General features: G+C 36.1%; 55 protein-coding genes, 1 tRNA gene, 1 rRNA gene, 1 other RNA gene and 1 pseudogene (2 of these 59 running past the window's edge). 19 read left to right on the forward strand and 40 right to left on the reverse strand.

From position 1 onward, the window contains the following. The 9 genes from AC4BBX_RS04615 to dnaE form a co-directional block, all read right to left on the reverse strand. Nucleotides 1-819 (reverse strand): 16S ribosomal RNA (locus AC4BBX_RS04615); it reaches 739 nt to the left of the window's first position. A gap of 628 nt (nucleotides 820-1,447) precedes the next feature. Continuing rightward, nucleotides 1,448-2,962 carry a HAMP domain-containing sensor histidine kinase gene (locus AC4BBX_RS04620; protein WP_490455278.1) on the reverse strand — a complete coding sequence of 505 codons (1,515 nt, stop codon included), beginning with the start codon at nucleotides 2,960-2,962 and terminating at the stop codon, nucleotides 1,448-1,450. Next, complete coding sequence (locus AC4BBX_RS04625) at nucleotides 2,959-3,645, reverse strand: response regulator transcription factor (protein WP_490455279.1); 687 nt, start codon at nucleotides 3,643-3,645, stop codon at nucleotides 2,959-2,961. The genes AC4BBX_RS04620 and AC4BBX_RS04625 overlap by 4 nt, the downstream gene beginning before the upstream one ends. A 150-nt stretch (nucleotides 3,646-3,795) precedes the next feature. After that, the gene (gnd, locus tag AC4BBX_RS04630; RefSeq protein ID WP_490455280.1) at nucleotides 3,796-5,217 is read right to left on the reverse strand and encodes an NADP-dependent phosphogluconate dehydrogenase; all 1,422 of its coding nucleotides are present in this window, start codon (nucleotides 5,215-5,217) and stop codon (nucleotides 3,796-3,798) included. 471 nt (nucleotides 5,218-5,688) lie between these two features. Beyond that, nucleotides 5,689-5,868, reverse strand: a complete 180-nt coding sequence (rpmF, locus tag AC4BBX_RS04635; RefSeq protein ID WP_490455281.1) for a 50S ribosomal protein L32 — start codon at nucleotides 5,866-5,868, stop codon at nucleotides 5,689-5,691. Nucleotides 5,869-5,924: 56 nt separating this feature from the next. Then, nucleotides 5,925-6,479 (reverse strand): YceD family protein, encoded by a 555-nt coding sequence (locus tag AC4BBX_RS04640; RefSeq protein WP_490455282.1) that lies wholly within the window; start codon nucleotides 6,477-6,479, stop codon nucleotides 5,925-5,927. A gap of 173 nt (nucleotides 6,480-6,652) precedes the next feature. Beyond that, nucleotides 6,653-8,437 carry a pyruvate kinase gene (gene pyk, locus AC4BBX_RS04645; protein ID WP_490455283.1) on the reverse strand — a complete coding sequence of 595 codons (1,785 nt, stop codon included), beginning with the start codon at nucleotides 8,435-8,437 and terminating at the stop codon, nucleotides 6,653-6,655. A gap of 65 nt (nucleotides 8,438-8,502) precedes the next feature. Continuing rightward, nucleotides 8,503-9,465 (reverse strand): 6-phosphofructokinase, encoded by a 963-nt coding sequence (pfkA, locus tag AC4BBX_RS04650; RefSeq protein ID WP_490455763.1) that lies wholly within the window; start codon nucleotides 9,463-9,465, stop codon nucleotides 8,503-8,505. A gap of 153 nt (nucleotides 9,466-9,618) precedes the next feature. After that, nucleotides 9,619-12,939, reverse strand: coding sequence for a DNA polymerase III subunit alpha (gene dnaE / locus AC4BBX_RS04655; RefSeq protein WP_490455284.1), 3,321 nt, complete (start codon nucleotides 12,937-12,939; stop codon nucleotides 9,619-9,621). A 135-nt stretch (nucleotides 12,940-13,074) separates the two neighbouring features. On the opposite strand from dnaE, the gene AC4BBX_RS04660 reads away from it, so the two are divergent. After that, on the forward strand, nucleotides 13,075-13,260 hold the full coding sequence (locus AC4BBX_RS04660) for a YjzD family protein (RefSeq protein WP_490455285.1): 186 nt from the start codon (nucleotides 13,075-13,077) through the stop codon (nucleotides 13,258-13,260). 44 nt (nucleotides 13,261-13,304) lie between these two features. Here AC4BBX_RS04660 and AC4BBX_RS04665 read toward each other — a convergent pair whose 3' ends face one another. Together AC4BBX_RS04665 and AC4BBX_RS04670 are read right to left on the reverse strand one after the other, a co-directional pair. After that, nucleotides 13,305-14,507, reverse strand: a complete 1,203-nt coding sequence (locus tag AC4BBX_RS04665; protein WP_490455286.1) for a multidrug efflux MFS transporter — start codon at nucleotides 14,505-14,507, stop codon at nucleotides 13,305-13,307. A 585-nt stretch (nucleotides 14,508-15,092) separates the two neighbouring features. Then, on the reverse strand, nucleotides 15,093-16,529 hold the full coding sequence (locus AC4BBX_RS04670; protein ID WP_490455287.1) for an NCS2 family permease: 1,437 nt from the start codon (nucleotides 16,527-16,529) through the stop codon (nucleotides 15,093-15,095). Between the two features lie 363 nt (nucleotides 16,530-16,892). Between AC4BBX_RS04670 and AC4BBX_RS04675 the strand changes: the two genes are divergently transcribed. Beyond that, nucleotides 16,893-17,696 (forward strand): Cof-type HAD-IIB family hydrolase, encoded by an 804-nt coding sequence (locus tag AC4BBX_RS04675; protein ID WP_490455288.1) that lies wholly within the window; start codon nucleotides 16,893-16,895, stop codon nucleotides 17,694-17,696. A gap of 74 nt (nucleotides 17,697-17,770) precedes the next feature. On the opposite strand, the gene AC4BBX_RS04680 is transcribed toward AC4BBX_RS04675, so the two are convergent. From AC4BBX_RS04680 to AC4BBX_RS04690, 3 genes are all read right to left on the reverse strand, one after another. Continuing rightward, nucleotides 17,771-17,857 (reverse strand) — tRNA-Ser (locus tag AC4BBX_RS04680). 34 nt (nucleotides 17,858-17,891) lie between these two features. Beyond that, nucleotides 17,892-18,698 carry an AAA family ATPase gene (locus AC4BBX_RS04685; RefSeq protein ID WP_490455289.1) on the reverse strand — a complete coding sequence of 269 codons (807 nt, stop codon included), beginning with the start codon at nucleotides 18,696-18,698 and terminating at the stop codon, nucleotides 17,892-17,894. 56 nt (nucleotides 18,699-18,754) lie between these two features. Beyond that, on the reverse strand, nucleotides 18,755-19,321 hold the full coding sequence (locus AC4BBX_RS04690) for a TetR/AcrR family transcriptional regulator (RefSeq protein ID WP_490455290.1): 567 nt from the start codon (nucleotides 19,319-19,321) through the stop codon (nucleotides 18,755-18,757). 321 nt (nucleotides 19,322-19,642) lie between these two features. Between AC4BBX_RS04690 and AC4BBX_RS04695 the strand changes: the two genes are divergently transcribed. The 5 genes from AC4BBX_RS04695 to AC4BBX_RS04715 all read left to right on the forward strand — a co-directional run bounded on the left by AC4BBX_RS04695 (nucleotide 19,643) and on the right by AC4BBX_RS04715 (nucleotide 24,428). Next, entirely contained in the window at nucleotides 19,643-20,404 is a 762-nt protein-coding gene (locus AC4BBX_RS04695) for a threonine/serine exporter family protein (protein WP_490455291.1), read from the forward strand. Beyond that, nucleotides 20,401-20,850 carry a threonine/serine exporter family protein gene (locus AC4BBX_RS04700; RefSeq protein ID WP_490455292.1) on the forward strand — a complete coding sequence of 150 codons (450 nt, stop codon included), beginning with the start codon at nucleotides 20,401-20,403 and terminating at the stop codon, nucleotides 20,848-20,850. The genes AC4BBX_RS04695 and AC4BBX_RS04700 overlap by 4 nt, the downstream gene beginning before the upstream one ends. Nucleotides 20,851-21,117: 267 nt before the next feature. Beyond that, the gene (locus AC4BBX_RS04705; RefSeq protein ID WP_490455293.1) at nucleotides 21,118-22,911 is read left to right on the forward strand and encodes a glycerophosphoryl diester phosphodiesterase membrane domain-containing protein; all 1,794 of its coding nucleotides are present in this window, start codon (nucleotides 21,118-21,120) and stop codon (nucleotides 22,909-22,911) included. 257 nt (nucleotides 22,912-23,168) lie between these two features. After that, nucleotides 23,169-23,318, forward strand: coding sequence for a hypothetical protein (locus AC4BBX_RS04710; RefSeq protein ID WP_490455294.1), 150 nt, complete (start codon nucleotides 23,169-23,171; stop codon nucleotides 23,316-23,318). Between the two features lie 132 nt (nucleotides 23,319-23,450). Then, on the forward strand, nucleotides 23,451-24,428 hold the full coding sequence (locus tag AC4BBX_RS04715; protein ID WP_490455295.1) for a YeiH family protein: 978 nt from the start codon (nucleotides 23,451-23,453) through the stop codon (nucleotides 24,426-24,428). A 103-nt stretch (nucleotides 24,429-24,531) separates the two neighbouring features. On the opposite strand, the gene AC4BBX_RS04720 is transcribed toward AC4BBX_RS04715, so the two are convergent. Further along, nucleotides 24,532-25,878 (reverse strand): glucose-6-phosphate isomerase, encoded by a 1,347-nt coding sequence (locus tag AC4BBX_RS04720; protein WP_490455296.1) that lies wholly within the window; start codon nucleotides 25,876-25,878, stop codon nucleotides 24,532-24,534. Between the two features lie 81 nt (nucleotides 25,879-25,959). Then, the gene (gene gdhA, locus AC4BBX_RS04725; RefSeq protein WP_490455297.1) at nucleotides 25,960-27,306 is read right to left on the reverse strand and encodes an NADP-specific glutamate dehydrogenase; all 1,347 of its coding nucleotides are present in this window, start codon (nucleotides 27,304-27,306) and stop codon (nucleotides 25,960-25,962) included. Between the two features lie 111 nt (nucleotides 27,307-27,417). Between gdhA and AC4BBX_RS04730 the strand changes: the two genes are divergently transcribed. Then, entirely contained in the window at nucleotides 27,418-28,680 is a 1,263-nt protein-coding gene (locus AC4BBX_RS04730) for a BaiN/RdsA family NAD(P)/FAD-dependent oxidoreductase (protein ID WP_490455298.1), read from the forward strand. A 326-nt stretch (nucleotides 28,681-29,006) separates the two neighbouring features. Here AC4BBX_RS04730 and ybaK read toward each other — a convergent pair whose 3' ends face one another. From ybaK to AC4BBX_RS04745, 3 genes are read right to left on the reverse strand one after another with little or no spacing between them, the layout of a single operon-like run. Continuing rightward, nucleotides 29,007-29,498 (reverse strand): Cys-tRNA(Pro) deacylase, encoded by a 492-nt coding sequence (ybaK, locus tag AC4BBX_RS04735; protein ID WP_490455299.1) that lies wholly within the window; start codon nucleotides 29,496-29,498, stop codon nucleotides 29,007-29,009. Nucleotides 29,499-29,509: 11 nt separating this feature from the next. Then, nucleotides 29,510-30,259 (reverse strand): type I 3-dehydroquinate dehydratase, encoded by a 750-nt coding sequence (gene aroD, locus AC4BBX_RS04740; protein ID WP_490455300.1) that lies wholly within the window; start codon nucleotides 30,257-30,259, stop codon nucleotides 29,510-29,512. A gap of 16 nt (nucleotides 30,260-30,275) precedes the next feature. Beyond that, a complete protein-coding gene (locus AC4BBX_RS04745) occupies nucleotides 30,276-31,445 on the reverse strand; it encodes a class I SAM-dependent rRNA methyltransferase (protein ID WP_490455301.1) in 1,170 nt (389 codons plus the stop codon). Between the two features lie 416 nt (nucleotides 31,446-31,861). Between AC4BBX_RS04745 and AC4BBX_RS04750 the strand changes: the two genes are divergently transcribed. The 3 genes from AC4BBX_RS04750 (at nucleotide 31,862) to AC4BBX_RS04760 (ending at nucleotide 35,344) form a co-directional block, all read left to right on the forward strand. Continuing rightward, a complete protein-coding gene (locus AC4BBX_RS04750; RefSeq protein WP_490455302.1) occupies nucleotides 31,862-34,012 on the forward strand; it encodes an LTA synthase family protein in 2,151 nt (716 codons plus the stop codon). 121 nt (nucleotides 34,013-34,133) lie between these two features. Next, complete coding sequence (locus AC4BBX_RS04755; protein WP_490455303.1) at nucleotides 34,134-34,886, forward strand: hypothetical protein; 753 nt, start codon at nucleotides 34,134-34,136, stop codon at nucleotides 34,884-34,886. Then, nucleotides 34,862-35,344, forward strand: a complete 483-nt coding sequence (locus AC4BBX_RS04760) for a hypothetical protein (protein WP_490455304.1) — start codon at nucleotides 34,862-34,864, stop codon at nucleotides 35,342-35,344. The genes AC4BBX_RS04755 and AC4BBX_RS04760 overlap by 25 nt, the downstream gene beginning before the upstream one ends. Nucleotides 35,345-35,417: 73 nt before the next feature. Here the strand turns inward: AC4BBX_RS04760 and AC4BBX_RS04765 are convergent, their stop codons facing one another. The 3 genes from AC4BBX_RS04765 to AC4BBX_RS04775 are packed head-to-tail and all read right to left on the reverse strand — an operon-like array spanning nucleotide 35,418 to nucleotide 37,907. After that, nucleotides 35,418-36,863, reverse strand: a complete 1,446-nt coding sequence (locus tag AC4BBX_RS04765) for an ATP-binding protein (protein WP_490455305.1) — start codon at nucleotides 36,861-36,863, stop codon at nucleotides 35,418-35,420. Continuing rightward, nucleotides 36,863-37,576: a winged helix-turn-helix domain-containing protein gene (locus AC4BBX_RS04770; RefSeq protein WP_490455764.1), complete on the reverse strand. Its 714-nt coding sequence runs from the start codon at nucleotides 37,574-37,576 to the stop codon at nucleotides 36,863-36,865. The genes AC4BBX_RS04765 and AC4BBX_RS04770 overlap by 1 nt, the downstream gene beginning before the upstream one ends. Further along, complete coding sequence (locus AC4BBX_RS04775) at nucleotides 37,557-37,907, reverse strand: SdpI family protein (RefSeq protein WP_490455306.1); 351 nt, start codon at nucleotides 37,905-37,907, stop codon at nucleotides 37,557-37,559. The genes AC4BBX_RS04770 and AC4BBX_RS04775 overlap by 20 nt, the downstream gene beginning before the upstream one ends. 177 nt (nucleotides 37,908-38,084) lie before the next feature. On the opposite strand from AC4BBX_RS04775, the gene AC4BBX_RS04780 reads away from it, so the two are divergent. Continuing rightward, the gene (locus tag AC4BBX_RS04780) at nucleotides 38,085-38,855 is read left to right on the forward strand and encodes a Cof-type HAD-IIB family hydrolase (RefSeq protein ID WP_490455307.1); all 771 of its coding nucleotides are present in this window, start codon (nucleotides 38,085-38,087) and stop codon (nucleotides 38,853-38,855) included. Between the two features lie 56 nt (nucleotides 38,856-38,911). Here the strand turns inward: AC4BBX_RS04780 and AC4BBX_RS04785 are convergent, their stop codons facing one another. Continuing rightward, the gene (locus AC4BBX_RS04785; protein ID WP_490455308.1) at nucleotides 38,912-39,199 is read right to left on the reverse strand and encodes a hypothetical protein; all 288 of its coding nucleotides are present in this window, start codon (nucleotides 39,197-39,199) and stop codon (nucleotides 38,912-38,914) included. 122 nt (nucleotides 39,200-39,321) lie between these two features. On the opposite strand from AC4BBX_RS04785, the gene AC4BBX_RS04790 reads away from it, so the two are divergent. Next, on the forward strand, nucleotides 39,322-39,648 hold the full coding sequence (locus tag AC4BBX_RS04790; RefSeq protein WP_490455309.1) for a helix-turn-helix domain-containing protein: 327 nt from the start codon (nucleotides 39,322-39,324) through the stop codon (nucleotides 39,646-39,648). Nucleotides 39,649-39,749: 101 nt separating this feature from the next. Here the strand turns inward: AC4BBX_RS04790 and ssrA are convergent. The 3 genes from ssrA to AC4BBX_RS04805 all read right to left on the reverse strand — a co-directional run bounded on the left by ssrA (nucleotide 39,750) and on the right by AC4BBX_RS04805 (nucleotide 41,614). After that, nucleotides 39,750-40,116: a transfer-messenger RNA gene (gene ssrA, locus AC4BBX_RS04795) on the reverse strand. Nucleotides 40,117-40,479: 363 nt separating this feature from the next. Further along, complete coding sequence (locus AC4BBX_RS04800) at nucleotides 40,480-40,941, reverse strand: GAF domain-containing protein (RefSeq protein ID WP_490455310.1); 462 nt, start codon at nucleotides 40,939-40,941, stop codon at nucleotides 40,480-40,482. A gap of 19 nt (nucleotides 40,942-40,960) precedes the next feature. After that, nucleotides 40,961-41,614: a winged helix-turn-helix domain-containing protein gene (locus tag AC4BBX_RS04805; protein WP_490455311.1), complete on the reverse strand. Its 654-nt coding sequence runs from the start codon at nucleotides 41,612-41,614 to the stop codon at nucleotides 40,961-40,963. A 428-nt stretch (nucleotides 41,615-42,042) separates the two neighbouring features. On the opposite strand from AC4BBX_RS04805, the gene AC4BBX_RS04810 reads away from it, so the two are divergent. Beyond that, nucleotides 42,043-43,341, forward strand: a complete 1,299-nt coding sequence (locus AC4BBX_RS04810) for a murein hydrolase activator EnvC family protein (RefSeq protein ID WP_490455312.1) — start codon at nucleotides 42,043-42,045, stop codon at nucleotides 43,339-43,341. A 51-nt stretch (nucleotides 43,342-43,392) separates the two neighbouring features. On the opposite strand, the gene AC4BBX_RS04815 is transcribed toward AC4BBX_RS04810, so the two are convergent. The 3 genes from AC4BBX_RS04815 to AC4BBX_RS04825 all read right to left on the reverse strand — a co-directional run bounded on the left by AC4BBX_RS04815 (nucleotide 43,393) and on the right by AC4BBX_RS04825 (nucleotide 45,607). Beyond that, entirely contained in the window at nucleotides 43,393-43,827 is a 435-nt protein-coding gene (locus tag AC4BBX_RS04815) for a universal stress protein (RefSeq protein WP_490455313.1), read from the reverse strand. 119 nt (nucleotides 43,828-43,946) lie between these two features. Further along, entirely contained in the window at nucleotides 43,947-44,924 is a 978-nt protein-coding gene (locus AC4BBX_RS04820; protein ID WP_490455314.1) for a sensor histidine kinase, read from the reverse strand. Further along, nucleotides 44,924-45,607, reverse strand: coding sequence for a response regulator transcription factor (locus AC4BBX_RS04825; RefSeq protein WP_490455315.1), 684 nt, complete (start codon nucleotides 45,605-45,607; stop codon nucleotides 44,924-44,926). The genes AC4BBX_RS04820 and AC4BBX_RS04825 overlap by 1 nt, the downstream gene beginning before the upstream one ends. 664 nt (nucleotides 45,608-46,271) lie before the next feature. On the opposite strand from AC4BBX_RS04825, the gene rimM reads away from it, so the two are divergent. Together rimM and trmD are read left to right on the forward strand one after the other, a co-directional pair. Next, nucleotides 46,272-46,796 (forward strand): ribosome maturation factor RimM, encoded by a 525-nt coding sequence (rimM, locus tag AC4BBX_RS04830; RefSeq protein WP_490455316.1) that lies wholly within the window; start codon nucleotides 46,272-46,274, stop codon nucleotides 46,794-46,796. After that, nucleotides 46,786-47,523 carry a tRNA (guanosine(37)-N1)-methyltransferase TrmD gene (trmD, locus tag AC4BBX_RS04835; protein ID WP_490455317.1) on the forward strand — a complete coding sequence of 246 codons (738 nt, stop codon included), beginning with the start codon at nucleotides 46,786-46,788 and terminating at the stop codon, nucleotides 47,521-47,523. The genes rimM and trmD overlap by 11 nt, the downstream gene beginning before the upstream one ends. A 115-nt stretch (nucleotides 47,524-47,638) precedes the next feature. On the opposite strand, the gene rplS is transcribed toward trmD, so the two are convergent. The 8 genes from rplS to rpsP all read right to left on the reverse strand — a co-directional run bounded on the left by rplS (nucleotide 47,639) and on the right by rpsP (nucleotide 53,925). Beyond that, nucleotides 47,639-47,986 (reverse strand): 50S ribosomal protein L19, encoded by a 348-nt coding sequence (gene rplS / locus AC4BBX_RS04840; RefSeq protein WP_490455318.1) that lies wholly within the window; start codon nucleotides 47,984-47,986, stop codon nucleotides 47,639-47,641. 826 nt (nucleotides 47,987-48,812) lie between these two features. Next, nucleotides 48,813-50,534: a methyl-accepting chemotaxis protein gene (locus AC4BBX_RS04845; RefSeq protein WP_490455319.1), complete on the reverse strand. Its 1,722-nt coding sequence runs from the start codon at nucleotides 50,532-50,534 to the stop codon at nucleotides 48,813-48,815. A 175-nt stretch (nucleotides 50,535-50,709) separates the two neighbouring features. Then, complete coding sequence (locus AC4BBX_RS04850) at nucleotides 50,710-51,132, reverse strand: universal stress protein (protein WP_490455320.1); 423 nt, start codon at nucleotides 51,130-51,132, stop codon at nucleotides 50,710-50,712. Nucleotides 51,133-51,294: 162 nt separating this feature from the next. After that, on the reverse strand, nucleotides 51,295-51,987 hold the full coding sequence (locus tag AC4BBX_RS04855; protein WP_490455321.1) for a hypothetical protein: 693 nt from the start codon (nucleotides 51,985-51,987) through the stop codon (nucleotides 51,295-51,297). 77 nt (nucleotides 51,988-52,064) lie between these two features. Further along, complete coding sequence (locus tag AC4BBX_RS04860; protein WP_490455322.1) at nucleotides 52,065-52,925, reverse strand: hypothetical protein; 861 nt, start codon at nucleotides 52,923-52,925, stop codon at nucleotides 52,065-52,067. A 34-nt stretch (nucleotides 52,926-52,959) separates the two neighbouring features. Continuing rightward, on the reverse strand, nucleotides 52,960-53,214 hold the full coding sequence (locus tag AC4BBX_RS04865; RefSeq protein ID WP_490455323.1) for a hypothetical protein: 255 nt from the start codon (nucleotides 53,212-53,214) through the stop codon (nucleotides 52,960-52,962). A 178-nt stretch (nucleotides 53,215-53,392) separates the two neighbouring features. Beyond that, nucleotides 53,393-53,638, reverse strand: a complete 246-nt coding sequence (locus AC4BBX_RS04870; RefSeq protein ID WP_490455324.1) for a KH domain-containing protein — start codon at nucleotides 53,636-53,638, stop codon at nucleotides 53,393-53,395. Between the two features lie 11 nt (nucleotides 53,639-53,649). Beyond that, the gene (gene rpsP, locus AC4BBX_RS04875) at nucleotides 53,650-53,925 is read right to left on the reverse strand and encodes a 30S ribosomal protein S16 (RefSeq protein WP_455319742.1); all 276 of its coding nucleotides are present in this window, start codon (nucleotides 53,923-53,925) and stop codon (nucleotides 53,650-53,652) included. A 240-nt stretch (nucleotides 53,926-54,165) separates the two neighbouring features. Between rpsP and AC4BBX_RS04880 the strand changes: the two genes are divergently transcribed. Then, nucleotides 54,166-54,375 (forward strand): helix-turn-helix domain-containing protein, encoded by a 210-nt coding sequence (locus AC4BBX_RS04880; protein ID WP_490455325.1) that lies wholly within the window; start codon nucleotides 54,166-54,168, stop codon nucleotides 54,373-54,375. A gap of 87 nt (nucleotides 54,376-54,462) precedes the next feature. Continuing rightward, nucleotides 54,463-55,017: an NADPH-dependent FMN reductase gene (locus AC4BBX_RS04885; RefSeq protein ID WP_490455326.1), complete on the forward strand. Its 555-nt coding sequence runs from the start codon at nucleotides 54,463-54,465 to the stop codon at nucleotides 55,015-55,017. A gap of 69 nt (nucleotides 55,018-55,086) precedes the next feature. Here the strand turns inward: AC4BBX_RS04885 and AC4BBX_RS04890 are convergent. Then, nucleotides 55,087-55,302, reverse strand: a pseudogene (locus AC4BBX_RS04890) (HAD hydrolase-like protein); the annotation flags it as partial. Nucleotides 55,303-55,316: 14 nt separating this feature from the next. Between AC4BBX_RS04890 and AC4BBX_RS04895 the strand changes: the two are divergent. Further along, on the forward strand, nucleotides 55,317-55,556 hold the full coding sequence (locus AC4BBX_RS04895; RefSeq protein WP_490455327.1) for a hypothetical protein: 240 nt from the start codon (nucleotides 55,317-55,319) through the stop codon (nucleotides 55,554-55,556). A gap of 307 nt (nucleotides 55,557-55,863) precedes the next feature. On the opposite strand, the gene AC4BBX_RS04900 is transcribed toward AC4BBX_RS04895, so the two are convergent. After that, nucleotides 55,864-56,367 (reverse strand): GNAT family N-acetyltransferase, encoded by a 504-nt coding sequence (locus tag AC4BBX_RS04900; RefSeq protein ID WP_490455328.1) that lies wholly within the window; start codon nucleotides 56,365-56,367, stop codon nucleotides 55,864-55,866. A gap of 125 nt (nucleotides 56,368-56,492) precedes the next feature. Next, nucleotides 56,493-57,671, reverse strand: partial view of a cation:proton antiporter domain-containing protein gene (locus tag AC4BBX_RS04905; protein ID WP_490455329.1) — the 3' portion only. It continues 6 nt past the right edge of the window; the window shows 1,179 of its 1,185 coding nt (coding positions 7-1,185); the start codon falls outside the window, past its right edge; it ends in the stop codon at nucleotides 56,493-56,495.

The following is a 57,671-nucleotide window of genomic DNA, read 5'->3' on the forward strand; positions in this document are numbered from 1 at the left end:
ACTACCAGGGTATCTAATCCTGTTTGCTCCCCACGCTTTCGAGCCTCAGCGTCAGTTACAGACCAGAGAGCCGCCTTCGCCACTGGTGTTCCTCCATATATCTACGCATTTCACCGCTACACATGGAATTCCACTCTCCTCTTCTGCACTCAAGTCTCCCAGTTTCCAATGACCCTCCCCGGTTGAGCCGGGGGCTTTCACATCAGACTTAAGAAACCGCCTGCGCTCGCTTTACGCCCAATAAATCCGGACAACGCTTGCCACCTACGTATTACCGCGGCTGCTGGCACGTAGTTAGCCGTGGCTTTCTGGTTAGATACCGTCAAGGGATGAACATTTTACTCTCATCCTTGTTCTTCTCTAACAACAGAGTTTTACGATCCGAAAACCTTCTTCACTCACGCGGCGTTGCTCGGTCAGACTTTCGTCCATTGCCGAAGATTCCCTACTGCTGCCTCCCGTAGGAGTCTGGGCCGTGTCTCAGTCCCAGTGTGGCCGATCACCCTCTCAGGTCGGCTATGCATCGTGGCCTTGGTGAGCCGTTACCTCACCAACTAGCTAATGCACCGCGGGTCCATCCATCAGTGACGCAAAAGCGCCTTTCAGCTTGCTCTCATGCGAGAAAAAGCATTATACGGTATTAGCACCTGTTTCCAAGTGTTATCCCCTTCTGATGGGCAGGTTACCCACGTGTTACTCACCCGTTCGCCACTCCTCTTTTTCGATGAACCGAAGTTCGGTGAAAAAGAAGCGTTCGACTTGCATGTATTAGGCACGCCGCCAGCGTTCGTCCTGAGCCAGGATCAAACTCTCATAAAAAAATTTGAAAACAATCTTGCGATTGTTAAGCTCATAAAATTAACGTTGCTAGCATTACTGCTTGCTTGTTGTTGTTTGCTTCTATAAAAGAAGCATCCTACACATTTGGTTCGTTTGCTTGCTTTGTTCAGTTTTCAAAGGTCTACGTTGTGCTGCGTTAGCAACTTTTATATCATATCAGCTGACCAAGTAAATGTCAACCATTTTATAAAAGTTTTTTTCAGAAGTTTTTCAACTAACTGAGCTGCTGTTTTCAGCGACTTGATTATCTTAACAAATGAATTGTTATTCGTCAAGGACTCTTTTCAAGAAATTTTCTTGATTTATCAAGGTTATTTCTTGATTTGTTTTTGACGACTTTGTTATAATATCATCTGTTTCAGAATTCGTCAACTACTTTTTTGAAAAAGTTTTTTTGTTTCTTTTTCTTTCTTGTAGTTGTTCAAGATAATAATAAATATAGCAATTCTATCATCAAAAAGCAACAAAAAATGTGTCTGTTTTTGCAAAAAAACAAGGAGGCGAATCATCAATACAGATTCCCTCCTAACGTTCGTATAATTGTTCGATTTGAGCTGTTTTTGATGATAATTTAGAGATTAATTTTCGTTTTAAAAACTAGGGTCATTTAATTCAAATCATTCTCTGCCGCAATTGGAATGTAAATTCTAAAAATAGTTCCTTGCCCCAAACTACTTTCTACAAGAATTTTTCCTTTATAACTTTCTAATAATTGTTTAGCAATAGATAATCCCAATCCATTTCCGCCCTTTGTTCTCGCTCGTGCCTTATCCACTCGATAGAAACGATTGAAAATTTTAGACATATCTTCCGTTGAAATTCCCTCACCAAAATCCTGAATAGCAATTTCCAAGTTTTTTGAACTGTTAGATACTGAGATATGAATCTCATTTCGATTAGTTGAATACTTCACTGCATTATCCAAAATGATAATCAAAATTTGCTCAAAGTGATTGCGGTAGATTTTGATTGTTTTTTCTGACAACAAATCGTCATCCAAAATAAAAGTAAATTCCGGATACAACATTCTAAAGTTATTGCAGATCTGGTAGATGACCTCTTGGGCCTGTGCTGTTTCATTCCCATAATGGATATTTACTTGTTCCGCTCTAGATAAGTCTAACATCTCTTGCACTAGTGTCTTCATTCGACTGATTTCTTGCAAACTAGCTGCCAAGGATTCGTCTAAAATCTCAGGGTCATTTTTCCCCCAACGATTTAACATACTTAAATGTCCTTCAATCACTGCAACTGGTGTTCGTAATTCATGGGAAACGTCTTCTACAAATTGTTCTTGCTGCTCAGTATAAGAACGCATGCGATCTAACATTCCATTAAAAATTTCTGCTAAATCTTCCAATTCATCTCTTGTAGCAATTTTCGGCATATGAATATCCGCTTGTGGATCTTTTTGGATTTTTTCCATAGTATCTCTCAAAATTTTCAATGGTTTTAAGAAATAGGCAGACAATAAGTAACCTAAAATACTACTTACAATTACTGATACAAATTCTAAAATAATTAATAACACTAATAAACGATTGCGAATTGCATAAAAAGAAGTCAATTCATAAAAGGTTTGGATATAGCCAATTTTTTCTCTTGTTTCTTTCGAATAAATGGGTTGTACGATGATAAAACCAGTTAAGCCATCTATCGTAACCACACTTGAACGTTTGGCTTCCGTCTGAGTTAGTTGTAAATGTTTCTCCCTTGTTTTAAACACTAATTCCTCATTAAGGTTATAGGCATATAAAGTGAGTTCTGGTTGTCCTAGTTTCGAAATAAAGGGATCTACTTTCATTAAAATGCCTTCCAAAGTAGATGTTCGGTCATACATTGGATTATCTGCATTGGCACTGTTGGTTAAATTGCGGTAGGTGCTTACCAACGTCAACTGGCTATTTGCATTTGATAAACGGGAGACTACTTCAAAAGTAGTTTGTTCGGCATTGTTTCGTTCCTTCTCAACAAATAACGTAACAGAAGAACGGTAAGTCATGACAGCAAAAACTGTAAAAACCACGAAAATAAATAAAGAACTCGCGAAAGCCCATTTGATAGTCAAAGAGGGCTTTCGTAGTTCCTGCGATCCGTATATTTTTTCTTTTAAACGTTTCACGAACGCATCACATATCCTGTTCCACGGACAGTCTGAATATAACTTTCATCTCCAGGAACATCAATTTTGTTACGTAAATAACGAATGTACACATCCACTACGTTAGTTTCAACTTCTGTTTCATATCCCCAAACTTTATTCAGTAACACATCTCTCGCTAAAACAACGTTGACGTTCTCCATTAATGTTAATAATAATTCATACTCACGCTTGGTTAATTCAATAATTTCAGAACCACGGCGAACGACACGGTTTTCTTTTTCAATTGTTAAGTCACGATAAGTAATGGTTGTTTGTTTCGCTACGTTCTTATCACCTTCAATATCAATTCGGCGTAATAATGCACGCAAACGAGCTAATAATTCTTCGATGGCAAATGGTTTAACGATGTAGTCATCCGCTCCATGATCTAAGCCAGAAACACGGTCAATCACTGAGTCGCGGGCAGTCATCATGATAATTGGTGTATTCTTCACTTGACGTACTCGACGGCAAACTTCTAAGCCATTCAATTCAGGTAGCATTAAATCAAGCAAAATGGCATCCCACTCATTATTTAAAGCTGCGTCCAATCCTGTTCTTCCGTTGTAATGGACTTCAGTGGTGTAGCCCTCGTGCTTCAATTCTAATTCTACAAATCGAGCCAAGTTCTTTTCATCTTCTATAATTAGAATACTACTCATTTGATTATATTCTCCTTTATCCTTCTTTACATATTATTATATGAATAAAATGCTACTTCGATTTTATCATGGAAAGGTAAATTAAAAAAGAGATTCGGCTAATTCTTCTCAGAATAACCGCATCTCTTTTTTCGTTAATAAAAATTGTGCTTATTTTTCGTCATACCATGAATAATGGAAGATTCCTTCACGATCTGTACGTTCATAAGTGTGCGCACCAAAGTAATCACGTTGCGCTTGGATTAAGTTTGCTGGCAAACGATCTGAACGATAAGAATCGAAATATGAAATCGCAGAAGAGAACGTTGGAACTGGAACTCCAGCTTGAACAGCTAATGAGACAACATCACGAACCGCTTGTTGATAGTTCGCTGTAATGTCTTTGAAATAGTCATCCAATAGTAGGTTTTCTAAATCTGCTTCTTTTTCATAAGCATCGGTAATTTTTTGTAAAAATTGTGCACGGATGATACATCCTTCGCGCCAAATCTTCGCAATATCACCAAATGGTAAATCCCAATTATATTCTTTTGAAGCAGAACGTAATTGAGCGAAACCTTGCGCATAACTCATGATTTTGCTGAAGTATAACGCTTGACGAATTTTTTCAACTAACTCTTTTTTGTCACCATCATATTTTGGTGCTTCTGGTTTTGGTAATACTTTACTTGCTTGAACACGTTCGTCTTTATAAGCAGAAATGTAACGAGCAAATACTGATTCAGTAATTAATGGCAATGGTACACCTAAGTCTAAAGCACTTTGGCTCGTCCATTTACCTGTTCCTTTATTTCCAGCAGCGTCTAAAATGACATCCACAATCGGTTGACCTGTTCCTAAGTCATCTTTACGCGTTAAAATATCTGCAGTGATTTCAATTAAGAAGCTATCTAATTCGCCTGTATTCCATTCAGCAAAAATTTCAGCCATTTCATCCACTGAAAGATCTAAAATGTTTTGCATTAAGTCATAAGATTCAGCAATTAATTGCATATCGCCATACTCAATCCCGTTATGCACCATTTTTACATAGTGACCAGCACCATCTGAACCAATGTAAGTCACACATGGAGAACCATCTTCTGCTTTAGCTGAAATTTGTTCTAAAATAGGTGCCACTAATTCATAAGCTTCTTTTTGTCCGCCAGGCATGATAGAAGGTCCTTTTAATGCGCCTTCTTCTCCACCAGATACACCAGTACCGATAAAGTTAATACCTGAGTCTGCTAATTCGTTACTACGACGAATCGTATCTTGGAAGAAAGTATTCCCTCCGTCAATCAACACATCACCTTTATCTAAATGAGGTAGTAAAGATTGAATGGTTGCATCCGTTCCGCGACCTGCTTGTACCATTAAAACGATACGACGTGGTTTTTCGATAGAATCAACAAATTCTTCTACACTGTAAGTGCCTTTTAAGTTTTTATCTGGATTCTCATTGACTACTTCTTCTGTTTTGGAACCTGTACGATTATATAAAGCAACAGAGTATCCACGACTTTCAATATTTAACGCCAGATTTTTTCCCATTACGGCCATTCCAACAACGCCGATTTGTTGTTTTGTCATTTAAATTCCTCCTAATTAAATCCTTGGAAATTTTTAATCTTCTTTATTATAGCGTAAATTAGCGCTCAATCAAACAAAACTATTCTAAGTTTACAATTTTTTTGAATTTTCAGTCAGTATTTGCATCTTAAATAGACATTAGGGCTGAACCTTCCCTAGAAAGTTCAGTTCTAGTTAAAATTTATACTCTTTATTTTCAATGATACACAATGAAAAAACTCCAATTCATCTGCCTGCAAAAACAGAGAAACTCATTGGTCGTGTTCTAAAGAGCTGGCGTTCAATAAACTTTCGGAATTTTGTTCTGGTAATTTCAGTTTCATTTAGACTTTGGATAACAACAGCTTGTACTCTTCATGCCCCAAAAATAAATCAAAATGGATCATAAAAAGTTAGCTTTTAATGTAAAAAAATAAACCTTAGGCCCCATGGTTAGCCTAAGGTTTGAAATTCATTTTCTGAAAAAATGAATTAAGCTTCTTTTGTTGAAACTTCTTTACCATCGTAATGTCCACAGTTTGCACAAACGTGGTGGCTTTTTTTCAATTCTCCACAGTTTGGACATTCGTTTAATCCGTTGATAGATAATTTGTAGTGTGTACGACGTTTAGCTTTTTTAGCTTTTGAAGTTCTTCTAGCTGGTACTGCCATTTTGCTACACCTCCTTAAAATTGCAAGCAACCAAGTGGCTGCGATTTATTCCAATCTTACTCTTCTTCTTCATTCAACAGTGAAGATAGCTTCGCAAGACGAGGATCAATAGTTGATTCTACCTGTGAATCTTTTTGTTGCAAGAAGTCATCTTCTGAAATAACGACCCAATCATTTCCTGAAGGTAAATCATTGGAGTGTTTTTCTTCTTCTGTCAAAACTTGCATTGGAATCTCAAGTAGAATGTTGTCAGCAACTGAGCTGTCTAAATCCAGTGTTTGTGCTTCTAAAATTAGAATCTCTTCTTCTGGAATATGCTCATCTCTTTGCTGGTATTGCTCTGGTGTCATAAATACCTCATCGACTGAGAAACTCATAGGTAGTTCTACTGGTTCTAATGAACGTGTAGATGGAAGTGTAATAACAGTTTCCACAGTATAGTGTAAGATATATTCCTTCTTACTTACTGTAACTAACCCTGTGACTTTCACCGGAGCTAAATTAATTATTTGATTATCCCGCTCCGTCAATTCGTCTGTAAGGTTAAGCACCTCTTCAAACGTTAGCGGCATGTCTTGGTATTTTCTTAATTCTAATAATGACCATTTCATTTTTTCATCACCTCTAAGCAACAAAAGCTATTATACAGAGGATATTTACCTTTGTCAATGAAATTTTCTTGACACCCTTTTTATTGACATAAAAATAAGCTCCTTTGTTATTTTATTCAACTATAGATAAAGAAAAAGCAGGGGAAATCCCCTGCTTAGAAAGGCTATTTAAATTAAATAGCTGTTGTTTCTCCACGGTAGATAATTCCACGACGAGGGTCAACAGTAACTAATTCACCGTCTTTAACAATTGAAGTTGCATCTTTTGCACCAACGATAACTGGTAGATCTTTCGCAATACCGACAACTGCAGCATGTGAAGTTAATCCGCCATCTTCAACAACTAAAGCAGCAGCTTTTTCGATTGCTGGCATATATTCTTTATCAGTTGTTGGTACAACTAATACCATACCATCTTTTGCTTTTGCAATTGCTTCTTCTGCATTTGAAGCAACGACTGCATTGGCAACAACCGCACGGCCACCAACACCTTGAGCTTCGATTAATTTAGAACCAATTAATTGAATCTTCATAACGTTAGTTGTTCCGCGTTCACCAACTGGTACACCAGCAGTGATTAGAATTAAGTCACCTTCTGTAGCGAAACCTAATTCAACAGCTTTTTTAGTAGCTAAGTCGAACATTTCATCAGTTGTTGATGGTTTTTCAGCAACTGTTGGGTAAACACCCCAGTTTAACATCAAACCACGTTTTGTGCGTTCATCAAAAGTTACAGCTAAGATATCTGCATCTGGACGATATTTAGAAATCATTTTAGCAGTGTGTCCTGATTCAGTTGCAGCAACGATACATTTAACGCCTAAGTTTTTAGCAGCACGGGCAACAGATAAACCAATTGTTTCTGTTACGTCAGTTTTATCAAATTGATTAATTTGATACGTACCTAATTTAAGCATTGATCTTTCTGCTTCTTCATCAATACGAGCCATTGTTGCAACAGCTTCTACTGGGTATTTACCGTTTGCAGATTCACCAGATAACATTGTTGCGTCTGTTCCATCAAACACAGCGTTGGCAACGTCAGAAGCTTCCGCACGTGTTGGACGTGGATTTTCTTGCATTGATTCCAACATTTGAGTTGCTGTAATAACTGATTTACCAGCAGCGTTACATTTTTTGATGATATCTTTTTGAACCATTGGTACTAATTCAGCGGCAATTTCCACACCCATGTCTCCACGAGCAACCATGATACCGTCAGAAACTTTTAGAATTTCTTCGATATTATCGATACCTTCTTGAGATTCGATTTTAGAAATGATTTGTACATGAGTCATGTTTTTCTCTTCTAAAATTTCACGAATTTCAAGTACATCTTGTGCTTTACGAACAAAACTTGCTGCGATAAAGTCAATATCGTTGTCTAAACCAAAACGGATATCTTCAGCATCTTTTTCAGTGATACCTGGTAAGCTGATTGAAATACCTGGTGCGTTAACCCCTTTACGAGAACCTAACATACCATTATTTTTTACTTCTACAACTAATTCACGATTTACTTCGTCTTTTTCAATAACAACCATGTCAATTAGACCATCATCAAATAAGATATGTCCGCCTAAGCGTGCATCGTCAAACAAACCTGTATAAGTTACAGAGATTTTTTCTTTTGTTCCTTTTAATTCAGGATCCATTGCAATACGAGTGATGTCGCCTACGTTAAATTGGATGTATCCTGCACGACCGTAATCTGCATCAGTTGTATCTTGAACAGTTGTACGGATTTCAGCGCCTTTAGTATCTAAAAGAATCGCTACGTCTTGACCAGTTTCTTTTACTGCATCACGAACTAAATTCATGCGAGCTAATTGCTCTTCATGATCGCCATGAGAGAAATTGAAACGGAATGTATTTGCACCTGATTGGATTAACTGAGAAATAATTTCTACTGTATTACTTGCAGGACCTAATGTACTAACGATTTTTGTTTTTTTCATTGAATAATATACTCCTATTCGTTTATTTTTAACAAATGCTTAACTTTAATAAAAACCTGTGTGTCTTAGTATGAAATTTCGTAGTTCAAATTATACAATGAAAGATCTGGGACATGTTTGCCTGATTCTAATGTTTCAACAATATTAGAAGCAACGACTTGGTTATCAACCATTCCGATACATAGACCGCCTTTACCTTCACTTAATAAATCAACTGCGTATCCACCAAATTTACTTGCCAAAACACGGTCACGAGCGCTTGGAGAGCCTCCACGAACAACGTGTCCTAAGATAGTTACACGTGCATGGAAATCACCATATTCTTTCAATTTAGCCGCGAATTCATTTCCGCCCATCACGCCTTCAGCTAAAACAATCATACAATGTTTTTTGCCGCGTTCTCGACCTTCCTGAATACGTTTAGCTACAGATGACATATCAAAATCATGTTCTGGAATAATAATCTCATCTGCTCCACCAGCAACACCTGCCCATAAAGCGATATCGCCAGCATTACGTCCCATTACTTCAATAATAAAAGTACGTACGTGAGAAGTTGCTGTATCGCGAATACGGTCCAAAGATTCAATTACTGTGTTAATAGCAGTATCAAAACCAACTGTAAATTCAGTTCCTGGAATATCATTATCAATTGTTCCCGGAATACCTACTGCAGGAAAACCATGTTTAGTCAAAGCCATAGCGCCATGGTAAGAGCCGTCTCCACCAATAACTACTAAACCTTCAATCCCAAATTTTTTCAATTGCTCAATTCCTTTTAGCTGCCCTTCTTGTGTTGCAAATTCAGGGTAGCGTGCAGAATATAAGAACGTTCCTCCACGTTGGATTTTATCGCCAACGTCAGCAATTTCCAAACGGCGGATATCTCCAGCAACCAAACCAGCAAAACCGTAGTTGATTCCAAAGACTTCCATTCCATTAAAAATTGCTTTACGAGTTACCGCACGAATCGCAGCATTCATACCAGGTGCATCTCCACCACTGGTCAAGATTCCGATGCGTTTCATATTCATTTTCACCTCATTAAGATTTATATTTTAGTATTATCTAATTAATTGCTAAAAATAAGCATTAACCACGAGTAGTATTCTACCATTAATTGCTCCAAATGTCTTGAATAATGGAGAAAAAAAGAAGTTATAATTGAAATTTACTGAAAATTATCTAAAAACAACATTCTCCGAACCAAAAATAGTTTTTAATTTTTCTTCCACTTCTGGACTATGGTTAAGCCAATTTTTTTCATCAATTAATTGCGTTCGACGATCTTTTTCAAAAAATAAAACAATCGGAACATTCCCTGAAGCATTTCGAATCATTTTCGAAAAATCAGCGAGAATTGCTTTTTCATCTGCTTGTGTGCCAATCCGTAAGTAACAAGTTTCATCTGAGATTTGCTCTTCTAAAGAGGAAGCCAACAGAATATGATGGGCCAAGATTTGTAACTCTCCATTAAATTTACTCGTTTCGACTTTTCCTTCTAGATAAATCACTTGATTTTCAGCAACTTCACTTCGAATTTGACGATATAAGTTTGGAAAAATCGTCACAGAAATTTCCCCACTCGCATCGTTTCCTTCTAAGAAAGCCATCTGTTCCCCTTTTTTTGTGCGAATCTCACGAATTCCTCTAATGTAAAATAAAAGTTTTGTTTGTTGACCACTGACTACTTCAGCAACTTCTTGCACTTTTTTCCACTGACGAATTTTTTTGTATTGTTCGACAGGATGTCCTGATAGATATACACCCAACAAATCATCTTCTAAGAGTAGTCGCTCTTCCAAGGTATAGTCATTGATCTCTTGTTCCTTTAATGCCATCATCTCCAACAGTTCCATGCTACCACCACTGTATAAAACATTTTGAATTTTGCCTTCTAGTTGTGCAATCATTTGTCGGCGATTGTTGCCTAAATCATCAAAGGCGCCAATTGAGATCAAGGGTGTAATCAAGTCTTCTTTTAACCATTTTGTATTTTTACGGCTTAAGCGTGCTAAAAAATCATCTAATGATGTATACAAGCCATTGGTTTTACGTTCCTCTAAGACATCCAACAGAAAATCGCGGCGAACGCCTTTAATCGTTCCTAAACCGAAACGAATTTCATTCACTCCAGATAACCAAAATCCAAAACCACTCCGATTAATATCCGGCGCTAACAACTGAATATTACGTTTATTCGCTTCATTCATGTACTCTTTGACTTTGCTTGGATTATGTCGAACAGACTGCAATAAAGCTTTAAAAAACGGCGCTGGATAATGAACTTTTAAATAGGCCATTTGAAAACCTACAAAAGAATAGGCAAAGGCATGCGATCGGTTAAAACCGTAATCAGCAAAACGTTCAATATAATCGTACACTTCATTGGCTTTGGCTTCTGGATAACCATTTTTAATTGAACCTGTTACAAAATGACGACGTTCTTCATCTAAGACATCTTTTTTCTTCTTACTAATTGCTCGTCGTAAAATATCGGCTTGTCCTAAAGTAAATCCTGCCATCTGTGAGGCCACTTGCATGATTTGTTCTTGATAAACCATTACGCCATAAGTATTCGCTAAGATCGGAGCTAAGCTTGGATCTGGATAGGTAATTTTTTCCTTGCCTTGTTTTCTACGAATAAAGGTATCAATATTTTGCATAGGACCTGGACGATAAAGAGCATTCACTGCCGCAATATCTTCAATATTTTCTGGTCCTAAGCGACGTAAAACATTCCGAATACCCGCTGATTCAAACTGAAAAACTCCAGCTGTTTCGCCTTTTTTAAAAAGCTGAATCGTGGCTTCATCATTTAAAAGAATATCTTTTTGAGTAAATTCCGTCTTGGTTAATTTACGAATCCCTTGCAAAGTATCATCAATAATGGATAAATTTCGTAGTCCTAAGAAATCCATTTTTAGCAAACCGACTGCTTCGACATCATTCATCGTAAATTGAGTGAGCCAAATTTCTTCTGAACCTGCTTGCATCGGGATAATTTCTGATAGTTTTTCATCACTAATCACCACTCCCGCGGCATGGGTGGATACATGACGGGGCAAACCTTCTAGAATTGTCGCCACGTTGTACAACTGACGATTTCTTTCATTCAATTCAACTAACTCTCGCAAAGCCTTAGATTCATTGAAGGCTTTGGACAAAGTGATTTTTAATGTATTCGGAATTGCTCGTGACCAACGACCTGCTTCACTTTGAGACAAACCAAAAACCCGACCAACATCTCGTAAAACCATCTTGGCAGCCATCGTCCCAAAGGTCGCAATTTGAGCCACGTGTTCTTGCCCGTATTTTTCTTTGACATACAACAATACTTCTTCTCGGCGATTGTCAGGAATATCCAAGTCAATATCTGGCATCGTGTAACGTTCGGGATTTAAAAAACGTTCAAACAATAAATCATACTCAATCGGATCCACATCGGTAATTGATAAGACATAGGCCACCAAAGAACCGGCTGCCGAACCTCGACCCGCTCCTGTGACAATATGTTGGCGGTGGGCAAAAGCCATTACGTCCCAGATAATTAAAAAGTAATCATCAAAACCCATCTCATGAATAATAGATAATTCGTAAGCCAAACGTTCTTGATAAACTTCCGTCAGATTGACGACTCGTTGTGGCAACAACTTTCTACAAAGTTCTTCTAAATAAGCTTGGGCACTTTCTTTTTCCAATGGATAATGTGGCAACAATGTCTGATGCAAAGGAATCTCCACCTGACAATCATTGGCAATTTTTTCTTTGTTTCCCCAAGCTGCTGGTGAATGGCTTAAAAACCATTCCTTTTGTTGTTCAGAAGAAATCAGACTAGAATCTTGACTGGTCGCAGCTAAAGCCTCTCTGAAATCCACAATCTGAGTCGCATTTTTTATATGGTGTAAAACATTTACCGCAAAAGCTTCCGATTCTTCTAGCGAATCCACCAATTGATACGCAACAGGAGGAACTGCCACTTTTGCCATCCAGTCTACCACACCATCAGCTAATTGATGATTATAGGCTAAGCCATAAAACAACTGCTCTTTGCCAAACATCCTTTTTAATTCTGTCACTCGTTTTTCAGCAGCTTGATTTTCTTCGATTAGTAGACTAGTTAGTTCATTTTGAGTGGGTAAAACTGCATAAAGATTCCCTGCCATCTTAACTTCTTCTAAACGAACCTCTCCAGTAATCATTTTTTGACTGGATAATTTCATCAAGGTTTGATAGCCTTGAAAATTTTTGGCAAACAAAAAAATCTCGTGTTCTTGCTGTGTCACTGGAGAATGATAGGCTAATAATAGACCCACAATCGGCTTGATGCCTGCTTTTTGACAAGCTTGAACAAATTCTAAAACACCGTATAAATTATTTGCATCGGTTATCCCTAACTGCTGATAACCTATGGATTTCGCCTGCTGGACATATTGAGGAATTTTAATCGTACTTTGCAACAACGAATAAGACGTAATTGCGGTTAAATGTGAGATAGACATTGAGAGATTCCTCCTAATTAATAAACTATAGCTAAATTATGAATATTTTTTTGAAAATAAATTGAAAATCTTTACAACTAGCGAAAATGTGATACACTAAGAGCAAGATTTTGAGAATTGAAGGAAGGTGTAGCAATGCGCTACTTAGCAACCATTTTTTGGGCTCTTGCATTAGGTCAAGTTGTAGGCTTCTTAGGTGGGGCTTTATCCAGCACGCCTTATGATTTTACCTTAACCACTATTTTTTCATTAGTTGCCGCTTTGATTATTATCGCTATCGGCAAAGTCGCAAGTCCATCAAAGAATTCGACTCAATCATAAAAAAAGTCCCGTTACAGTTTATTGTAACGGGTTTTTCTATCTTTTCAACAAATACTGTCCTTTTTCAAATACTTTCTAAAATTAAAGAAGGACAAACAGATATTAAAGACCACACAGAGACTGGTTGCAAAGAACACCGCTGGGTAACCCAAGCTATGAGCAACCGTTGAACCTAACATTGGGCCTAAAACTTGACCAAAATTGGTAAACATTTGATTGTAACTGTAAATTCGACTCACACCTTCTGGCGGCGAAATTTTACTTATCAACGTATTAATCGATGGCATCAATGCCCCTGTTGTAAATCCTAACAAGAAACGCAGAACACCTAATTGAAAAGGTGACGTAGCAAATCCCATTGGAATAAAGCAAAAGAGTGAACCAATTAAACCACCTAATAAAATTTTATGATTTCCTATTTTATCCCCTAATCGACCAAGAATTGGCGAGGAAATAATCGCTGACACCCCGGCAATCGAAACAATCAAACCACTCACAAGCAAGACGTTCCCTGAATTACCGCTTAATTGACGAATATAAAGTGTCAAAATCGGACTAATACTAGTAATTCCTACTTGAAGAATCAATGATGTCACAAACAAACCAACTAAAATTTGAACGTTTTCCATTTTAGCAAAAATTTCTTTTGTTGAAAGCATTTCTTTTTTCTCAACTGGCGTAAAGTCTTCTTTCACCATAAAAATAGTTAATAATGCTGTAATCAACAAAATAGTTCCCGTGATGATAAAAACATTTTTCATCCCAAAGAGTTCTGCCAAAGCTCCCCCCATGGAAGGACCAATTAAATTCCCAGCAATCGCTCCAGTCGCTAGCGTTCCTAGCGCCCAACCACTCTTTTCTCTTGGTGCTTGAGAAGCAATCATTGCCGTAGCATTCGGAATATAACCAGATAAAATCCCATTAAAAAAGCGCATAATCAACAGCCAATAAACATTCGGAACAAAAGCTAAAGCCCCCATCGTTAGAGTCATCCCAGCAGAAGCACGAATCATCATCAAGCGACGACCCTTTCGATCTGCTAAATTTCCCCAAATTGGTGCGACAATAGCTGCAGCAAAAGCAGTCACTGAAATTGCTAATCCAGAGAACAGCTCAATTTGATTTTTAGGAGCTCCCAACTCTTCGATATATAAAGGAATAAATGGCATTACTAAGCTAATACTCGCTCCTGTGAAAAAACACCCAATCCAAGAAATCAGCAAATTTCTCTTCCAATCAATCTTCATACACAAACCTTCTTTCACTTAAACTATAGACCATTTTCAGAAATTTTCAAATAAAACAAATCAAAAATGTACCTTATTTAGTCGTTTTTTATTAATGAAGAGTTGATTTATCTGTAGTTTTTGAAGATAAAATAGCTGACAAACTTCCAAACCATCTGTCCGCAAAGAACAGACATTGTGAAAGACCGGTCTGAGCCTCTTTTGAGTCTCAAACCTTTCGGCGTTCAAACGCAATGTAAGAAAGTAGAGTTTCTCTACTTTCTTACATTGCGTAATTCATTCTCATCTTTATCTCACGATGCCTGTCTTTTCTACCAGATGGTTTTTCAGTTTTGACGATTTTTTTCTCATCAAATGTCCTTTAAAGATAAACTATTCACTAAATTTTTGTTCAGAGAGTTTCAAATTTGATTTAGCTAAGAATGTGAATGACAACAACTTTTCATCTTCCAAGGCAAATGAAAAGGAATGGAACACCTTTCCTACTATGCTCCATATCTTTTTAAAAACTTATACTTTCGTTAACTCCAAAAAAAGTCTCCCTCCTATTAAAAATAAGAGAGAGACTTTCATTCAATTTACGACCTATAAAATCGCCATAATGATAAAGTTCAAAATAAACAAGGCATCCACAATCCATAGAATTGTTGAAACTTCTTTACCTTTTCCTTTTACTACTTTAACAATTGTGAAGAAGATAAAACCAGCAGCAATTCCGTAAGAAATGCTATAAGCTAATCCCATAAAGATTGAGGCAAAGAATGCTGGAACTGCTTCTTCTAAATCTGTCCAGTTAATGTCTTTAAATGATGCTAACATCATGACACCAACTAAAATCAAAGCTGGCGCTGTTGCTTGTGCAGGAACCACCGCAATAATTGGTGAGAATAGACTACTCAAAGCAAATAATGCAGCAACAACAACTGACGTTAAACCAGTACGACCACCGGCACCAATCCCAGCTGCAGACTCAACATAAGTCGTTGTATTTGATGTTCCAAAAACCGCACCGATTGAAGTAGCTACAGCATCCGCAAACAATGCTTTATCCATCTTAGTTGTAAAGCCTTTGCTGTCTTCCAACGCATCTTCGTCTTCTTGAGAGAAAATACCTGTACGACGGCCTGTACCGATGAATGTTCCGATTGTGTCAAACGTATCTGATAAACTAAACGCAATAATTGTCATAATTACTTGAGGGATCTTTGATGAATCACTAAATAGTGATGACATTCCTTCTGGACCAAAAGCCGCTCCGAAAGTTGTACCTAATTCTGAGATCGAGCTACCTAATGAATTGGCTTGCCAATCAATTGCGCTCAAATCAACCACACCCATCAAAATACCGATAATCGTTGTTCCTAAAATGCCTAAAAGAACCGCACCACGAACATTCATAATAATTAAAACAGTCATTAACACTAAACCAATCAATGATAAAATCATTGCCGGATTGTTAAAGATTGCTAGTTCTGGAACAACGCCACCATTCATGTTTACATTAACAGCCGCACCGTCTACTACGATTGAATCAGTGATAGTACCTGAATCAGCCATAAAGCTTAGTAGGTTCGCATTTTTTAAACCAACGTAGGCAACGAAAATCCCAATCCCGCCACCAATTGCATGTTGCATACTTTCTGGAATTGCACGGATAATCAATTTACGAATTTTAGTAATTGTAATAAAAATGTTAATCAATCCACAGATAAAAACCATTGCTAACGCTTGTTGCCAAGAATAACCTAAGCCAAAAACGACCGTAAAGGTGAAGAAAGCATTTAGTCCCATCCCCGGTGCTTGTGCGTAAGGTACATTGGCGAATAACCCCATAATTAATGTTCCAATAACTGATGCAATGATTGTTGCTAAGAATACTGCTTGAAACGGCATTCCTGATTCTGAAAGAATAGCTGGGTTAACGAATAAAATATAACTCATTGCAAAAAAAGTAGTCACACCAGCGACAATTTCAGTTGAAACGTTTGTTTTGTTTTCCTTTAATTTGAAAAACTTTTCCATGATTATTATTCACTCCTAGATTTGATTGGTTCAATCGAAAGGAAAATTTAAAATAAATGCAATCTTTGTCTTTCACTTGAACAATTACAAATTATAGATTTCCACTATCGTTTTTACAACATAATATTAACGAAAAAATAATTATTTCTTTTTAATGTTCGTGTTTAACCTTTTCTCCACTGTAAAAACCCGTCAAATAAGGAAACTGAATGTTCGGAGAATTTGGTCAACTACCAGAAATATGTTACACTTAACGTGAATTTACGAAAACCATCAACTTTTTTTCATTCGGATTTACAGAAAAATTGAAGATTTTCGTAAAAAGAACAATCATCAATTATACAAAAAACAAGGAGTTTGAATATGACACAAAAATTAATTGCTATCGACTTAGATGGTACGACCTTAAACAATCAGTCATTAATTAGTTTGAAAACTGCAGAAGTATTGGAAAAAGCCAGACAGGCAGGACACTACGTCAGCATCGCAACCGGTCGCCCTTATCGAATGAGTAAACAATTTTACGATCAGTTAAAATTAGATACACCCATGGTTAATTTTAACGGTGCCCTTGTTCATAAACCTTATCACCAATGGGCATTTGAACGTGAACTGTCTATCTCAAGAGACATTGCATTTGAAATTTTGGCTCAAAAAGAACGCTTGAATTTAGATTTTGTTGCAGCAGAAAACAGAGAAACATTTTATATCAATGATTTAAAAGACTTTGAAGGCAACTTCTTTGCGACTGATGTTGCGACAGAAGCGAACCTGTTTTCTAATCTGAAAACAAATCCAACTTCCCTATTAATCAAAACTCAACACGAATTTTCTGCAAATGTTTCAGAAGCACTAAGCAGTCAATTCGCAGATCAAATTGATGTAAGAACTTGGGGCGGACCAAATGCCATTTTGGAAATCGTACCTAAAGGCGTACAAAAAGCAATGTCATTATCCGTTGTTGCTGATTCATTAAACATCAAACAAAAGGATATCCTAGCATTTGGTGATGAACACAACGACCTAGAAATGCTTGATTACGCAGGCTGGGGAGTTGCCATGTCAAATGGCGCAGACCAAGTCAAAAGCATTGCCAACGATGTAACCAATAAAACCAACGATGAAGATGGTTTAGCTGATTATTTAGAGCAATATTTGGCTTTGTAAGAGTCAAAAAAGCCGCGCACTCCCATAATATTGGGGTGTACGGCTTTTTGAATGTCTAAAAATCTAGTTATCTAAGGAGACTACGGGACTTGAACCCGTGCACCGCTTGAGGCGGCTCGCCAGATTTCGAGTCTGGTGCATTACCACTCTGCCAACTCTCCGCACTTGCTATTCTCTTCCTTTTTATCTAAAAAATCAAGGAGTCATTCGTTTTTGGAAAAAATTCCAGTACAATTGAACAATTGGTAAATTTTTCCATTGATCCATGACTAAGGAATCTTTACTCAAGTTATAAATTGTTCCTTCTAAACCACCTAGTAGTAAGGGTGAATGACTGGCAATAATAAACTGGGCTTCTAAAAAACGTGATGCATGAATAATCATATCAATTAATTCTAGCTGCTTTTCAGAAGATAAAGAAGCTTCCGGTTCGTCCAATAGATAAACACCTTGGGGTTGCAGATAGTCTTCAAACACTTGCAAGGCAGTCTCTCCATTCGAATATTTTTCTTGAGAAAACTGACGATTATCGATTTGCTTTTTCATTTGGTAGGATTTCTTATGTTCTTCAATTTGTTCTTTTGTCATCCCTAATTGTCTACGTTCGTAGAGATAACCTTCCTTTTGAATAGCTTCTTGTTGGATTTTCTTAACTTCATAAAGAATGTCTTCACTTTTAATGTAGCGGCTATTATCCGGTAAAGTGCGTAATCGGCCGTTATCATCTTCTGCCATTAAAACGGAGCTTTCATTTATATACTGTTGGAAATAGTCGTTGGCGACCGAGCTATAAGGTTTCACGATTTCTGCTCCAGGTAAATTTAAATGATTGGCTAGTAAGTTTAAAAGAGTTGATTTACCGGAACCATTTTCTCCATACAAAAAAGTAATTTGATCAAAAACTATGATTTCTGAAGCAAAAGTCTTCATCGTATTGTAAGGATAGATATTAGGTCCTTTGATTAATTGATCTGAAAATTTGAATCCTCGAATGTAGCGCATTTTTCTCACCTTTCAAAAATAATCCAGAAAGCCACCACAGCTTTCTAGACTATTGTCTACATCATTTTTTCAACACTTTCAACCGAGAGAATAAATTCAATCGTTTGATTAATAATACCCACAATTTGTTGGCGACTTGGTTCAATAATTTTCGATGACATTAATACGGCCACACCAGTAATTGAGATCCAAATTCCTTTGTGTAACGCTTTCAAGTATTCTTCCGTCAAATCACTGTATTCAGGGAGTTCTTTAATCGTTTCTGAAAAATGTGTAAAGGAGAATTGATACATCAACTTCCCACCACCATACTCATCAACATATAAAGCCATAAAAAGCTTTGGATTTTTTTGAGAGAAATCAATGTAGTTAATACATAGATCAACTAGTTTATTTCCCGTATGTTCAATTGAAAACACACGTTTCTCTAAGTCTTTGTAGACAGTTTCAACCAAAGTATTTTTTAAATCTTGCATATTTTCAAATTCAAGATAAATTGGCTGGGTTGATACGCCCATCTTTTTGGCAACATTTCTAGCGGTAAAATTACTAAAGCCATCTTTACTAATGACTTCATAAGCTGCTTTCAAGATATGTTCTCTAGTATACACTTTATGTCTCATAATTTACCCCCTTAATATTTTTTTAACTCCTAATGTTATTTTAACTGAGTTTCGTCAATTTTAAAAGGGTTTTCTTTGAAAAATCTAATAATGTTTATTTTTCAAAAAAAAGAGTATTTATCAACCCTATTTTCTCAAAAAATAAAAATTCACGCTTTATTTTCAATTTTTTTACGAAAATACCCAAATGAAATTCATAAAACATTTCGTTATCTTATCGATTTTAAGAATACTCTACTTGTAGCTTTCACTGCAAACAGATAAAATAAAATCATCTTTACAGAAAAACAATGAAAATTCATAACTAAAAGGAGCGTTAGCATGAATGCATCAAGAGAGCTAGTTTTAGAAACTTGCTTACTGGCAGGCAAAATTATGATGGAAAGTGGTTCTGAGGTTTACCGCGTGGAAGATACGATGAATCGGATTGCGTTTAATGCCAATGAACCCAATAGTATTAGCTATGTGACTGCCACTGGAATTTTTATGGGCTTACGCAGTAGTCATTCTGCACAGTTGGAAAATGTCAGCGAACGTTCGATTAATTTAGAAAAGGTGGTCGCAGTCAATCAACTTTCTCGCCACTTTGCAGAAAAAAGAATTGATCTTGAGACTCTTTATCAGTCTCTGAAACAAATTGATCGAGAAGTTCCAACTTTTCCAACTGGATTACAAATTTTCTGTGCTGGGGTCCTCAGTTGTTTATTGATGTATATCTTGGGCGGGGCATGGGCTGATTTTCTAGCGACCTTTGTGATAGGTAGCCTTGGTTATACAATTAAATTTTATTTAGGAAAAATGATTGACCTTCGTTATTTTGATAATTTTTTAGCATCATTTTTTATTGGCTCGGCTGCTTTGTTTGCGGTTCACTTTCACTTAGCTGGCAACGTCGATAATATTATTATCGGTGCGGTGATGGCTTTGGTTCCTGGGGTGGCGATTACCACTTCTTTTCGGGATATTCTGGCGGGGCATTTAATTAGCGGCATCGCTAGAGGAACAGAAGCCTTGATTGTCGCTGCAGCTATCGGTGTGGGTATCGCTTCTGCATTAAGCTTTTTTGGAGGAAGTCTCTTATGAATTTCATCGTCCATTTTTCTTTTAGTTTTTTAAGTACCGTAGCTTTCGGAGTATTAACCAATATCCCTCGCCGTGCTTTATTAGCTAGCGGGCTAACAGGCGGTCTTGGTTGGCTAACGTATATTCTTTTAGAGACTCATGGTTACGGATTAGCCTTAGCGAATTTTGGTGCAACATTTATCATTGGTTGTATCAGTATTTTCTTTTCTCGTAGAAAAAAAATTCCGATGATTATTTTTAATGTTCCTAGTTTGGTGCCCTTGGTTCCAGGAGGTCCCTCTTACAAAGCCGTCCGAGAATTAGTTTTAGGAAATAATTACATCGCTTTTGAAAATGTGATGATCGTTTTAATCACTGCTGGAAGTATCGCTGCTGCCTTTATGATGACGAGTTTGGTGGAACGTTTGGTTTTAAAATGGCAAGTCTATCGTAAAACTCGTCGTTAATACTTTGTTTTATACAATCTCTCCGCGAAGAACAGGCATTGCGATAGATTCCTGACGGTCTCACACGATCCATGAGCTTTCGGAGCTATGTTCCGTTTCATTTATGCTTCATGGACAAAAGAGAAGAGATAAAAACTAACCTACCGAGCTATTCATCTCTTTAAAAAGTTACACTCCCTTTAACGTTGAAAAAAGAAGCTGTCCTTAATCTTGGATAGCTTCTTTTTTTGTAGTATGATGTAACAAACAAATGAGCAGGTGAAACAAATGAATTACTTAAAACATAGTCTAATCAATGCAAGAGATTTTTTACTAGGTACGCGTGAATATTTCAGAAATGTGCTTTTAATGCATGGCTTTATGCTTTTTCTTCTGATTCCTCTCCTAAGCCGTTCGACCAATTTTATTTTACGTCAAGGTGGCATTCCTTATATTTCTTTTGATAATATCGGTCAAATTTTAACACAACATCTTTGGGTGACTCTGGCATTACTCGTCGTCTTAATTGGCATTATATTAGCCATCTTTTTTGAATTTACGTTCCTTTTGTTAAGTGTCTATTTTATTAAAAAGAAACAACCGATTCGTTTAATGCAGCTCTTGAAGGTAACCTTAAAACAAATGAAAAAAGTTCGGATTGAAACGATTTTATTTTTCTTTTTTTACTTTTTCCTAGTCTTACCGATTGGTGGCTTGAGTTTTCAATCTGATTTACTGACTAAAGTGAAAATTCCTGCCTTTATCTTAGATTTTATTTTTGCCAATCGTTTACTTTTTATTAGCGCCTTTGTGTTGCTCTATCTGGCAATGCTTTATCTAGGGATTCGCTTGATATTTGCCTTACCTGAAATGATTTTACGGGATCGTCCTTTTAAACTAGCGGTAAAAGAAAGTTGGCATTTGACGAAAAAAAGATTTATTTCGATTGTTGCTCAATTTTTAATCATCACGGGAACAACTTTGGCATTAACTTCTCTTGGATTTTTTGTGGTGGTTAGTATCCAACGTTTGATTGAACATTTCTATCCTGATAATTCTTTAATCAGCGCTGTTTTTGCAATGACCTTTTTGCAATTTTTCTTATTAATCAACATTGTCTTATCAACGGTGGGAATTTTTTACGTGATTGTCGACTTTATGGATGATGAAGGCTTTTTACCTGATACACCCCATTGGTTTGTCAAACAAGCTGCCAGCAAATATACTGGATTGATGCAAAGCTTGTTGTTTGTTGCAGCTATTTTCTTTGGTGTTGGGGTTAGTTTATACAACTATGATTACTTAACCAACTTTAATTTGCACACACCAATTAAAGTTTCTCATCGTGGCGTTAGTAATGGAAATGGCGTTCAAAATTCAATCACTGCTTTGGAAAAGACTAGTGAAGCCTATCATCCAGATTATATTGAAATGGATGTCCAATTAACCAATGATGGCGAATTTATTGTCTTTCATGATTTTAATTTCAAAGCATTGACCGGTGTTTCTAAGAAGCCAGAAAATAGTTCTTTAGAGGATGCTCTGTCACTGACTGTTGAAGAAAATGGCATGACCTCTCCAATCCACACCTTTGACGAATACTTAGCTGCGGCTGAAGCAATCGGACAAAAATTGATGGTTGAGATTAAAACACAGAAAAAAAATACCCAAGAATTAACGGAACGATTTGTGGAAAAATATGCTACACGTTTGATTGAAGACGGTCATATTGTCCAGAGTTTAACTTTCCAAGTGATTGAAGACTTGAAAACTCTAGCTCCCAATTTAACAGCCGGTTATATTTTACCTTTTAATCTCGTAGGTCCACCCGATTCTCAAGCAGATTTCCTCACACTGGAATATACGACCTTGAATCGTAGTTTTATCCAAACCGCTCAAAGTGACGGAACCTCTGTTTTTGTCTGGACGACAAATGATAGTGACACGATAAATCGAATGATGTTTTATGGTGTTGACGGTCTGATTACCGATCAAATGGCTTTATTGAACCAAACAACGACTAAACCAGAGATTATGACCTATTCCGACAAACTGATGAACTTTGTTTTAGGATTTGGCTAATAGAAAATGCTTTATGTCTGTTTAAAAGATAACTAAATAATGGTCTATTGCTGAGACTAGACCATTTCATCAGATATCTAGCTCGAAAAACAAGGAAGCTTTTAAGACTATTGACAGTCTGAATGCTTCCTTGTTTTATTTTCGAATAGACCAACTTTAGAAATATTTAATAATTACTTCCCCTTTCTTTGAAAACATTCTTTATTTATGATAATCTATGCAAAGCGGCTGTAAAAAGAACAAAGGAGGAACTATAGATGACTTTTACAAAAACTAATTTAGAATATCGTATTGCTTTTGATACTCAAAAGAATATGTTTATGGCAATTGATAGTAATAATGAAAGCCGTGTCGCTTATGGAGTGACAATTGAACAAGCAATCAAAAAACTAAACGAAAAAGCTTAGAAAGGATTACTATTCATGGATTCTTCCAGTTATTACGTATAAAACCGTCTTTAGTATAAGAACTAAAGACGGTTTTTTGTGTGTGCTTTTTCTCTACATAAAGGTATACTAAACAAGGAAAGGAGTGCAACTATGAAATTATATTTATTACCAGGTTTATTATTAGCCGTAGCTGTCGCTGGGCTAGGAAAAATAGCTGCTGGTTTTTTACCTCAAATCGGTGGCGGTACATTTGCTATTTTATTTGGAATTTTTTTAGGAAACACCTTGTTTAGACAATCTGCTTGGCAAGCAGGAACAAAATTAGCCGAACGAAAATTACTCGAGTTCGCGGTGGTTTTATTGGGAACCAGAGTCACTTTTCAAACTATTTTAGAAATTGGCGGAAAAGGTGCCGCTTATGTCACTATTTTAATGATTAGTACCATCTTTTTCACTTATCTTATCGGTCGAAAAATTGGTTTTAACCAAAGTATGTCCTTATTGATGGCTGGTGGGAATGCTGTCTGCGGTTCATCTGCGATTGCATCCATTGCACCAGTGATTGATGCCAAAGAAGAAGAAAAAGGCCAAATAATTACTTTGGTCAACTTGTTAGGAACATTTATGATGCTGACACTCCCTTTTTTAGCACAAATTATTTTCTCAGATAACTTGACCCAAAGTGCCTTAATTGGCGGAACTTTACAATCAGTTGGGCAAGTTGTGGCGGGTGCGAATTTGATTGGTCCTCAAATCGTTCAGTACGCCATGTTGTTTAAGATTTTGCGGATTATGTTTTTAGTCCTTGTCGTTTTTTCTTTTGAAAAATTTGTCCATCGAGGAATTACTGCTACTCAAGAAGTGAAGCGGAAAGCCCCTCTTCCTTGGTATGTCATCGGCTTTTTAGTGTTATGTACCATTAATAGCTTTATTCAATTACCTGCTAGTTTGACAAGCAGTCTCTCCTTTATTAGTAGCTGGTTGGAGACAACTGCCTTAGCAGCCATTGGCTTACGATTGAATATCCGAAACTTTTTAAAAGAAGGACGAAAATTTATGCTTTACGGTTCTTCTGTCGGACTATTTCAAACGGTTGTTGCTATTTTGTTGTTGATGATGTTGTTTTAGTTGTAAGGACCTCTCTAAATTATGTAGAACAGATCGATCCACAGTTCTATTTTTTTCTAAATAAAAAACGATTGACTAAAAATTAGCCAATCGTTTTTTTTGATTATAAGCGTTCGTTCAATTCTTTTGCTAAGTCTTCGAAACCTGGTTTGCCTAATAGGGCGAACATGTTGCGTTTGTAGTCTTCCACTCCTGGTTGGTCAAATGGATTTACACCATTTAAGTAACCTGAGATTCCAACTGCAATTTCAAAGAAGTACACTAGGTAGCCTAATGTGTAAGCATCCATCGCTGGAATTTTAACTAACATATTTGGAACGTTACCGTCTGTATGTGCTAATAATGTTCCTTCGAAAGCTTTTGTATTAACAAAGTCAATATCTTTTCCTTCTAGGTAACCTAAACCATCAAGATCTGATTCTTGAACTGGAATATCAATTACTTTGCGAGGTTTTTCAACTTTTACGACTGTTTCAAAGACGTTACGAGTACCATCTTGAATTGTTTGTCCGACAGAGTGCAAGTCAGTTGAGAAGTTTGCACTCGAAGGGTAAATTCCTTTTTGGTCTTTTCCTTCAGACTCGCCGTACAATTGTTTCCACCATTCTGAGAAATATTGCATTCCTGGTTCGTAGTTCACCAAGATTTCAATCGCTTTTCCTTTACGGTACAAGATGTTACGTAATGCTGCATATTGATAGGCTGCATTTTCAGTTAGATCAGCATCTGAGTAAGCTACACGTGCGTCTTCGGCACCCTCCATCAAGGCATCGATATCAGCTCCACTTACTGCGATTGGTAATAAACCAACTGGTGTTAAAACAGTGAAACGTCCACCAACATCATCAGGAATCACAAAAGTTTCCCAACCTTCAGCATCTGCTTCAACTTTAACAGCGCCTTTTGCACGGTCAGTTGTTGCATAAATACGTTTGTTTGCTTCTTCTTGTCCATATTTTTTGATTAATAATTCTTTGAAGACACGGAAAGCAATCGCTGGCTCAGTTGTTGTTCCAGATTTTGAAATCACGTTCACTGAGAAATCACGGTCGCCGATAACTTCGATTAAATCTGCTAAATAAGTAGAAGAAATAGAATTTCCAGCAAAGAATACTTGTGGTGTTTTACGTCCTTCTTGTGGCAATACGTTATAGAATGAGTGTTGTAAAAACTCGATAGCTGCACGTGCGCCTAAGTAAGATCCACCAATTCCGATTACCACTAAAACTTCAGAGTCAGATTGAATTTTTTCAGCCGCTTTTTTAATACGAGCAAATTCTTCTTTATCATAGTCTTTTGGTAAGTCAATCCAACCAGTAAAATCATTTCCTGGCCCTGTACCTTCACGTAATGCTTTATCCGCAGCGGTCACTTGATTCTGTAAATAGTCTAGTTCATGTTCACGAACAAATGGTGCTAGTTTTGAATAATCAAAATTAATATGTTCCATTTTGACCCTCCTAAAAAAGTAGTAGTTTAATTACAACTACTACTTTACTTTTTTTATGCTATTTTTTCAAGTAAATTCTTACTAGACTAGTCCTTGAGAAATCATTGCTTTAGCAACTTTCGCAAATCCAGCAATATTGGCACCTAACATAAAGTTATTTTCCGCACCAAATTCATTGGCTGTATCACGGCATGCTTCATAAATATTTTTCATGATACCGTCTAGTTTTTCGTCTACTTCTTCTTTTTCCCAAGCTAGGCGTTGAGAGTTTTGGCTCATTTCTAAAGCTGAAACTGCTACTCCACCAGCGTTAGCTGCTTTTCCTGGGCAATAGTATACATCATTTTCGATGAAGTATTCTGCTGCATCCAAGGTACTTGGCATATTTGCCCCTTCAGCCACTACTTTTACGCCATTTGAAACTAAAATTTTGGCTTGATCTAAATTAATTTCATTTTGTGTTGCACATGGGAAGGCTACATCTGCAGAAACTTCAAAGTCCCAAACAGAACCTTCATGGTATTCTGCATTTGGACGCTCTTTGGCATAAGCCGTTAAACGTTCACGCTTCACTTCTTTAATTTCTTTCAATAATTCTAAGTCAATCCCGTCTTTGTCGTAGATATAACCATTTGAATCTGAACAAGTAACCGGTGTTGCACCTAATTGTTGTAACTTTTCAATCGCATAAATTGCTACATTTCCACTTCCAGAAACAATCGCTGTTTTACCTTCTAAAGTTTCATCTGAGTCTGCATACAAATGTTTTACAAAATAAACGGCACCATAACCTGTTGCTTCGGTACGTCCTTTGCTCCCCCAGAAATCTAGTGGTTTCCCAGTCAAGACACCCGCATCGTATTGTTTTAGACGTTTGTAAGCGCCAAACAAATAACCAATTTCACGTCCACCAACACCAATATCTCCAGCTGGCACGTCAGTATCTGGTCCGATATGTTTTGATAATTCCGTCATGAAACTTTGACAAAAACGCATGATTTCCGCGTCTGATTTCCCTTTAGGGTCAAAGTCACTTCCACCTTTACCGCCACCAATCGGTAGACCCGTTAAACTATTTTTAAAGATTTGTTCAAAAGCTAAGAATTTCAAAATACTTAAATTTACACTTGGATGGAAACGTAATCCACCTTTGTAAGGGCCCAAAGCTGAGTTAAACTGAATACGGTAGCCTCGGTTTACTTGCCAATTGCCTTGATCGTCTTGCCAAGGTACACGGAATTGGATGAAACGTTCTGGTTCTGTTATTAGTGCTAACAAGTTGCTATCTTCATACTCCGGATGTTTCTCTAAAAAAGGAACAATCGTTGCAAAAAACTCGTCTACTGCTTGTAAAAATTCTGGTTGATTCGCATCCTTGGCGTGAATCGCTTCTTGGACACTTTTTACATATTCTGATGCATTTGTCATGAAAATACCCCCTTGTTTTGGTAGTATGATTTTAGCAGAAAAAAAAAAGTTTTGCACGCAAAATTTTCAAATAGTTTAAATTTTCAAACTATTTACATTGAGGTGAAAGGTATGGATACGACCTATGACGTAATTGTTGTTGGCGGTGGTACTAGTGGTATGATGGCGACAATCGCAGCAGCAGAGAACGGTGCAAAGGTATTATTAATTGAGAAAAATAGAAGATTTGGGAAGAAATTGTTGATGACTGGCGGTGGACGCTGCAATGTTACAAATAACAGGGATGTGGAAGATTTGATTCAACACATTCCCGGTAATGGAAAATTTTTGCATAGTACATTTGCGCAATTTAACAATCATGATGTAATGGCATTTTTCGAATCTCAAGGAGTTTCATTAAAAGAAGAAGATCACGGCAGAATGTTCCCAGTGACGAACAAATCAAAAACGATTGTTGATGCTTTAGTGAATCGAATCAAAGAATTAAATGTGACGATTGCGACAAATACTGTCGTGAAGCAGTTATTATTCGATTCGGAAATTAAAGGAGTCAAAACAGAATTTGAAGAATTTTATGCTCCTTGTGTTATTTTAACCACAGGAGGTCGCACCTATCCTTCAACTGGTTCGACTGGTGATGGCTACCGTTTAGCTAAAAAAGTCGGACACACGGTGACTCCTTTGTACCCAACGGAATCAGCGTTAATCTCCGAAGAACCCTTTATTCAAGAAAAAATTTTGCAAGGAATATCCCTGCAAGATATTGAACTTTCAGTGGTTAATCAAGCAGGAAAAGTTGTGACCATCCACAAAATGGACTTATTATTCACTCACTTCGGTGTCTCAGGTCCAGCGGCATTACGCTGTTCTTCTTTTGTCAATCAACTATTAGAAGAACAAGAATCGGTAACTGTCATTTTGGATTGTTTTCCAGATAAATCGGAATCCCAGTTAACACAAGAAATTCAACAAATCATCACGGATAACAAAAAAGTTTTAAAAAATGCATTAAGTCCTTTTTTACCTGAACGCTTATTGCACTTTTACTTGGAAAGATTAGATATTGCCGACTTACCAGCCAATCAATTAACTGAAGACCAATTGATACAAATTATCGAATTATGGAAAGCCTTTCCGATTCAAATCGTCAAAACTTTTCCAATTGAAAAATCATTTGTCACAGGTGGCGGGATTCATTTAAAAGAAATCAATCCAAAAACTATGGAAAGCAAAGTCATGCCTGGGCTTTTCTTCGGTGGAGAATTGATTGATATCAATGGCTACACTGGCGGATTTAATATCACGGCTGCCTTTTGTACTGGACGATCTGCAGGCACTCATGCCGCAGAAGTCGCTTCGTATTATCAATATTAGTATATAAAAAATCGACCCAAGTTTGATGCGAGAACTTTGCAAAATCTTTGGTCGTTTTTTTGTTTTTTGTGGATAAAAATTAAGTTTTTGCCTCTTTGGTTTTGGTTATGGGGCATATTTTTGAGGTTTGCACTTTTTTCGACTAATTTTGGTGCATACTTTGAGCTTTTGCACTTTTTTCCCCTAAATTCAGTGCATGATTACCATTTTTGTACTTTATTGCAACGTTAAGAGCATATTCTTCAGCAACAGTTCTATTCAACTATCGTTATCAAAAAATCCAACGATAATCAGAAGCTTTTTTGCCTCTGTATCGTTGGATTTTTTTAATTCATTAGTTCCTCGGTGATATCAACAAACTCTCCACGAACGACTTTTGCCAAATCTTTTGGAGCGAGCTCCATTTGTAATCCTCTTCGTCCTGCTGAAATGGTTATGGTCGCAAAAGTGGTTGCTGATTGATCAATATAAGTGGGAAATAATTTTTTCATGCCAATTGGTGAACAACCGCCACGAATATAACCAGTGGTCGTTTCTAGGTCACGTAAATGGAGCATTTCCACTTTTTTATTGCCGCTTGCTTTGGCAATTTTTTTCAAATCAAGTTCTTTGTTGGCCGGAATTACAGCAACTAAGGGGCCGTTTTTATTGCCCACTGCCACCAACGTTTTAAAAATATTCTCGGCTGCCAATTGTTTTGCTACTGTATCGGCACCTAAATGATCTTCTTTCCATTCGTACTCGTGTTCTGTATAAGAAATTTTTTGTTGCTCAATTAGTCGAATGGCATTGGTTTTTGTGACTTTTTTCTTTGCCATTTTTTCACTTCCTATTTTTCTACTTGTAAAAGAGTTAGAATTCGATCCAGTTGTTCCACTGGGATTTGTCCGGGTGCAGAGGCTTCTTCTAAGGAGCCGAAAGTAAAGACTGAACCAGTAACTTCACCACTGATTCGGGTCACTTTCCCTAAATCACCCATCGCCATAACCGCTAAAGGCATTTCATGGAAGCCTCGAACCTTGCTAACCAAACCCATGATCCTTAAAACGTCTTGTAATTGTTTAGGCATCGTAGCAATTTTACCAATATCCGCACCTAATTGTTTCATGACATTTACTCGGAAAACTAGGTCCCCATCAACTGGTGTCTGCTCAAAATTATGGCTACTCATGACGATTTTTGTATTAGCTTCTTTTAAAGACTGCACAAAAGCTCGTCCTAAAAATTCAACTCTGGCTAATTCTAAATCAACCATATCTACGCCCTGATTAGCGACTACTAGGTACAAATCTCGATAAGCACCTAAACTAATTGTTTGCTCTCCCCCTTCTTCTTTTGTACGGAAGGTAAACAACAATACTTTATCTGTCAAAACTTCTTGGAGTTCTTTTAACACTTCAATGACTTTTTTTGAATCTGTTCCCTCGTTAAAATAATCTACACGCCATTCTACAATGTCTGCCGGCGATTCATTTGCTTTTTTTGCTTGTTCAATTAAAGGCTCTTTTGTCGCTCCCATAATCGAAACACAAATTTTGGGACGGCCTTCGCCAATCGTTATATTTTTTATTTGTAACAAAAACAACACCCCCTGTTTATTTTTGAATCTGATAGAAAAATACTTTTAAATAATTCCCTTCAGGAAAGCCTTCATAAACGGCAAAATCTGCGGGTAACTGAGCTTCTCTAACTTTTTGATACCGAACGTTCTTTTTATCTAAAGCTTCTTCGATTGATTGTTGGAATTTTTTTGCCGATAAATTAGCCGCATTGGTCGAAGCAACGATTGTTCCTTGATCGTTTAAAATGTCTACACTATCTTCAATTAATTCGCCGTAGTTTTTGGAAACACTAAACACTTTCTTCTTATTTCTAGCAAAGCTTGGTGGATCTAAAATAATCAAATCAAAAGACAAATCTTTTTTCTTAGCATATTTAAAATATTCAAACGTATCCATCACATGAATTTTTTGTGCTTCCAAATCTAATCCGTTGACTTCAAATTGTTCTTTTGTTTTGACTAGACTACGTTTGGCTAAATCAACACTAGTTGTGGACAAGGAACCACCCATGGCAGAAGCTACCGAAAAGGCACCCGTATAACTAAACATATTTAAAACTGACTTCCCTGATGCAAAGCCTTCTGCTAAATAACCACGAACTTCTCGTTGATCAAGAAATATTCCTGTCATCAATCCTTCGTTTAAGTAGGTTGCGTAGGTGATACCATTTTCTTTGATTAATAAAGGTTCTTGAGCATCGGTACCATACATTTTTTGGCTTTCTGGTAAATCAGAGTCAAAACGAATTTTTTCATAAGCACCTTGAATTTCTGGAAAAATCTTTTGAAAAGCTAAAACAATTACTTCTCGTTGAGCATAGAAAGTTTCGTTATACCAAGAAAAGACAGCGAAATCACCATAAATGTCAATAATTAAGCCACCCAGTTCATCCCCCTCACCATTGACTACTCTAAAAGCTGTCGTCTGATCATCAAAATAATAAGCTTGACGCTTTCCTTTAGCTTGAGCCAATCGTTTCTCGAAAAATTCTTGATTGATTGGTTCGTTTTTTCTCGTTAATACCCAACCAATTCCTTTATTTTGTTTTCCTAGATAACCTTTTGCGACTTCTTGATTGGCTGAATCTACAAAGGTCACCCACTCTGTCGTATCAATTGGTTGCATTAAATCTTCTTTTTGTACTAGAGGATAATTTCTTTTTATTTTTTTTACCGCTTGTTGGGTAAGTTTTACTTTAGTCATATTTTTGCACCTGCTTCATTCTCATTACCTGTAGTATAGCAAAAATCACTTCCTTTGTCTGTTCACTTCAAATCTAAAGGAAGGATTCTTTTCTATTCTATAAGACAATTCATCGGCACTTGAAACTTCTCGAACAAAGCATCCAACTATGAAATTCACGAAAGCCTTTACAGCTTTCGTGAATTGAATTTTCTGTTTCTGATATCGACTAATGACACTAAACTTTCTCAAGATTTTATCTCAGAGCTTCCTTGCTAGCACTATCCAATTATGAAAATTCGCAAAGAAAACGTTAAGTTTACTGGGGATGTTAGCAATTTCATTGACACTATTATAGGTACCTAGTAAAATGTAACAGACTATTGAAAATGATGAAAAATACTTTCATATACAATAAGAAAGAGAGGTTTACTCACTTGAAACACTTAAAAGCACCATCTTTTTTTAATACGCGCTTAGGATTTTTCAGCTTGTTGGCTGTTTTATTTTGGTTAAAAAACATTGTAGCTTATTTAACAGAGTTTAACTTAGGGATTGAAAGCCCCATTCAATATTTTATTTTGTTCATTAATCCAATTGCCACAACGCTGTTATTACTATCAATTGCGTTGTATGTAAGAAGAACAAAATTATCTTATATAGCAATGATGTTTATCTACTTAGTAATGACTATCTTACTATTTTCAAACATCGCCTATTACCGCGAATTTACTGATTTTATTACAATTAATACAATGCTAGGAGCCGGCAAAGTTTCCGAGGGTCTGGGACAAACGGCATTAAAACTCTTTAAACCTGCTGATATTTTTTACTTTATTGATTTTATCCTATTAACCGGAGCATTGATGAGTAAAAAGATTAAAATGGACGAACGCCCTGTCCGTGCCAGAATGGCCTTAGCGGTTTCTACTTTAGCCGTCATGATTTTCTCAGGAAATCTATTCTTAGCTGAAACAGATCGTACTGGTTTATTAACTCGAACTTTTTCTAGAGATTACTTAGTTAAGTATCTAGGAATTAACGCTTTTACTGTTTATGATGCGGTTCAAACTTATAAGACGACTCAAGTTCGAGCAGAAGCAAGTCCCAATGACATGAAAGAAGTCGAAGATTACGTTAATGATCATTATGTTGCTCCAAAAGATGAATTATTTGGTCTTGCAGAAGGACGTAACGTGATTTACATTCATTTAGAAAGTGTTCAACAATTTTTAATTGATTACAAGCTAACAGATGAAGATGGTGTAGAACATGAAGTTATGCCATTTGTGAATAGCTTGTTCCATGACGATAGTACCTTTAGTTTTGATAACTTTTTCCATCAGGTCAGAGCGGGTAAAACCAGCGATGCTGAAACATTGATGGAAACTTCTTTATTCGGATTGAACCAAGGAGCTTTCTTTACTCAATTTGGTGGGAAAAATACCTTTGAAGCAGCTCCAGATATTTTAAAACAAACAAAAGATTATACGACTGCGGTTTTCCACGGGAACTCAGGAAACTTCTGGAACCGAAATGAAGTATACAAACGTTTTGGTTATGATTATTTCTTTGATGCTTCATATTATGATGTCAATGAAGAAAATTCCTTCCAATACGGATTACATGACAAACCGTTCTTTGAACAATCTGTTCAATATTTAGAACGTCTGCAACAACCGTTTTATTCAAAATTTATTGCTGTATCTAACCACTATCCTTATTCTGAATTTACTAATGAAGAAGCTGGATTCCCAATGGCAAACACACCTGATGAAACGATCAATGGTTACTTTGCCACTGCTAATTATCTAGATACTGCCGTTGAAGAGTTCTTCAACTACTTAAAAGAAGCTGGTTTGTATGACAATTCTATCTTCGTTTTATATGGAGATCACTATGGTGTATCAAACGGACGTAACCGTAACTTAGCAGAATTGGTTGGTAAATCGAGTGCAACTTGGAACGACTTTGATAACGCACAAATGCAACGTGTTCCTTATATGATTCATATCCCTGGGCAAGATAAAGGGGGAATCAATCATACCTATAGTGCACAAGTTGATGCAATGCCAACATTGTTGCATCTATTAGGAGTAGATACACAAAACTATATTCAACTAGGTCAAGATTTATTCTCTGATGAACGTCAAGAAATCGCCGTTTTCCGTGATGGAGCTTTTGTTACTCCGGAATATACTTTCTTTGGCGGTACCCTTTACAACAACAGTAATGGGTTAGCTATTAGAAATCCTAGTGAAGAATTACAAGCTGAGATTGAGCGATTGCAACAAATTGCTAATACGCAATTAGAAATGTCTGACAAGATTAACAATGGTGATTTGTTACGATTCCATACAAACAGTGGCCTAACCCCTGTTAATCCTAGCGACTTTAGTTACAAAAATATCCTTCAACAAATGATGGACAAAGAGTATGAACTTGGTGAAAATTCAACCAGCGTCTTTTCTCAAAACGGGAACCAAACAACGGTTGATTTATATCGTACACAAACTTACCAAGAATACCATCCTGAACTAGTTATCGAAGAAGATGAAACACTAGAAAGTTCAGAAACTGAACAATAATTCAAAGAAAACCCCTCAATTTTTTCACAAAATTGAGGGGTTTCTTTTTTTTGCTATAAGATGTTCATAGTTTTTTCAAATTCCTACTTTATACTTAGTGTTAGAAAGTGAGGGAAGAATCATGACAAAGTATGCATTTGCTAGTATGACTTATCATAAACGCATGACCGGTATTTATATTCTGCTATTGATTGTGACTGGCAGTGTCATTTTCCTTTCCAACAGTCTGGCTCAGTTAATTCCAGTCATTCGAGAGCAGATTGCTAACTTCTTATCGATGGCTGGTTACCAAGAAGAGCAACAAACTATCTTACAGCAAATAGAAGAACCAAGCCGACAGTTATTAAATGTCTATCATCAAATACGCATAGTCGGTTGTACAAGTTTAATCGCCTTTCTTTTTGTTTTCTTTACCCTTTGTCAACGTAAAAAAGAAGCGGAACTTTCAAGCTGGTATCATTCTGGTAGTTCCATCTCAGGGTGGATTCGTTTAAACTTAATCGAAGCACTTTTAGGCTTTGGATTTGTCCTTTTGTTTTTTATCGTGGGACTAATCATTTTTCAAAAACAAATTGCTAACCTAGTCTTGATGGTCCATATGCAAATCACAGATCATTTTTTTGGTTCAGCTATTAACATTCAATTACTAGAAGATACGAATCTCGAACGCTTTTTGATCCGTTTTCCGACAACCAATGCTGCCTTTTTTAGAACCTTGAACATTACAGACAGAGAATGGCTACGTATTATGGGAACTGCTTTTTGGCAAACGGCTTATGGATTATTCGTAACGATTGTTGCGATAAATCTACCAACTAGTTCAATTTACAGTCTTTGGAGGTATCATCGATGGAATCATCCTTCAGTCGATTAAATCAGTTAAATTATGGCTTTTATCTTGTAAAAATTACACCCGATTGGCAGGAGTCTGAAAATATGCTAAAAGAAGTGGGGCATATTTATGAGGATTGGCAGCTCCTTCCTTTCCTAAATGTGAAGGATAATATGTTAATAGAAATAAAGCGAGCTCAAAAAATCAAACTTCCCCACTATTTAAAATTGTTTGATTTATCTCTAACGGTTTTAAGCACTTCAATTGAAGAATTAACGCCTTTAGAAAAAATCAAATTACAAATGATTCGTCAGCTTTTACAGGAAAAAGGGATTTTATTTCTTCATGAATGTTCGGGTTACTTATCTGTGCAGAACATTCAATGGTTGCTCCCTTTCTGTCAGAGAATTGCACAGTCCAAACACTTAAAAATTATTTTGTTCAGTTCTGATGAACAATTAGCAAATACTCCTTACATTGATCAAGTTTTGCAAGTCTAAAGTAAAATGAAAATTATGATATACACAAAAAATCCAAAGACTATCGATAGTCTTTGGATTTTTTTGTCATGTATCATTCTTTAATTTCAATATCTGGGAAAGTAATCGTAAACGTAGTACCTTTGCCTAACTCACTCTCTACATCGATTCGACCTTTATGCAGACGAACGAGTTGCTGAACAATCGGTAATCCTAAACCAGATTCACCAAATTTTCGATTTTTTCTTGAAGGATCGGCTTTATAATATCGATCCCAAATATTAACTATTTGTTCTTCATTCATCCCAATACCAGTATCAGAAATTTGGACAATGGTTTCCAGATAGCCTTTTTCAATTTTGACACGAATTTCTCCGTCTGTTGTAAATTGAATCGCATTTTGGATAATGTTCACCATGATTTGTACAAATCGATCATAATCTGCAAAAACATCAATATCTTCTGCTGTTTCCAAAATCAATTGATTGTTTTCGGCGGCAGCTTTTGCTTTTAATTGAGTCACAATCATTTGTAAAGCTTCCGTTGCATTAAATTTTTTGACTACAATTGAAATTTGATTCGTACGTATTTTTTCGTAATCTAAGTTTTCACTTACTAGACGGATTAAACGTTCAGTTTCATTTTTCATTAATCGAATCGCATTTTCTTGTTGATCTTCAGGAATTGCATGGTACTCTAAGCCTTCTAACAAACCATTAATAGTGGTCAAAGGTGTCCGCATTTCATGAGAAGCATCCGCCATAAATTGCCGACGACGTTCCTCTTGCCGTTCAATCTCTTCATGAGATTCCTTCAAAGAATTCGTCATATGGTTAAAGTCTTCTGCTAATTCATCAAACTCATCTCGATTATGCACAGGTAAAATACTATCAAAGTTCCCATTAGCTACTTCTTTTGTTGCCCGTTTCATGCGATTGATTCTTCGTACTTGGAAGGTAGCATAAATATAACTAATCACCAGTGCCACAATGCCTGACAAGGCAAAGCCTTTAATTAAGTTAAAAGTAAACTCATTTGTTGTATCACGTACATTTTGAGCCGGTTGAGTGACAATCAAGGTTCCAAAGAAATTGCTGTTCACATTAAAAGGTAACATCGTATAAGAAGTTGTTTCCTTTTCACCAAAAATATTAAAGGAATCAGTAAATTGTTGTTGTTGCCCTTCTTGAATACTTTCCCAATTGCTTGCATCTGGAAAAATAATTGGCTTGTCCACATGCACAGGATATAAGACTTCTTGGTCAGCTTTTAGAAAGATAAAAGTGACATTTTGCGGATTAAGGGTTAATTCAGAATAACTTAAGGCGGTAATCAAGTCACTCTCTAAATCAAAACTTGGGTTCATCTGATTACGCATTGTCACCGCTTCTCCCACGGCTTTGGCATAACCATAAAGTTGCTTGTAATTATTTTCCTCAATCGTTGTTTTCGTCATTTGAATAAAGGAAATCCCTAAAGTCATTAAGGTAATAAAAATAACGATCCAAAAGGCTAAGAGTTGTTGATATAGATAACGCATTAGGCAACACCAGAGTCATCAAATTTATAGCCTACGCCCCAAACGGTTTGAATCACCTGTGGTCCTACTTTTTCAATTTTTTGACGCAATTTTTTAATATGGGCATCAACTGTCCGCTCATCGCCAAAATATTGATAATCCCAAACAAGTTCTAATAATTGTTCACGAGAAAATACCTGACGAGGTTTGTTTGCTAAGGTGTGCAACAAATCGAACTCTTTAGGGGTTAAACCTTCGATGGCTTCACCATTTAGATAGGCTTCTCTGGTTTTCACGTTCATTTTGAAATGCTCTGTTTCAACGTCAAAACTTTGATTATCCTCTGTAGTTGGTACTTTCTCAACTAGTTCACTACGACGATGCAAGGCCTTGATTCGAGCAATTAAAGTCAACGGACTAAATGGTTTTGTGACATAATCATCTGCTCCCATTTCAAGACCAATCACTTGATCACTTTCCGAGTCCCTAGCTGTTAACATAATAATTGGTACATTACTAGACACTTTACGGATTTCTCTAGCCACTAACATCCCATCCATACCAGGCAAGTTCAGGTCAAGAGTAATCATGTCCCATTTATTAGGTTCTGCTAAAAACGTATCTAGCCCTTCCTTCCCATCATACTTAAATGTTGCTTCCCAGCCTTCATTTAAAAAAAACATTTGCATCATTTCTGCTACTGATTCATTGTCTTCAATCATTAAAATATTCATCATTTTCACCTCTACGTTCTTTATCAAATTGCTTTAATTTTGTCTCAATCAAGCCAAACATTGGCGCAATAAACCAAGGGACGGCTAGCATTTCTATAATAAAAAAATTCGTATTTCCAGTTGACTTTAATAAAAAACCAATAATTGTCATCACTGCACCAAATAATAACAAAAAGCGACTGCTAATTTTTTGGGCATAATTCCAATTTTCTTCCGATTCTTTAGATAGTGGTGTGCGATAACCGTAAACCAAATTATCACTTTTTGCGGGGAAAATAAAAAACGCTCCACCAATTACTAAAAGAATACTTCCTAGATATAAAAAAATCATACTGTCACTCCTCTTCACTCTGCTATTAGTATACTCGAAATTTTCTCCCTAACCAATAACTTCACACTTAATTCAACAATCCTTTGTGTTTTTTTCAATTTTTGCTATGATTGTAGTAGTTAAACTAAAATCTAGGCTCACAAGTTTGAGCTTTTAATCAACAAAGGAGATTTATTTATGAATTACCAAGCACTTGCTTTTTTTGATCTAGATGGAACACTTTTAGATGGTCAATCTAAAATCACACCAGAAATCGCCCAAGCTATGGCACAATTAAAACAAAACAACGTACTACCAGTGATTGCTACAGGAAGAACAGAAGCTGAAATCTACGAAATTCGTGAAACAGCTGGCATTACTTCTAATATCGTGATGAATGGTGCCTTTATTCGTGTTGACGGCGAAATAGTTTATAATGAAACAATTGATCCAAAAATTTCTGAACGAATGATTAACGCCGTTCGTGACAAGAAACATTCACTGTCTTTTTATAATCCATCTAATTATTGGTCAACTCATCATGATGATAATACGGTAAATGCGTATGGTCATATTAAAAGTCGCTTACCAGAAATTAATCCTTTAGGCTATCAAGATACAGATGTAAATATGTTGCTTGTCTTGTCTCAAGATGGTGATGAAGATTATCATGCTGCTTTTCCTGAGTTAACTTTTTATCGAAATGGTCCTTTTTCTATTGATATCGTGAATCGAGGAACTTCAAAGGGAACAGCAATCAAACGTCTTCAAAAGATTATGAACTTAGAAGATGTTCCTACTTTTGGTTTTGGCGATGGCAATAACGACTTTGCTTTACTAGAAGCTTGTGATAATAAGATTGCCATGGGGAATGCTGTTGCAGGCTTGAAAGAAATGGCTGATTTTATTACCAAACCAAATACCGATGGCGGTATCATACACGCCTTAAAACATTTTGATTTGATTTAAAAAAAATAAAATCTGACGAAGTAGTTCACTACTCGTCAGATTTTTTTATTCAAGATTCATTTGTTTGTATCAATATAATAAATATAACATGGCGCCCCTGCGGCCCAAGCTCCTATATGACTGCTCAGTAATTGTTTCCCAAATTCTTCTTCCATCGCAGAGATTACAACAAAGATATTAGGTTTATACACATCAGACAACCACACTTTTCCTTTATTAACAAACTCTTTGGCATCCAATGTCGTCACTTCTCGAATTTGTCGAACTTCTGGATTTGGAAAATAGCCCGAAAGCTCTGCTAATTTTTTCTTAGCCACTCGCTGTTGAAATAAATTATTAATCATACCAACCGTCCCCCTCCTTCTACCTCTATTTTACTTTATCTAGAAGAGCGCTTCAAGGCGATGGGAAGAATGTCAACGTTAAACAATGATATTATTTGTACAAATGATGGAGGTGGCAAAATATGTTGAACGAAAAACTTGCCAAGCATATTCGATATTGTAGAACCACAAAACAAATGACACTGACTGATTTATCTCAACACTCTGACATTGACTATACCTACCTTGGCAGAGTTGAAAGAAATGAGATAAATATCACGATAAATACCCTAGAGAAAATTATTCGTGGATTAGATATGGAATACGGTGAATTTTTTGGCTTTTTAAATTTACAAGACGATGATCCTGAATTATTCGACTTGGTTCAAAGAGTAAAAAAAACAGCACATAGAGAAAAGAGCACCCAATACTTCAATTACTTTTGGAATCTGACTGACCCATTGATATAATAACTATAACTTAACTTTTATTTAGAAAAATATGGGCAAATAAAAAAGGCGTTATATCAATGATATAACAACCTTTTTTAAGTTCATACTAGCAAATGCCTGTATGGAGGCGAGGGGAATCGAACCCCTGTCCAAACACATCGCTACCTAAAAATCTACGTTCATAGTCAGCTCCATTTAAAAGATTCGCTTGATAAATCGCCGAGTGACAGGCTATCTATTTCGCTAGTCTGATGTTCTCTTTAAGTTCTTGCAGACGGAAAGAACTTACGTATCCCACTTAGAATAGGACCCTTACCCGAGCACATGGGCGATGCCGGGAGGATCTACGTTAACTGTTTTTAGGCAGCTAAAGCGTAAGTGTTATTGTTTTTAGCAGTTATATTTAACTGTAACGTTTTAGCGTAGACGTAACCTACGAAACGCAATTCAGGCTCGAACTATGCCTGTCGAATCCGTAACGCCCCCTTTATTAAAAAGGGGTATCACTACCAATAATTATTATAGCACACTCATGAATAAATTCAATCAAAATGTACTGACCTGTCTTGACTAATCCTCTGTCATAAATGTCTTTTTTTATTTGCAAAACTGTAACAAAAAAAAACAACCTGTAATCGTTTTTCATGCTACCATTATATTAGAAGGAGGCGATATACATGGCAGATTTTTTCTTTGTACCATTTGACTGGTTATATCGTATTATCTCAGGAAATGGCAATTAGTTCTTGCTATACATAAAAAAACTCAGATAGAAAGTACTTGCAATGGAGAATCTTCCCCTAAATTGGTATCAATATGCAAGAAACTTTCTATCAGAGTCTTTTTTTCCTATTTAATTGTTAATAACAATTCTACATATTTTTCTAAAAATTCTTGGTCAATTTCATCGTAACTATCAGTTAGCCCACTATCAATATCCAATACTCCGATTAACTCTCCATTTTTTACCATGGGAACAACAATTTCTGACATTGCTGCTGAGTCACAAGAAATATAATTTTCATGTTCTTTTACATTGCCTACAATTAAAGTGATTCTTTTTTCTGCGGACTCTCCACACACACCTTTTCCGAGCTTGATGCGTGTACAAGAAACTTTCCCTTGAAAAGGTCCTAAAATTAGTTCCCCTTCATCAAATAAATAATATCCTGCAAAAACTGTATCTTTTAACGTTTGATTTAATAATGCTGAGGAGTTTGATAAACTAGCTACCCAATTTGATTCTGATTCTAACAGACCCTTTTGTTGTAATAATAACAACTCATACATTTCTCGTTTCGTTTGTGACATGACTGCTACCTCTTTTCTATTATTCTTGAAATTGAAATCTATATCCTCTTCCGTGAATGGTTTTAATATAATTAAAGGAACGTTGATTTAGTTTAATTTTTCTTCGTAAATTTTTAATATGAGTGTCAATGGCTCGATTCATTCCTCGTTGATTGTTTAATAGTACCAACAATTCATCACGAGAATAAATACGATTAGGATGTTGCATAAAATGTAACAACAACTGATACTCAGATGCGGTCAATTCAACTTTCCTATCTTCTACTCGAACTTGCTTTGTTTCTGGCTCTATCAAAATTTCTCCTTCATTAAAACTCAATACATCGGGTAAATTTTGCTTCTCTATAATTCGTAGCACGGCTTTCACTCTTGCCAAAATTTCCTGATCACTCAAATGAACTGACCAAATTGCATCAATGCCATCTTCTAATGAAGTAATTCTCTCTTCTTCTGTTAAACAGTCATCTAATAATATATACCAAATTTTGTGTTTGTCTTCCATTACTTGATGCCACTCATAATTTGAAAACTGATCTGGAAAAACAATTGTTACATCCTGATGTTGTTCTATGTGACTTGAAACAAAACTGGTCGTAGACAGCAAGTTTAGATTCAGCAATTGCACTAATGGTTCTAACCGTTCCTTTTCATTAGATAATAGTTGGATTTTCACTTTGTCTCACCTTATTTCTTTTAATGTATTTAAATTTTCTAAAAACGAAAATTTAAGTTTGATTGAAATTGCGGATACCATCTCACTAGCTTGGAGTTCCTAGTAAGTGAGACTGGCAACCTTATTTCTTTTAATGTATTTAAATTTTCTAAAAACGAAAATTTAAGTTTGATTGAAATTGCGGATACCATCTCACTAGCTTGGAGTTCCTAGTAAGTGAGACTGGCAACCTTATTTCTTTTAAAGTACTACTATTATACTATGAAGAATGGTTTTATAAAATAACTTAATATGTCAAATCTGTCAGATATATTTCAAACAGATTAAAAGTTGCGAAATTCACTATCTTTTTCGATTTACTCACACTTACCTCACAATTATCGATTATATTGATTAAGGTAACAATTATAAAAATTGTGAGGTTATTTATGATTAAGTTAAAGAAAGCTACATCATTCCTATTACTGAGTACGTTTTTGCTAGCTCCAGTATCTACTTTTGCGAATGAAATAGACGATAAAATTAAAGCTCAGGATCAAAAAATTGAAGCTCTAGAAAATGAGCAACAATCAGCTGAAACTGAATTAACAAATATTCAAACTCGAATTTCTGAAGTTGAATTCGAAATTGAAGAAGTTCTTGCTTCAAAAATTGAAGAAGAACAACGCTTAAATGAATTATATGATGAAATTAAAGATTTGGAAATTGCGATTGAAAATCGTTCAGAACGTTTGAAACAACAAGCAGTCAACGTTCAAACAAATCAAAGTACAGATAATTTCTTGGAAGCTATTTTAACTGCAGATTCTCTTAATGATGCTTTGAGTCGTGCTGTTGCCTTGACAACAATGGTCGGTGCAAACAACGACATCATCAAAGATCAACAAAAGGATCAACAAAAGCTTGAAGAATTATATGCAGAATCAGAAGCACGTTTGGAAGCAATTGAAGAAAAAAGTGCTCAATTAAAAGTGATGCAAGAAGAATTAGTTGAAATTCAATTGTACCAAGAAGTTTTGATTAGTGACTTAAAAGCTTCTGTAGCAACTGAAAAATCACAAAAAGAAAAATTCATTAAAGAAAAAGAAGAAGCTGAGCGTAGACGTCAGCAACAATTGAAAGAACAAGCGGAGCAAAAAGCTAGAGAAGAAGCTGCTCGTAAAGCATTTGCTGAAGAACAAGCTAAAGCAGAAGCAGCAGCGGCTGCCGAAGCTGCTCTTGCGGCACAAACAAATGCAGTTCAAGCTCCTGCTACTAACACTTTAAGTGCTGTTGTTGAAGAAGTAGTTGTTCAAGAAACACCAGCTGCCTCTGCTCCATCAACAAATTCTTCTGGTTGGATTTCACCAGTAAGTAGTATCCAAGTTTCTAGTCCTTATGGTATGAGAGCTAACCCAACTGGAGCTGGAACAGAATTCCATGATGGCATTGATTTAGTAGGTTCAACTGGAACACCAATCTTTTCTGTACAATCTGGAACAGTTGTTCAAACTGGTTTTGATCCATCAGGTGGTAATTATGTAATTGTTGATCATGGAAATGGTTATTATTCACATTATCTACACTTAAGCAGTATTTATGTTTCAAGTGGTCAATCAGTAAGTCAAGGAACTACTGTTGGTGGTATGGGAACTACTGGACGTTCAACTGGAACACACTTGCATTTCGGTCTAGGTACAGGTGTTTGGAGTGGTTTTGTTGATCCAGCACCATTTATCGGAGCATGATTAATCGTAATATAAAAAGAGTGAATTCAATATTCACTCTTTTTTTGTACGCTATTTTACAACTAATACATTACAAACTGCATGATTTACTACAAAGGCTGTTGTCGAACCAATCAAGGCTTGGGTTAATGCCCCTTTACCTGTTGAGCCGATAACAATTAAATCAATATCATACTCTTCTGGAATATCCGTTGCTAATTTTCGTTTTGGCGATCCTACTTCAATGACCACTTCCGCATTTTCAAGACCTGCTTCTTTTAAGGCTAGTACTTTCTTGTCCATAAATTCTTTTACAAAAGCTTCCTCATCATGAAGTAATTTTGAAAAAGCATAAGTACTTGTTGTTAATTCTACATCATTGATAATCCAAGCAAGATAAACTGTGGCATTATTTCTTTTAGCTACTTCTACTCCTTCAGAAAAAGCTTTCTCCGACTGACTAGAGCCATCCAACGCGATCAAAATCTTTCTGTACTTATCCAACATTGTAAACGCCTCCTCTTTCTTATATTATAGCACTTATGTTCTCCCATGCAAAATTAAAATCCATCGAAGCATTCTAAATTCATGGATTTTAATTATTTGTTACAGAATATAAGTGTAAATTATTCATTGAAATTTAGTTCATTAGGAAAGCTCAATTTTACTCGAGTACCTCTACCAACTTCCGATTCCATAGTTAAACGAATACCGATTTTACTTGCGACCATTTGACAAAGATACAAACCTAATCCACTGGCTCTTTGTTGTTCACGTCCATTATATCCTGTGTATCCTTTTTCAAATACTCTTGGTAGATCTTCTGGTCGAATACCTATTCCTGTATCAGATAAAACCAATTGTTCATTTTCCCAAACGAAAGCAATTTCACCAGTCTTAGTGTATTTAATGGCATTAAACAATAATTGTTCCAAAATAAAACTTAACCATTTGCGATCTGTGTAAACACTTACTTGTAGAGATTTCATTACTAAACCTAAATCTTTTTGAGAAAAAAACATCGCATATTTCTTTAAAACATCTTTGACTACTACATCCAAAGCAACTTTCTCAATCACTAAGTCTTCGTGATCCAAATTTTGTCGCAAATAATTCAGCATCATTTGTAAATACTCGTTAATTTTAAACAGTTCATTTTTCATTTTTAATGAATTTGGTTGTGAAGACTGAACCAATAAATCCAAACCGGCAATGGGTGTCTTTATTTGATGTAACCATAATCCAAAATCGATTAATATCTCTTCTTTATTTTCAATAATCTGCTGCTGTTGCTCGTCTTTTTCTGTTGCCGTTTTTATTAGTAACTCTTGATAAAGTTTTTCACTTCTGGTCATTGCTGGTGGTAAAAATAAACGGACTTGTGAGGTTAAAGTATTTTGACTCATCTTCTGCAGTTGTTTAACTTTACGTCGATAGAAATACCCTTGAATCAATAGGTAAATAATTAAAATGAAACTCAAAAATAAAAAAACATCTCTAAAAGGTTCTAAAGGAAGATTATATAAAAATAAGGTCAGAAATGTTATTCCAAGAAATAATACATATAAAACTAAAACCTTTAAGTTCTCTTTTAAATAACTCATTATTGCTCCTTTTCAACTAGATAGCCGCGATTCTTAACCGTTTGGATTTTTTCTTCAATACCAATTGATTGTAGTTTTTTTCGTATGCGAGTCATATTGACGGATAGTGTATTGTTATCAATAAATTCATCACTATTCCAAAGAGTTTGAATAATTTCTTCTCGAGGGACAATTTCCCCTTGTTTTTGCATTAGAACAGCTAAAATACGGGTTTCATTAGGTGATAAAACAACCGTTTCAGTTTCTGTTTTTATTTGATTTTCTAAAGGATAAAATGTACTTCCGGCTAATTCGTATTGCAATGCTTGTTTGCCATATTGGTAGCTACGTCGTAAGAGTGCTTGAATTTTAGCGACTAACAAACTAATATCAAAGGGCTTGGCCACAAAATCATCTGCGCCCATATTCATTGCCATTATTTGGTTCATTTTTTCTTCTGCTGATGATAGAAAAATAATTGGCACTTCTGAGACTTTTCGAATTTCCTGACACCAATAAAACCCATTAAAATAAGGTAAAGAAATATCCATCAGTACTAAATCTGGTGATAATTGCTGAAACTCGTGAAAGATTTCTTGAAATTCTTTGGGTGCAATAACAGTATACCCCCACTGCTGTAAATGCTCAGAGATTCCTGACACAATTGTTTCATCGTCTTCAATTAAATAGATTGTATTTGCCATCGTTTCCCCTCTTTTCTCATTTTAGTTATAACATAATCACAAAAGAGAAGAAAGCCGAGAATGGCAAAGTGACAAAACTGTTAAGTTACAACGACTATCGATAGTCAAAAAAGAGAATTAAAAACTTCCAATCCATCTGTCCGCAAAGAACAGACATTGTGAGAGACCGGTATGAGCCTCTTAAGAGTCTCAAACCTTTCGGCGTTCAAACGCAGTGTAAGAAAGTAGTTGATCACCACTTTCAACACTGCGTAATTCATCCTCATCTTTTAGCTCACTATGTCTAACTTTTCTCCCAGATGGCTTTCCAGTTTTGACAGTTATTCTCAACTAATCTATTGATAAGTCATATACAAAAATTGAAAGAACAAAACGGAGAAAGTCATTGGTCGTGTTCGAAAAAGCTGAATGAATGACTCTGAATTAGTGCGATTAGCGCTTAGTTAGAGTGTGAACGTCAGCAGCCAAAGATACTCTGTATAAGGTTCTTTGCGTTCTCACACGACAAATGGACTTTTGGAGTTTTGTTCTGGAAGTTTTATTTGACTTTGGCAAGTAGTAGCAAGCTAAAGTGTTAAAAAGAAGAGAAGTATTGTCTTAATCTAGAATTCACTGGCTAAGCATGCTAAAATAAATAGGACTTCAAAAGAAAAGAGGAAAAGTTGTGACTGAATATTTAAATGTCGGAAAAATTGTAAATACGCACGGAATTCGTGGAGAAGTACGTGTAATTTCTCAAACTGATTTTCCAGAATTACGCTACAAAAAAGGGGCTAAATTAACTTTATTTCAAGAAGGAAAGCAGCCTTTAAAATTAACCATCGCTAGTCATCGCAAACATAAAAATTTTGACTTATTGACTTTCGAAGGATACTTAACAATCAACGATGTGGAAAAATTCCGAGACGGGATTTTAAAAGTATCTGAGTACGATTTAACTGATTTAGAAGAAAACGAATACTACTATTATGAAATCATCGGCTTAAATGTCTTAGATGAAAACGGAGAGCTTCTTGGTACAATCAAAGAAATTTTATCTCCTGGTGCCAATGATGTTTGGGTTGTTCAACGCAAAGGAAAAAAAGATGCCCTAATCCCCTACATTGACTCCGTCGTCAAAGAAATCGATTTGGATGCAAATGAAGTCCATGTAGAAATTCCAGAAGGGTTGTTAGACGATGAGAATTGATGTACTGACGCTTTTTCCAAGAATGTTTGAAGGTCCAATGGGTGAATCCATCATTGGTAAAGCACGAGAAAAAGGTTTGTTAGAAATGAACGTTTCAAACTTCCGTAATTTTTCTGATAACAAACATCAAACAGTAGATGATTATCCCTATGGTGGCGGAGCTGGTATGTTATTAAAGGTACAACCGATCTACGATAATATTCAAGCAATTGAACAAGAAGCTCCAACGACTAAAAAAAGAGTCATTTTACTTGATCCAGCTGGAAAACCGTTTAATCAAGCAATGGCAGAAGAATTTTCTCAGGAAGAACATTTAGTTTTTATTTGTGGCCATTATGAGGGTTACGATGAGCGTATCCGTTCATTAGTGACGGATGAAGTTTCCTTAGGTGATTATGTCTTAACTGGTGGGGAATTAGGTGCAATGGTGATGATTGATGCGACTGTTCGTCTATTACCTGAGGTGTTAGGGAATAATCTTTCTGCCCAAACTGATTCTCATTCTACTGGCTTACTGGAACATCCACAATATACTCGTCCTGCTGTTTTTAACGACATGGAAGTACCTGCCGTCTTAATGAATGGGAACCACAAATTAATTGAAGAGTGGCAATTAAAAGAATCTCTGAGACGAACTTACTTACGTCGACCAGATATGTTGGAAAAATTAGAACTCACTGAACAGATGAAAAAACTGTTAGTTGAAATCAAAAAAGAAGAACAATAAAAAAACCATCCACACAACACTCATTTGTCTGAAATAGACATAGTGTCGTTTGGATGGTTTTTGAAATGGAAATAAACAAAAAACCCTTGATTTCTCAAGGGTTCTAGTTTGTCGATTAACGACGGATTTCTTTGATACGAGCTGCTTTTCCGTGTAAAGCGCGTAAGTAGTACAATTTTGCACGACGAACTTTACCGTAACGAACAACTTCAATTTGTGCAACACGTGGAGTGTGTAATGGGAAAGTACGTTCCACACCAACACCGTTAGACATTTTACGAACTGTATAAGTTTCGCTGATTCCAGCTCCACGACGTTTGATAACAACGCCTTCGAATAACTGAATACGTTCGCGAGTTCCTTCGACAACTTTCGCGTGAACGCGTACAGTGTCTCCAGGACGGAAAGCTGGGATGTCATTACGTAATTGTTCTTGAGTTAGTTCTTGAATCAATGGATTCATATTTATCATTCTCCTTATTCCCAAACATTCTTAAGATATTTTGTCATCTCAGCGGAATATTGTAATAGTTGAGCTTTACACTCACTGAAACAGTTTAGCATACTCTATAGAGAGTGTAAAGAAAAAATTCTTGTCAATCTGATTTTTTATTGAATAATCGTTACCATTCACAGTTATTTGCTTAATCTCTTCGCTGCACTACACAACGAAGTCTACTTTTGTTGATCGTGGTACCAACTGGAGTCTCCAGTCTGCCAAGCTTCAAACTGTCACTAATCGCTGCGATAAGTGACAGTTTGAGGCTCATCTTCTTTTGGTGACAGTGCAGTTTTTGTTGTTCTGTTACGTTAGATAGCTTTCAAAATTTCTGTAGGTTAACTAATAAAGTGATAATATAAGGTAAAATAATGAAAGAAACAAGTTCAATAAATAACACCTTTCAATCAGCTTTTAGCGTAAACGTTGAGAGAGGCTTGCGTTGTCGCCCCGTCAAGAATTCAATGTGAACAATGCACAGTTGCCAATTGATTGGCTTACTTTGCGTGTGAAGCTTGAAAGCTCCAAGACCACAGGCTTGGAGCGGTTCCGGGATGACCCAAGCAAGCCTCTATCGCAGTGAAGTGTCAAATTGCTGTGACTGATAACGAATAGTCCTTACTATATAAATTTAAAGCTATCAACAAAAATAATTTCTTCGCAGATTAAATATGAAGAAGAATTATGTAGTTTCCTATTCTACTCCCAATCAATCTCGTGTAAAAAGATAGTTTCTAGACAAACTGCGCATAAAAAAAACCAACTACAAAAAATGCAGTTGGTCTTTTTTCTAAGCTTTAAATTTGCGAGATTCTTCCTGTAAAACTTGAGAAGTTTGACTTAGAGACATCGCAACATTCGCTACGTCACTAATGGTGTCAGATTGTTCACGCATCGCAACAGCAATTGAATCAATGTTGTTTGACGTCAATTGTGAACCATTCGAAATTTCAGAAACTGAAGCAGACACTTGCTCTGCACTTGCAGAAAGTTCTTCAGCCGTTGTTGAAATATCTTGAATTTGATTCGTCATTTCACGCACAGCAGATACAATTGAATTAAAAGAAGTTCCGGCTTGTCCAATAATAGAGACGCCTTCTTCTACAGCTGGTAACGTCATTGACATGGCTTCAGCTACTTTTTGAGTATCTTCTTTAATTTCAAGAGTCAAAGCATTGATTGACGTTGCTGATTTTTTCGATTCTTCTGCTAATTTACGAACTTCTTCAGCAACTACAAGGAAACCTTTACCCTGTTCGCCAGCTCTTGCAGCTTCAATCGTTGCATTTAAAGCAAGTAAATTAGTTTGAGCAGTAATACTAGTTAAAACATCAATAATATTTTCGATTTCTTCTGTTTCACTTGCCAATTTTTGAATCAAAGTGTTCACAGATGAAGAACTTTCAAAAATAGTATTCATTTGTTGGGTTGCCTGATTAATAACCCCTGTCCCACTTTGAGCTTCTTTATTTGTTTGATTGGATGAATCAAATAAGACTTGAGAAGCCTCAGCAATTCGCTGCACACCTTGAGCCGTTTCATCCATGGCAATCGCACTTTCGTTGGCCGCACTGGCAGATCCTTGAGCAACACCAGCTGTGTCGTCTGCTTGACGAGCAACTTCTTCCGTCGTGGCTAGAACTTCTTCTGCACTTGCAGATAATTCTTGAGAGGAAGCACTTAATTGCTCTGAGCTTCCTTGGATACGACTGATTAAATTACGGAAAGTATGTTTTGATTCATTAAAGACCGTAGCCAACTGACCAATCTCGTCTTTACTTCTCACTTCGATATCTTCCGTTGTTAAATCTCCCTCACCAAAGGATTTAGCAAGACCAATCACTTCTTTCAAAGGTTTTGTGATTGTTTTACGAACACTCATCATCAAATAACTTGCTGCAGCTAGACTGATAATAAAAACAATAGCAGAAATTAAAATAGCAAAAGTGATACTATTTCGAGTCTCTCTCTGAATTTCTTCCATGTAGTCTGTTTGAAAATCCATCATCTTTTGAGCCGTAGCAAGTAGTTGATCCGTCACTGTTCCAATTCTAGCATTGACTGTTATTAGAGCATTTTCGCGGTCATTGGTATCTAGTGAATTTAGTACAATATCTATCTGTTTCTTTAACGCTTGATTTACAATAATTAGTTCATCATAGTAAGATTGAAACTCATCTGAATCGATTTTTGGTTCTAAAGTTGCTAAATTTTCCTCTAAACTATTCATTGTTGAGAGTAACTTAGATCGATGGGCCGTATAATCGGGATTCAGTACCACACTGCGAAGATATGTACCCTCAGCTGCTACATCCCGACGAATATCTGCCGCAAGTAACAGCTTATCCATTCGCTGTTCCAAAACTTCTTCTACTTGAGAATTAATATTCGTCAAGCTCAAAAAAGTGCTTCCAATTGAGGTTGCTAGTAAAACAATTAAGGTGATAAATGCTAGATTTAACTTCTTTCCAACACTCATGTGACTAACTCTTTTTTCTTTTTTTCTTTTCATTAAACTAATTTAAACCTCCTCACGTTTTCCGATGCTTTTAACTAGCATTCTATATTACTATCGGTTTTAATATTCTAAAATTAAATCAAAAACTAATATTTTTTGAATCCATAAAAAAAAGACTGCGACATAAGTAGATCATCTTGTTTTTACTTATGTCTCAATCTTATTATGGTTATCTAACTACTAATACGTCACAGGAAGCAAAATTAATAACAAAAGTTGCGGTAGATCCTGCAAAGGTTTCTTCTGATTCTCCCGTAGCGCCAATAATTATCAAATCACTTTTTTCTGATGATTTAGCAAAATCAATAATCTTTTCTTTGGGATTCCCATATTCTACAAAAAAATTAATTTTTTCCTCGGGTACTTCTTTGACCATTTCCGCTTTCATCTCTTCTAATTCATCCTCTAGAAAAGATTTCGTTCTCTCCATAATGGTCCTTAATTTGGGAGAGGACCATAAATATTCCGGGGTTTCAAGCACACGCAAAATAGTCAGTGTTCCATCCTTCAACAAGACTTCTTTCATCGCTCGTTCTAATACTCGACTAGTCATTCTCGATCCATCGATTGCCACCAAAATATTCTTATGCATAGCTGTTTCATCCTTTCATCCAGCCTTTTTATCATCCACCAACGTTAGGAACTCCTTATTTCCATTTTATCATGAAGTGAACGATTAATATCCTTTAATCGTTAAAAAATTGGATTTGTACGACAAAAAAACCTACTCTTAAAAAGAATAGGCTAAAATTATTTATTTAATATTTTCTCTAATCACTGTCCAATCAGACTGAAGTAAACGAAAATCTTTTGTATGGCTTCCTTCATGAACGTATTCCAAATCTTCCATTGATTTTGGAATAATAATCTTTTCTAAAAAAATACGTGTTTCTGGCACAAAACCAATTTCACCAAATTCTTTTTCTGAAAGATTATATTTAGTGCCAACTAATTTTGGATTTTCTACCTCTTCAAATGTCGGATTCGCAAACAGTGAGAAACGTTCTAATCCAATTTTGAAATAGACTGAATTATAAGCTCGACCTAAATATTCAATCTCTTGTTCTATCTTTTCAGGTTGATAAATGGCTAATTCCTCCACCGTTTCTCGTTCCTGAATGGATTGGCTAGACCTTACTTGACTATCTGAATAATACTTATATCCTGTAAATGTTTTTTCTCGATTACGAATATCTGCATATATCTTTTGATTGTAATACTTGTAGTCTCCATAAAAATGATCCCCTATAAAATAAGCGATACCGATTATAACTAAGACACTACTTAAAATAGAACCTATTTTTTTACGATGTTCATTCTGATAAAGTAGAAACAATAGTAGAAATAAAATACTAGCTAACCCAACCACTAACATGATTGGAAACAGCGTATGATAAAAAATTTCTGCTTGTTTCCATTGTGTCAAAGTGAATTCTCCACCTAACATTAGTTACCTCCTACAATTCATAAAAAAACTGTGATAAGAATTGCTGAGTAGTTAGCCAATCCTCTCACAGTCCAAAATTATTCGATAATAGAAACAGCCATTCTAAGAGCGGCCATTGGATCTTCATGACGAACCGCATACATTTCATTATCAACTTGCCAAATAACTTCATTTCCGCGATAGCCATCAACGACTAAATCGACTGTAATTTGACCAATTTCTTCAGGCGCTGGCAACATGGCTATTTCCAAATATTCTACAATCTCTTTTGCTACTGGTAGAGGATCTTGTTCCATCACATTGCTAGCACGGACCACTAAATTCCAGTTTCCTTCTTGCCATGCGATATAGGATGAACCTGCTGCACCTTGTTGATAACCAGTGATACCATAGCCCAAATCAACTTTCATGCCATTCATATCCATTTTTAAATTAACAGCTTCTTTAGCTTCTTGGGCAGATGGAAAGACTTCTTGTTGATATTGAGCGATAGGTGTCTCATGATTTAATTCTTTTTTATTCACAATCAGTGGTGTACTCATATCAAAATATAGCACTGACAACTTATCTTCATCCCCAGCCACTGCAATATTCAACGCATTTCCTTCTGTATGAGAAATGTCTTTTGGAAATGCAACATTCGGATACAATTGAGATAGCTCTGATTGTGCATTTTCTGATTCAGTTTCTTTCGAACTTTCTGATGAAGCTTCTGTAGATGCCGAATTGCTTTCCTCTGAAGAAGTGCTTGTTTCACTACTTTCTACTGGTTGACTAGTAGAAATAGTTGTTTCAGAAGTAATAACGGCTGATTCGCTCGTCGTTGTAATTTCAACTGTCTGATTTGTTGATGTCTCTGTAGAGCTTGTTGTTCTAGAACTACAACCCACCATTAATAACATTAATACATGAATACTAACAAATATCCCTTTTTTCATAAAAGGTCCCTCCACTTGCTATCATTTTTCTTTTTTACCCCGCTAAACTACCAAACCAACGAATTAAGTTTTGCCAAATCTTGACAAAGAAACGTTGTGTCTCCTCTAAGAAGTTTCCTGATTCAATTGAATGACTAATTTGATCAATTTGTGCCATAATTTGATTTCTAAATAACCAAACTAGTGCAATTAATACTAATACACCAAGCGCACGCCAAATTGCCGAACCTATTTTGTAAATAAAAATTAATATAAAAATAACAACTGCGATACCAAGTATACTCTCCATAACGCTCGCTCCCCTCTATCTTATTGTCTATTATGAAACAAAATTGGTCAAGAAGCATGATACCAAAGACTGATTTTTTTAAGAAAAACTCATAAATAAAAGCTAATTACTATGGTTCTATATGAATTTATGTAAACAAAAAAACGCTATATCCTAATGATATCAGCGTTTTTGTTCTCTATTTACCGTCTAGGATATTTAAGCGGACTTTTTTAGGTCCATCTGTACGTACACCGTAAACAATTGTACGAATCGCTTTCGCTACACGTCCTTGTTTACCAATAATACGACCAATATCTTCAGGAGCAACAGATAAGTTATATTCAAAGAAATCATCTGACTCTTCAATTTCTAAAGAAACTTGGTCAGGCTGGGTTACCAAAGGACGAACGATTGTTAAGACTAAATCTGTCAAATCTTTCATACTTGGTCTCCTTATTTCTTAGTGAATTTAGCTTCGTGATGTTTTTTCATAACGCCTTCTTTAGAAAGGATGTTACGAACTGTATCAGAAGGTTGTGCACCTTTTGATAACCAATCAAGAACTAAATCTTCTTTGATTGTTACTACTGCAGGTTCAGTTAAAGGATTATAAGTTCCTACTGTTTCGATGAAACGTCCATCACGAGGAGAACGAGAATCTGCTACTACAATACGATAAAAAGGACTCTTTTTAGAACCCATGCGTTTTAAACGAATTTTTACTGCCATTATTATTTACACCTCCGTTGGTTTTAATCACAAGAGCTAGTTTAACAGGTTTTTGCTAAGGTGTAAAGAGTTTTTTCTTTACAGTCTATATTTTTTTTACTTTAATTTTAAAAACATTAACTTTTTATCGATAAACGTTAATTTTTAGTTGTTTTTCATTAAAATACTCGATACAATAAAATTGAAAATATAGTAATGGTTACTCTAAAAGTCGATGAAATTGTTTAGGATGTGATAAAAATGGCGATTATTTCTCGTTTGGATCGAGTCATGGCGGATCGTAAGATTAGTTTAAATGAACTATCTGCAAAAGTTGGGATTAGCCATGTGAATTTATCAAAATTAAAAAATGGCCGGATCAACGCTGTTCGTTTTTCTACTTTGGATGCTATTTGTAAAGTTTTAAATTGCCAACCTGGGGATATTCTAGAGTATTCAGAAGAAGAGTAATTTTTTGTATTTCAAACTAACTTCTAGTAAGATATAGTTGTAAATAAATTTATTCACAGAAATGAAATCAAATTGGGAGGAAATCTTATGGTAAAGAAAATTGGAATTATCGTCGGCAGTCTCCGCAAAGATTCATTCAATCGCAAAACAGCGAATACTTTTGTGGAGTTACTACCAGAAGGCTATCAAGCAGACTTTTTGGAAATTGGTGATTTACCTTTATACAATGAAGATTTGGACGTTGAAGGGAAAATTCCTGAAAGTTGGACGCGTTTTAGAACAGAACTGAAACAAGTAGAAGGTGTCTTTTTCTTTACACCTGAATACAATCGCTCTATGCCCGCAAGTATTAAAAATGCGTTAGATGTCGGTTCTCGCCCTTATGGTGACAGTGCATGGGATGGAAAACCAGCTTTGGTTGTCAGTGTTTCTCCTGGTGCAGTCAGCGGTTTTGGAGCAAATCATCATCTACGCCAATCCCTTGTCTTTCTAAATATGCCTACTTTGCAACAACCAGAGGCTTATATTGGAAATGTCACTAATTTATTAGATGACGAGGGCGTCTTTGTAGAAGATACGGTGGGATTCTTCCAACTCATTACCGATAAATATATTGACTTATTTGAAAAATTAACGAAATAAATTCATAACAAAGAGCGATGAAAAAATATTTTTCATCGCTCTTTATTTATCTATTCTAAGATTCTCTATTCAAATAAATTCTTCCTTCACTTTTTCAAGAAATTGTTTTCTAGTTCCTTGCCAATCAGAATAATCTGAGTCTGATTTAATTAAGTAGTCCGTGATTAACCAGGTGTCCATCCCAACTGCTTGGGCAGCTACATCTTCTTTCATATCATTTCCTACCATTAAACAATGTTTAGGATCAAGGTTGTTTATTGAACAAACTTCCTCGTAATACTCTGGTGTTGGTTTTGTTCGTGTATGTTTTTCAAAATCAGTACAGAGATAATGAGGGAAGCATTCACAAAACCAACTATATTACCGGGAAATCAGAGTCTCAATTTGCTAGTCTCTTAAATTACGAGCTTGGTACCAGAATTAAGATGCTTCACTCACCAAACAAACCAACTAAAATTTTAGTTGACCGTGATTATTATAAAAACCAACTAAATCAAAAGCAGCAACAAGCCAAAGATGATTGGGACAAAGAATTTTAAATACTAACGAGAATAATCGCACACAAGGTCTGGCTTTTGTTCGAAAATCAGCAATTATCAAACACAACATCTGGCTTTTGTTCGAAAACCGACAATAATCAAACACAACATCCAACTTTTGTTCGATAAACGGCAATTATCAAACACAACATCCAACTTTTGTTCGATAATCAGCAATTCTCGAACACAACATCCAACTTTTGTTCGATAATCATGAATAAGTCAACACTCCTCTTTACCACAACTTTCAAACAAAAGGGATAGAAAGCTAATTAGACTAAGCTTTCTACCCCTTTTATAATTTGTTCTATTCGACGCCGACTCTTTTACTTCTGCGTTCCATCAAAACGGTGTCACGCCAAACACCAGAATCATCTTTGCCAATTTTTTCTCGATAGCCAACTTGGCGAAAACCACTTTTTTCATGTAAAGCTAGACTTCCTTCATTATCTGCGAAAATATCTGATTCCAATGTCCAAAATCCTTTTTCTTCAGACAATAAAATTAATTGTTCCATAAGAAAAGTTGCCGTTCCTTTTCCTCGATAGTCTTCATCAATATAAATACTTACTTCAGCCACACCTTTGTATTCTGGAATCTTAGGGTAGGCTTCTTTTAAAGTAGTCCAGCCTACAATTTTGTCATCGTGTAAAGCAACTAGACGTCCCACTAAAAGACGTTCCTGATCAAAGTCTTCGTAGCTTAATTCTTCCACACTAAAGGTAGCCAATCCGGTTTTCATACCTTGTCGATAGACTTCGTAGACTCTTTGCCAGTCTGCTTTTTGCATCTCTCTCACTTGATAGTTCATAGAAAAAACTCCTTTCCCTAATATTGTCTTATATCTTTTCATTGATTGCAAATAGTCTCCATTGAGTGATAAAAAACAGCTACCCCTTGTTCGAGATAACTGTCTGTTTTCAAAGTAAAAATAGTTTAATTATCATCTTTTGTTAACAATTTCTGATAAAAAGTATCAATCAAATATGCTCCCAGAGGCGCGGTGAATAAAATTGAAATGACCGATATTGAGAGAATGATTTCCCCACTTGCTAACCCCATCGCCAGAGGAATTCCACCGATAGCTGCTTGGACGGTGGCTTTGGGAACCTCTGACATCACGCAAAAAAATCTTTCTTTGCGAGTATAATCACTACCCAAATGACATATTAGAATCCCCGTAGAACGTGCGATTAACACTAAGACTAACATCAATACTGCTTTAAAGCTGATGGTCGTAGCATAAGATATATCGACTGTCGATCCAACTAAAGCAAACAGAATAATTTGTGCTCCCACCCATAATTTTGAAAGCTGTTCAGAAATTACGCTGGCATTTTTAGGAGCAAAATGTAAGATTGCCACACCCATCGCCATGACCGAAATCAAAGCTGAAAAAGGAATAAACTGATCGATTCTTTCTTCAAAAGCCAATAAAACAAAACCAACACTCAACAAAAGTAAGGTTTTTATTTCATTTGGTGCTTGTAACAGTTTTAAAAGTTTGGCTATTAAATAACCAATCAATAAACCAGTCACAATTCCGGAAATCACTGCTATCGGGACCACAATAAAATTAGAAAAGGCAAAATCTCCACTTGTTTGCATCGCTAAGACCGTAGCAAAAACAACGACATTAAAGACATTATCAATAGAATCTCCAGCTAAAATCAACTGAGGTATCCCTTTTTTTGTCCCATAATTTTCGTTAATTAATTTTACCATTCGAGGAACAACTACTGCTGGTGAGGAGGAAGCGACAACTGCTGCGAGTAAAAGTGCATCCATTGCTTGCAAATTAAAGAACCATTGTGCAATCAAAAAAATTGCCAACATCTCAAAACAAGCTGGCAAAAATGGGACAATAAAAATTTTCCTACCCATTTTCTTGAAGTCTTTAAATTTTAAAGAAAGTCCCGCTCGTGTCAAAATAATCAACAAAGTAATTTGTCGCAAATCTCCCGCTACCGCCATCAAACCATCATCCAATACATTCATGGCAAACGGTCCTAAAACAATTCCTGCAACTAAGTAACCAATAATATTGGGAATTCGAATTTTTTCAAAAAGATAACCTAAAAAGTAGCCTAGTATAAAGATATACCCTAAACTTTG

This window comes from Enterococcus sp. AMC1157 (assembly GCF_058216555.1).

Bases quoted from the DNA above. Each gene is read 5' to 3' on its own strand.
- AC4BBX_RS04720 (WP_490455296.1), bottom strand. From the start codon at position 25,878: ATGGAACATATTAATTTTGATTATTCAAAACTAGCACCATTTGTTCGT.
- AC4BBX_RS04765 (WP_490455305.1), bottom strand. From the start codon at position 36,863: ATGCGTTATCTATATCAACAACTCTTAGCCTTTTGGATCGTTATTTTT.
- AC4BBX_RS04770 (WP_490455764.1), bottom strand. From the start codon at position 37,576: ATGAATATTTTAATGATTGAAGACAATGAATCAGTAGCAGAAATGATG.
- pfkA (WP_490455763.1), bottom strand. From the start codon at position 9,465: ATGAAACGCATCGGAATCTTGACCAGTGGTGGAGATGCACCTGGTATG.
- AC4BBX_RS04710 (WP_490455294.1), top strand. From the start codon at position 23,169: ATGACTTTTACAAAAACTAATTTAGAATATCGTATTGCTTTTGATACT.
- AC4BBX_RS04825 (WP_490455315.1), bottom strand. From the start codon at position 45,607: ATGGCAAATACAATCTATTTAATTGAAGACGATGAAACAATTGTGTCA.
- AC4BBX_RS04870 (WP_490455324.1), bottom strand. From the start codon at position 53,638: ATGAAAGATTTGACAGATTTAGTCTTAACAATCGTTCGTCCTTTGGTA.
- rpmF (WP_490455281.1), bottom strand. From the start codon at position 5,868: ATGGCAGTACCAGCTAGAAGAACTTCAAAAGCTAAAAAAGCTAAACGT.
- AC4BBX_RS04900 (WP_490455328.1), bottom strand. From the start codon at position 56,367: ATGAACTATCAAGTGAGAGAGATGCAAAAAGCAGACTGGCAAAGAGTC.
- AC4BBX_RS04730 (WP_490455298.1), top strand. From the start codon at position 27,418: ATGGATACGACCTATGACGTAATTGTTGTTGGCGGTGGTACTAGTGGT.
- AC4BBX_RS04625 (WP_490455279.1), bottom strand. From the start codon at position 3,645: ATGAGTAGTATTCTAATTATAGAAGATGAAAAGAACTTGGCTCGATTT.
- AC4BBX_RS04700 (WP_490455292.1), top strand. From the start codon at position 20,401: ATGAATTTCATCGTCCATTTTTCTTTTAGTTTTTTAAGTACCGTAGCT.
- AC4BBX_RS04660 (WP_490455285.1), top strand. From the start codon at position 13,075: ATGCGCTACTTAGCAACCATTTTTTGGGCTCTTGCATTAGGTCAAGTT.
- AC4BBX_RS04780 (WP_490455307.1), top strand. From the start codon at position 38,085: ATGAATTACCAAGCACTTGCTTTTTTTGATCTAGATGGAACACTTTTA.
- AC4BBX_RS04850 (WP_490455320.1), bottom strand. From the start codon at position 51,132: ATGCATAAGAATATTTTGGTGGCAATCGATGGATCGAGAATGACTAGT.
- AC4BBX_RS04705 (WP_490455293.1), top strand. From the start codon at position 21,118: ATGAATTACTTAAAACATAGTCTAATCAATGCAAGAGATTTTTTACTA.
- AC4BBX_RS04855 (WP_490455321.1), bottom strand. From the start codon at position 51,987: ATGTTAGGTGGAGAATTCACTTTGACACAATGGAAACAAGCAGAAATT.
- AC4BBX_RS04760 (WP_490455304.1), top strand. From the start codon at position 34,862: ATGGAATCATCCTTCAGTCGATTAAATCAGTTAAATTATGGCTTTTAT.
- AC4BBX_RS04815 (WP_490455313.1), bottom strand. From the start codon at position 43,827: ATGTTGGATAAGTACAGAAAGATTTTGATCGCGTTGGATGGCTCTAGT.
- rpsP (WP_455319742.1), bottom strand. From the start codon at position 53,925: ATGGCAGTAAAAATTCGTTTAAAACGCATGGGTTCTAAAAAGAGTCCT.
- ybaK (WP_490455299.1), bottom strand. From the start codon at position 29,498: ATGGCAAAGAAAAAAGTCACAAAAACCAATGCCATTCGACTAATTGAG.
- AC4BBX_RS04845 (WP_490455319.1), bottom strand. From the start codon at position 50,534: ATGAAAAGAAAAAAAGAAAAAAGAGTTAGTCACATGAGTGTTGGAAAG.
- AC4BBX_RS04880 (WP_490455325.1), top strand. From the start codon at position 54,166: ATGGCGATTATTTCTCGTTTGGATCGAGTCATGGCGGATCGTAAGATT.
- AC4BBX_RS04785 (WP_490455308.1), bottom strand. From the start codon at position 39,199: ATGATTAATAATTTATTTCAACAGCGAGTGGCTAAGAAAAAATTAGCA.
- dnaE (WP_490455284.1), bottom strand. From the start codon at position 12,939: ATGTCTATCTCACATTTAACCGCAATTACGTCTTATTCGTTGTTGCAA.
- rplS (WP_490455318.1), bottom strand. From the start codon at position 47,986: ATGAATCCATTGATTCAAGAACTAACTCAAGAACAATTACGTAATGAC.
- AC4BBX_RS04640 (WP_490455282.1), bottom strand. From the start codon at position 6,479: ATGAAATGGTCATTATTAGAATTAAGAAAATACCAAGACATGCCGCTA.
- AC4BBX_RS04670 (WP_490455287.1), bottom strand. From the start codon at position 16,529: ATGGAAAAGTTTTTCAAATTAAAGGAAAACAAAACAAACGTTTCAACT.
- pyk (WP_490455283.1), bottom strand. From the start codon at position 8,437: ATGAAAAAAACAAAAATCGTTAGTACATTAGGTCCTGCAAGTAATACA.
- AC4BBX_RS04800 (WP_490455310.1), bottom strand. From the start codon at position 40,941: ATGTCACAAACGAAACGAGAAATGTATGAGTTGTTATTATTACAACAA.
- gnd (WP_490455280.1), bottom strand. From the start codon at position 5,217: ATGACAAAACAACAAATCGGCGTTGTTGGAATGGCCGTAATGGGAAAA.
- AC4BBX_RS04690 (WP_490455290.1), bottom strand. From the start codon at position 19,321: ATGAGACATAAAGTGTATACTAGAGAACATATCTTGAAAGCAGCTTAT.
- AC4BBX_RS04685 (WP_490455289.1), bottom strand. From the start codon at position 18,698: ATGCGCTACATTCGAGGATTCAAATTTTCAGATCAATTAATCAAAGGA.
- AC4BBX_RS04715 (WP_490455295.1), top strand. From the start codon at position 23,451: ATGAAATTATATTTATTACCAGGTTTATTATTAGCCGTAGCTGTCGCT.
- AC4BBX_RS04775 (WP_490455306.1), bottom strand. From the start codon at position 37,907: ATGATTTTTTTATATCTAGGAAGTATTCTTTTAGTAATTGGTGGAGCG.
- AC4BBX_RS04865 (WP_490455323.1), bottom strand. From the start codon at position 53,214: ATGGAGAGTATACTTGGTATCGCAGTTGTTATTTTTATATTAATTTTT.
- AC4BBX_RS04675 (WP_490455288.1), top strand. From the start codon at position 16,893: ATGACACAAAAATTAATTGCTATCGACTTAGATGGTACGACCTTAAAC.
- AC4BBX_RS04790 (WP_490455309.1), top strand. From the start codon at position 39,322: ATGTTGAACGAAAAACTTGCCAAGCATATTCGATATTGTAGAACCACA.
- AC4BBX_RS04745 (WP_490455301.1), bottom strand. From the start codon at position 31,445: ATGACTAAAGTAAAACTTACCCAACAAGCGGTAAAAAAAATAAAAAGA.
- AC4BBX_RS04755 (WP_490455303.1), top strand. From the start codon at position 34,134: ATGACAAAGTATGCATTTGCTAGTATGACTTATCATAAACGCATGACC.
- AC4BBX_RS04810 (WP_490455312.1), top strand. From the start codon at position 42,043: ATGATTAAGTTAAAGAAAGCTACATCATTCCTATTACTGAGTACGTTT.
- gdhA (WP_490455297.1), bottom strand. From the start codon at position 27,306: ATGACAAATGCATCAGAATATGTAAAAAGTGTCCAAGAAGCGATTCAC.
- AC4BBX_RS04695 (WP_490455291.1), top strand. From the start codon at position 19,643: ATGAATGCATCAAGAGAGCTAGTTTTAGAAACTTGCTTACTGGCAGGC.
- AC4BBX_RS04820 (WP_490455314.1), bottom strand. From the start codon at position 44,924: ATGAGTTATTTAAAAGAGAACTTAAAGGTTTTAGTTTTATATGTATTA.
- AC4BBX_RS04885 (WP_490455326.1), top strand. From the start codon at position 54,463: ATGGTAAAGAAAATTGGAATTATCGTCGGCAGTCTCCGCAAAGATTCA.
- AC4BBX_RS04860 (WP_490455322.1), bottom strand. From the start codon at position 52,925: ATGAAAAAAGGGATATTTGTTAGTATTCATGTATTAATGTTATTAATG.
- trmD (WP_490455317.1), top strand. From the start codon at position 46,786: ATGAGAATTGATGTACTGACGCTTTTTCCAAGAATGTTTGAAGGTCCA.
- AC4BBX_RS04665 (WP_490455286.1), bottom strand. From the start codon at position 14,507: ATGAAGATTGATTGGAAGAGAAATTTGCTGATTTCTTGGATTGGGTGT.